Below are 57,671 nucleotides of genomic sequence, written 5' to 3' on the forward strand. Positions count from 1 at the left end.
GAAGTGCGTCGTATACTAGAGGCAGAATTTGAAGACGATGGCACTGCTGAGTAAGTTGCTGAAAAAACAATGTGTGTTATCTTTTGACTACATTGTATTGAAACATAAAAAATAATATCGAATTTTGGCTTTCAACCGTGCCACTGTTCGGTATGCATCATAAATTGATTACCATCAATAATCACACGGTTGAAAGCGAATTATAAGAATGTCCGAAACATCAAATACACCCAGATTATTGGCTGCGGCCAAAGAGTTTAACATCGGTAAAGAAACCCTTGTCGATTTTCTAGTGAAAAAAGGTTTTGAAATAGACTCAAAACCAAGTGCGAAGATCACAGAAGATATGTACAATGCGTTACAGAACGAGTTTGCTAAAGACAGAGCGGCAAAACGTAAAAGTGATGCTATTGCTTTGCCTAAGGGTTCTTTAATGGAAAGTCTACACAAGCCGAAAGAAGAGTTAGACCTTACTGCAAAAGAAAAGAAAGAGACTGTTGCTAAACCTAAAACAAGCATAGCGGAAGCGCCTTCAACTGAAGAAGCGCCTGTAACCCCACCGACACCTGCAGCACCTGTTGTAGTGGAGGAGGTAAAGGCACCCGTAGCACCTGTAAAGGAAGAGCAAGAAGCGAAACCGCCTAAAGAAGAAACGCCTAAAGCGCCACCTGTAGAGGAGAAACCTGTTGTTGTGGAAGAAGCTGTGGCTAAAGAAGTGCCTGCTGCACCTGCGAAAGTAGAAGAAGCACCGAAGGCCGCTGAAGCTCCAAAAGCAGAACCAGTCGTCGTTCCTCCCGCAGCAGTTCCTGTTGCAGAGGAGCCCGCTCAGCATATAGATACAAAATCACCTAAGTTGTCAGGACCAAAAGTGTTGGATAAGATAGATTTAGAGGCAATGAATCTGGCTACGCGTCCTAAAAAAGGAACTACTGCGAAGAAGAAAGAAGAACCTAAGAAAGAAAATACTCCTGAACCTGTTAAGGAAAATAGAGTGGCACCGGTAGCCAATCCTGTTGTCATACATCCTATTGAGCAACCTAAAGTTACGGAAGCGCCTAAGGATGCAGTTGTGCCTCCTGCCGCCAAAGAAGCGGTAGTGCCTCCTGCAGTTCAATTACCTGCAAAACCAGAGCATATCGAAATGAATGCACCAAGGTTAGCCGGTCCGAAAATTCTCGGTAAAATCGAACTTCCGGTTAAGAACGATAACAGCAGAGAAAGCAGGGAAAAACGGAAGCGTAAACGCATTCCGGTAGATAATAAAAAACCGGAAACCGGAAACAACAACACCGGCAATACCAATAATAATCGCCCTCAGGGTACTGGAAACCAAGGAGGACAAAGACCTCCGGGACAAGGTGGAAACTTTAACCGTCCAGGCGGTGGTCAAGGCCAGCAAGGCGGCAATCGCCCGGGTGGTGGGCCAGGTGGACCAAACAGAAATAATAATTTCAGAGGCAACGATAGACGAAATACAGGTCCGGGTGGCAGAAGCAATACCGCCACACAACAACCTCAGGAAGTTGATGCTAAAGCAATTCAAGATAAAATTAGAGAAACACAGGCCAAACTAGCGGGCGGCGGTGCTAAAAATAAAAACCTTAAAGCGAAATACCGTCGTAACAAGCGTGAGGAGATGGCCGAAAAACGTGCCGCAGCCGAAGCAGAACATGATGGAAGCGTAATCCAGGTTACAGAGTTTATCTCGGTAAGTGAGCTGGCGAGTTTATTAGATGTAAGCTTTACTGAGGTTATCAGCAAATGTATGAGTTTGGGTATCATGGTATCCATTAACCAACGTTTGGATGCGGAAGTTATCGAGCTCGTTGCAAACGAATTTGACCGTGAGGTAGAGTTCATCAATTTACAACAAGATGCGGACGAAGAAGTAGAAGAAGAAGAAGACTTAGAAGATACCGACGAGCGTGCACCTGTTGTAACCATCATGGGTCACGTCGATCATGGTAAAACCTCTTTGCTGGATTATATTCGTAATGCGAGTGTGGTTGCAGGTGAAGCGGGTGGTATCACACAGCACATTGGTGCTTATCGTGTAACAACCGATTCCGGAAAGAAAATTACCTTCCTGGATACACCGGGTCACGAAGCGTTTACCGCGATGCGTGCCCGTGGTGCCAAAGCTGCCGATGTTGCGGTAATTGTAGTCGCTGCCGATGATGCCATCATGCCTCAGACGCGTGAAGCAATCTCCCATGCGCAGGCCGCAGGATTACCAATGGTTTTTGCGATCAATAAGATAGATAAAGACGGATCAAATCCGGAAAAAATTAAAGAACAACTTTCGGCCATGAATATCCTGGTAGAAGACTGGGGTGGTAAATTCCAAAGTCAGGAAATCTCTGCTAAGAAAGGAATTGGTATTGATGAGTTGTTGGAAAAAATATTATTGGAATCTGAATTGTTAGAACTTAAAGCCAATTCTGAAAAAGTAGGTACCGGTTCTATCATTGAAGCTTCTTTGGATAAAGGTCGTGGGTATGTGTCTACCATGTTGGTACAAAACGGAACCTTAAATATGGGAGATATGATCGTTTCGGGTCAATACTTCGGTAAGGTTAAGGCGATGTTCAACGAAAGAGGACAACGCGTACAACAAGCGGGGCCATCTACACCAGTACAGGTTTTAGGGCTTAACGGAGCACCACAAGCGGGTGAGAAATTCAAAGTATATGCTGATGAAGCAGAAGCAAAAGAAATTGCCAACCGTCGTTCTCAGATCTTAAGAGAGCAAGGTATCCGTACCCGTAAGCATATTACCCTTGATGAGATTGGTCGTCGTCTGGCTTTAGGTAACTTTAAAGAGTTGAATGTGATCATTAAAGGTGACTTTGATGGTTCTGTAGAAGCCTTGAGTGACTCCTTACAAAAACTGTCTACCGAAGAAGTTGTCGTTAGTATTGTACATAAAGGGGTGGGTCAGATTACCGAATCCGATGTATTGTTGGCATCTGCCTCCGATGCGATTATCCTGGGCTTCCAGGTGCGTCCTTCTTCTCAAGCCGCTAAACTGGCCGATCAGGAGAATATCGAGATCCGTTACTACTCCATCATCTATGATGCAATTGACGAAATCAAAAGCGCCATGGAAGGTATGTTGGAGCCTACAATCGAGAAGAAAGTTGTGGGTAATATCGAAATCCGTGAAGTATTCAAAATCAGCGGCGTAGGGTCTATCGCAGGTTGTTATGTATTAGATGGTAAGTTTACCCGTAATACGAAAATCAACATTATCCGTGATGGTATCGTGGTACACCATGGTGAGCTGGCTTCCCTAAAACGTTTCAAAGACGATGTGAAAGAAGTAAGCGCAGGTTACGAATGTGGTTTAAGCATCAAAAATTTCAATGATATCAGAGTAAACGATATTATAGAAGGTTATGAAGAAGTAGAAGTTAAACGTACTTTATAATCATAAAAAAATAATCAGTAAAGGTTCCGGTAATTCATATTACCGGAACCTTTTTTTATGGCCGTTTCGATAGCGCCAAAACATTCATTGCCATTTTATCGTGTTACACACAGCAATCGCATGTTTCCTGGATTTATCCAATTACATAAGCCCGATTTCCGATAGCTATTTTGTGGATTCCCTATGTGAAATCTTCCTTCTTTATCTGTTTGTATAACTATACGGTAATCTCGAAAAAAAATGCAGTAACATAGGCGTTGTAGAATTCTGTATTTTCGCATAATTACAATCAGATTATAATGAAAATAGATATACACACGCATATTATGCCGGAGAAAATTCCGAATTGGTTTGAAAAATTCGGATACGGAGACTTTATCACCTTACAGCACCATAAACCTTGTTGCGCCAAGATGATTAAAGGAGATACTTTTTTTAGAGAGGTAGAACATAATTGCTGGGATGCCGACGTTCGTATCAACGAAATGGATGATACCGAAGTAAGCATACAAGTGCTGTCTACCATTCCTGTATTATTCAACTACTGGGCCAATCCAAAACATGGACTGGAAACCTCCCGTTTTTTTAACGACCATATTGCCTCTGTCGCAGCAGCACACCCTACCCGTTTTGTAGGCTTGGGCACCCTTCCCCTGCAAAACATAGATTTAGCCATTAAAGAGCTGGAGCGCTGTATTACAGAATTAAAAATGCCGGGTGTAGAAATTGGTTCCAATATCAACGGGAAAAACTTAAGTGACCCTTATTTTAATCCTTTTTGGGAAGCGGCAGAAAAACTGGGCGCCAGTATATTTGTACATCCCTGGGAAATGATGGGCGAAAATGATATGCAACGGTATTGGTTACCCTGGTTGGTGGGGATGCCGGCAGAGACTTCCAGAGCGATCTGTAGTATGATCTTTGGAGGTGTTTTTGAACGCTATCCTTATTTAAAAGTAGCCTTTGCACATGGCGGAGGGAGCTTCCCATCGACAATCGGCCGCATTGAGCACGGATTTAATGTACGCCCGGATCTATGTGCCATTGACAACCCCCATAACCCGAGAAATTATATTGGGAAATTCTGGATTGATGCTTTGGTACACGATCCACAGGCCTTGGATTTTATCGTAGATATTATGGGTGCTGATAAAATCTGTATGGGTAGCGATTATCCTTTTCCTTTGGGAGAACACCATCCGGGAAAGCTCATCGAATCACACATACAAGACAAAGCCATACAGGAGCAGTTACTGGCTAAAAATGCAATGGACTGGTTAGGTGTATATAGATTTTAAAAGAAAATTGTTACGATAGAAATCATGCAAAAAATACTTAGAATAGGGACAAGAGATAGCAAACTTGCTTTATGGCAAGCCAATAAAGTGAAAGCCCTCCTGGCCGAAAAAGGAATTGCCTCAGTGCTTGTTCCCGTAAAAAGCGAAGGTGATCTTGATCTGGTAACGCCCCTTTATGCAATGGGTGTAGAAGGCTTGTTTACGAAAACATTAGATGCCTATTTGCTGAGCGATAAAATTGATATCGCGGTACATTCCATGAAAGACGTACCCACACAATTGGCACAAGGTATTGTAGAAGCAGCCGTATTGCCCAGGGCTTCTTATAAAGATATTTTGGTATTTGGTAAGGATAAAGCGAAACAGGAAGTGTATACAAAAATCGGTACCGGATCGGTACGGAGAAAGGCGATGTTACTCCATAAATATCCGGATTGTGTAATGGATAACCTTAGGGGGAATGTCCAAACAAGATTACAGAAGCTAGCCGATAGTGATTGGGATGGCGCCGTCTTTGCAGAAGCGGGTTTAGAAAGAATGGATTTACTGCCGGATCATTACGAGACATTAGACTGGATGTTGCCGGCTCCGGCACAAGGTGCCATCATGATTGTCTGCCGTTCAGAAGCGCCGGAGGTCAGGGATGTATGCAATCAATTCAATGATGCCGATACAGCACTTTGTGTCACTATAGAAAGAGATTTCCTTAAAGCCCTAATGGGAGGCTGCTCTACCCCGATCAGCGCCTTGGCAAGGGTACATAATGGCATCATACATTTCCAGGGCAATATCTGCAGCCCTGATGGGAAAGAATTGCTCGAAACGGAACAAAACTTTAGCATGGAAGAAAAAGAACAGGCAGGACAGAAGGCTGCTCAGGTTCTTTTGGAAAAAGGTGCCGGAAAGATTGTTGCAGCAATAAGGGCAAAGGGAAAAACAACAGAATAAATAAAAAATAGAGGATACTATAAAAGTACGATAGCNNGCTATCGTACTTTTATAGTATCAAGGGAGTCATCTTTCGCCCCTTTAGCTTATAAAATCCGCTTATAATTAAGTTATTATCTATAGCTATAATTTTATTTTGACAAAACTTTAAAGCGCAGATCATGGCATAGCGCGATTTAAGGCTTATCTTTAAAGGAGAATAATCCGTATTGATCAAATTAAATTTTTCAGCTATGTCAGAGAATCTCATTTTAAATATGCAGGAGGCCCTAGGCACCAATATTGAAAAAATTGATATTAACGATCCTAATTTGCATACACCTGTTCATCCCGAAAGCTCGGATGCTTTGGCACAAGCAGCTATTCCTGCGGTACTGATTGGCTCCTTAATCCATTTAGCGAAGCAAGAACATCCAGAGCAATATACGGCACAAATGGATCAGGTATTTGCCGGCAAGTCAGACGAGGTCATTGATGCGATTGCAAAGTATGCGCAGACTACGCCTACGGAAGCGGGTGATTATATCGCACGGACAATTGATGCCTTTAACCGGGTAAGCCAAGAGCAGCATGAAGGTAATGCGAAAAAGTTGATGTCTGCTTTAGAAAACCAGCAAAATGATATTTTGCGCTACCTGCCTTCAGTTCTAGGTCTGGGGCCAAAACTAAATATAGATATTATTGACGACCGAACGAATAAGATGGAAGGACCATTATCGTCGCTGGCCAACTTCTTTTTCAATGAAAATATTCATCCTAAAAAACAAGATGAACGGGAAGAAGAAACACCACCTGCCTAAGGCTTTTGTTATAGGGTGATCATTTGTAAAGAAGAGAAATGAGCATGCACCAAATGGCGTAACTCCTCAGTATTCGTGTGGGTCATAAAGATTTGTGGAATTTCTAATTGATGGAGTAAGGCGAAAAAACGCGATAAGCGTTCTTGGTCTAATTTCTCAAAAATATCGTCCAGCAGGACAATGGGTGATTTGCCCAATTGGCGCAACCATTCCAGTTGCGCCAATTTCATGCTGATCAGCATGGATTTTTTTTGACCCTGAGAGGCATGCGTTTTATAAGGATGCTCGTTCAATAATAAAGCCCAGTCTTCCGTATGCAAACCAGCAGTCGTGCGGCGGGCTTCTATGTCCCTTGCGCGGTTATACTGAAGCAATGCTTTCAATTGCTCTGGTGTATGGATGCAAGGCTTGTATACCACGTCAATCGCCTCCGTTTGCTGTGCCAGTTGTTGGTAAAAAGACTGGACCAATACAGGGAGCTCGTTAGAAAATTGGATTCTTTGCTGCATCAGGTAGGTTCCGGATTGTGCCAATTGGTTATCATACACATCCAGTAAATCATGATTCAAGTGTATGGCAGGCACTTGTTTGAGGTATGCATTTCGCTGAGTGAGCACTTTTTGATAGGCGAGTAATTGCTCCAGATAATTGCGGTCTGCCTGAGACAAGAGTCCGTCAATAAATTTCCGGCGTACATCGCTGGCACCATTGATCAGCGCAATATCATCAGGGGCAATCATCAGGGCTGTATGCTTACCAATATAGCTTGTCACACGTTCTACCAGGATGCCCTTTTCCATGATCTTCTTTTTCCCTTCTTTCCAGACAATACTGGTTGCAACAGGTGCTCCGGCGGCCATATCGAGAAAAGCACCTTCTATTCTAAAACCATCCAAGCCCTGTTGTACATTGTGGATTTCCTTACTTTGGAAATAGCTTTTCGTAAAACATAAATAATAAATGGCATCGAGCAGATTGGTCTTTCCAATGCCATTATTACCCGTAATGCCAATCACTTTTGCATCGAAGTCGAATGATTGCAAACCGTAATTTCTAAATTGCGTTAAGGATATGGAAGAAAGAAAGCTCAAGCCCTTGGATTTAATGTTACCTAAACTGCAAATTTGCATATAATTGGTACATTAACTCAATATTTTTAATTATTTTCGCAAAAATAAAATTGGATCAAGTGCAAACACAATTCGATAAAGAGCAATATTTAGAGTGGTACGAAAGCATGCTTTTGCAACGTAAGTTCGAAGAAAAAGCGGGACAATTGTACGGGATGCAGAAAATTCGTGGCTTTTGTCACTTATATATAGGCCAGGAGGCTGTTTCAGCGGGAATTATGTCTGCTATCAGACCAGATGACAACCTGATTACCGCATATCGGGACCATGGTTTGGCTTTGGCCAAAGGCATGACCGCCAATGAATGTATGGCAGAGTTGTATGGTAAGGCAACCGGTTGTACCGGCGGTAAAGGTGGTTCTATGCACTTTTTCTCCAAAGAAAAAAGATTTTTCGGCGGGCATGGTATCGTAGGCGGACAGATTGGTTTGGGTGCGGGTATCGCTTTTGCGGATTATTATAATGAAAATGATAGAGTTACCGTATGTTTATTTGGTGATGGTGCGGCGCGTCAGGGTATCCTGCATGAGACGTTTAACATGGCCATGCTGTGGAATTTACCGGTAATCTTTATTTGTGAAAATAACTTTTACGCGATGGGTACTTCTGTAGAGCGTACCTCTAAAGTATTGGACATTTCCAGAATGGCAGATGCTTTTGAAATGCCGGCAGATACAGTAGATGGTATGAATCCGGAAGACGTACATATTGCTATTGAAAGAGCAGCAAAACGTGCTCGTGAAAAAGGTGGGCCAACCTTCCTTGAAATACGCACTTATCGTTATCGCGGACACTCTATGAGTGATCCTGCGAAATACCGTACTAAAGAAGAAGAAGCTGAATACAAAGAGCAGGATCCGATCCAGTTTGTAATCAAAAAAATACAGGAGCAAAATTTTGCTACAGAAGCGGAATTGGAAGCGATCAATGAAAAAGTAAAAAAAGAAGTTGATGAATGTGTGAAATTTGCAGAAGAAAGCCCTTGGCCGGATAACAGCGAATTATACAACCATGTATACACACAACAAGATTATCCTTTCATAAAAGACTAATTGTAATGTATTATTTGTCAAAAAGCCATAAATATTTATTTATGGCTTTTTTGTGCTGTTTAGGGTAATAAAAAAGCGCTGTGAGGTGTTCCGGCTAAGCTTTGCAGGCCTTGGCCACGTGTAGCCTGATGTATAATCAGGAATCTATATAAATTTAGCAAACATTTATATCCAATTAATGTGGCTATTAAGTACTTTTGCCCTTTACATTGGGTAAAATTGTATGAAAAAATATTCACCTTTTATTATTGGATGTGCTTTGGTGGGTCTCGGTGCCTGTAAAAACAATAAAAGCGAACATTCTTTTAATGTACAAGGTAACATTTCCGGAATGCCCAAAACAGTGGTATATCTGGAAGAGATCGGACTTAACAATGAGCTGAAAATTACAGACTCAGCAGAAAGTAGTGCCAATGGCACTTTTAGTCTTTCGGGCTCTATCGGAAAGGAGCAGAAAATGTACCGGATAAAGTTAGGCCCTAAATTTATCTTAGTAATAAACGATCAGCCGGAAGTAAAGCTAAAAGCCGATTGGAAAGATATAGAGAATTACACGGTATCGGGTTCTGCCGGATCGGCAAGTTTAAGAAACCTGGTATCTAAGATGTATGCTTACGATAAGACATTTGCAGCACTTCACCTGGCCATTGACAGTATCTCCGCCTCTCCCATAAAGCATGATAGCTTACTCCTTGTGGCTCAAAGTGATTTTGATGGCCGTATGAACGATATGCGGAATTATATGAAGGAGTATGCAGATACTTCCCGATTTCTTCCCGTAGCCGTATTAGCGGCCCTGCGTGTAGAGAATCTATTGAATGATCAGCCGTTTCTGGAAAAATTCATGGTATCTCTGGATAAACGTTTTGGCAACCAGACTTTAGTTACTGATTTCAAAAAACTTGTTAGCAGCTTTGGTGGTACGACAGCAGTTAAGAACAGCAATGTCAAACTAAATAACCCCGCACCGGATTTCAGCATTAAAGATATTAATGGACATACGGTAACACTTAATAAGTATAAAGGTAAGTATCTGCTTATCGATTTTTGGGCCTCCTGGTGTCCTCCATGCAGGGCGGAGAATCCTAATGTAGTGGCTACTTATAATAAGTTTAAAGATAAGAATTTTGATATCTTAGGCATCTCTTTAGATGATGAGAAATCCAAGTGGAGTGATGCCATAAAAGAAGATAAAATTGCTTGGACCCAGACCAGCGAACTAAAAGGCTGGAAATCGTCTATTGTTGATCTATATGGCATAGAATCTATTCCTTCCAATGTCCTGATTGATCCGAACGGAAAAGTAGTAGGTATAAACCTGATGGGTGAAGAGTTGAGCAGCAAGCTGGAAGAACTATTAAAATAAGAATCATACTGATAAAAGAAAAGCNNGCTTTTCTTTTATCAGTATGATGGACTTAATAAGCCCATTTAATATAGGTCGCTCCCCAAGTAAAGCCACCACCAAAGGCTGCTAAAATGAGGTTGTCTCCTTTTTTTAATTGATTTTCATATTCCCAAAGACATAGAGGTAAGGTACCATTAGTCGTATTCCCAAACTTCGTGATGTTCAGCATCACGCGCTCTTCCGGAACATTCATTCTATTGGCCGTAGCGTCAATAATACGCTTATTGGCCTGGTGTGGTACCAGCCAGGCAACATCTTCGCCTGAAAGCTGATTGCGCTCCATAATCTGGGCGGCAACATCTGCCATATTGGTTACGGCAAACTTAAATACCGTTTGTCCTTCCTGATATACGAAATGTTCTTTATTGGCTACTGTTTCCATCGTAGCGGGCCTTCTGGAACCACCTGCTTTCTGATGCAGATGTACCCATCCGTTTCCGTCGCTTTTGAGGATAGAGTCAATGATGCCGGTTCCGGTATCATCAGCTTCCAGCAAAACAGCACCGGCGCCGTCGCCGAAGATGATGCAGGTTGCACGATCTTCATAGTTCATGATAGAACTCATTTTATCGCCACCTACAACAATTACTTTTTTACATCTGCCATTTTCGATGAATTGTGCACCGGTATTTAAGGCATACATAAATCCGCTACAAGCCGCATTTACATCAAATCCGAAAGCATTTACCAGGCCCGATTTGGCTGCAATAAGATTGGCTGTGGCCGGAAATTGCATGTCCGGTGTGGTTGTTGCACAAATGAGGAGGTCTATCTCCGCCGGATCCAGGTTTTTCTTTTCTAAAATCTGTTGTACTGCTTTAATCCCCATTTCAGAGGTACCCATGTCAGCACCTTTCAGAATTCTCCTTTCCAGGATGCCGGTGCGTGTACGTATCCATTCGTCGGTAGTATCTATCATGGTTTCCAATTCTTTATTGGTCAACACATACTCCGGTACGTAGCCACCTACTGCAGTAATAGCAGCGTGTATTTTACTCATTTAAATATGATTATAATAGCGAAAAAAATAATTTTATTACATCGTCATACCGCCACAAACATTTACCGTCTGTCCGTTTACATAACCACCAAGATCAGAAGCCAAAAATAAAGCTACGTTTGCAACCTCTTCCGGTTTGGCAAAACGGCCTAAAGGTATTTTCATCAGCCATTTGTCGGCCCCTTCTCCACCTTCTTTTAAATAGTGCGTCATGTCTGTTTCTACAAAACCCGGGGCAATCGCGTTACAGCGAATATTTCTGCTGCCCATTTCTGCTGCAATTGATTTCGTAAAGCCTATAATGCCTGCCTTTGAAGCGGCATAAGCACTTTGTCCGCCATTACCCTGTACGCCAACCACAGAACTCATATTGATAATGCTTCCTGCACGGGCTTTCATCATCGGGCGGATGACTTGTTTCGTTAGATTAAATACTGATTTTAAGTTGGCTTGCATCACCTCATCCCACTGGTCTTCCGTAACCCTAAGCAAAAGATTGTCGCGGGAGATACCGGCATTATTCACACAGATATCAATTTTGCCAAAATCGGCTACTACATCACTGACTAATTTTTCTGCTTCTGCAAAATTAGCCGCATCACTCTTATATGATTTAACGTTTACCCCCATTGCAGCTACTTTAGCCTCAATAGATTTCGCTCTTTCTTCAGAAGACAAATAGGTAAAAGCAATATTCGCACCCTGTTCTGCAAATTTTAAAACAATAGATTCACCGATTCCTCTGCTTCCCCCGGTGATTAACGCTGTTTTTCCTTCTAATAATTTCATTAGCGGTTTTTTTGTAGAAATGTATATTTTATTGTGTTTCGTAATAGCTTTATGAGAAAGCGAACGCTAAGGTACGTCATATTCCTATTATTCAAATAAAAATGAATAAAATTATGGCTTAAAGAGCAGGCTGGAATCAGGATTAAAATTATGCGTAAATTGTAAAAAGAACGGGCTTTTAAGTATCAGAATCCCAAAGTGAAAAATATATCAATTATCTCTATAGAAACCATGGGTTTTTTTATGAAATAGTTTTGGTTTTAGGAAAAGATTTTAAGTAAATTTGTTTTAATCTTAAACGATACGATATGTTTGACGACGAATGGAACGAAGACGACGATTTTGCCAGCAGTATAGAAGAGCTCTTAAAGGAATACGAATCTATAAAAAAAGGCGAGGCCGTGAGGTTTTGGAATGAACAGGAGTTTGAGTTGGTTATAGACTATTTCTATCAAAATAATCAGGAAGCTGAAGCATTAATTGCTTGTGAAATAGCCTTGGTGCACCACCCTTTTTCTTCCGAATTTTATATATTAAAGGCAGAACTTTTATTTCAATCCCAAAAATACCGCCAGGCGATCAGCGTACTGGATGAATTAGATACTAAAGAACAATTGATTATAGAAGCCATCATCCTGCGCTCCGACATATTAGTGGCGCAATTGAAGTATGATCAGGCCGCGATGTATCTGGAGCAAATGGCCCAGCAGTTTACCGGTAAAGATCGTATTGAGATCATGCTGGAACTGGCAGAGGTATATGATGAATGTGAGCAACTGGATGCCGTATTTGATATTTTAAAAGCTATTTTAGAAATGGATCCTTCTAATGAGGAGGCCTTACATAAAATATGCTATTGGGCAGACTTTGCCGAAAAGCAGGAAGAAAGCATTGTCCTGCATCAGAAACTGATCGACCAGTCGCCCTATAATGCACTTGCATGGTTCAACCTGGGCTCGGCCTATCAGGGGCTTAAGCTTTATGAAAAGGCTATTGACGCCTATGAATATTGTGTGGCGATTGATGATAAGTTTGAGTTTGCCTATCGCAATATGGCCGATGCCTATATGCGCTTGAAATGGTATGATAAGGCTATTGAATCTTTAGAGAAAAACCTTGAGCTGGGCAAACCGGAAGACGTTATTTTTGAAGCGATAGGACATTGTTTCGAAAAAAAGAAAAACTATCCGCAGGCGCGCCACTATTACCTGGAAGCAACCCGCCTTAACCCAACAGATGACGGCATTTATTTCAAGATAGGGCAAACCTATGCGATGGAGAATGAGTGGGAAAAAGCCTTGAAACAATTTGGGAAAGCCTACGAGCTCAATAAAGAAAATGTAACTTACTGCCTGGCATTGGGCAACTGCCTGCTTGCACTCAACGAAGGTGTAGAGGCCATTGCCTGCTTTTTAACTGCCGTAAAATTAAAAACCAATTTTAAAAAGAGCTGGTTGGCGCTGATCAGATGTTTGTACCTGTTTGGCTTTTATGAAGAGGCACAGGAACAGTTGCTGGAATCGCGCAATTTCTGTGAGCAATCCGCCGATTTTCTGTATTATCACTCCATGATCCTGTTTGCTTTGGGCAAGACCAAAGAAGCGATGATCAAGTTAGAAGACGCTTTGGAAGAAGCGCCGCGCAAACTCAAAATAGTGGAAGAACTGAATGCAGATATCATGCATCGGAAATCCGTAATTGACCTCGTAGCTAAGTATAAAAAATCCGGAAAATAAGTGCATATTGCGATTGTACCCCCCAAAAAGGGGTATTAATCATAATTAACCATTTTTAACCCGGTATAGTTTATAATATTCTATACATTTGTCTTTTCACCATCAATATTGAAACAATATGATAAAAAAGACAATTAAGATAGGTCTTTTATCTATAGGTCTGTGCAGTGCAGTTTTGCCTGCCAGCAGGCTTAATGCTCAGCAAACCCTCAGTGAGCAATTAGGGATAGATGCAAAGGTAAGTACCGGAACACTCCCCAATGGCTTAAAATATTATATACGGCCCAATCAAAAACCCGAAAATAAAGTTGAACTGCGCCTGATCATCAATGCCGGTTCTATTCTGGAAGATGAAGATCAATTAGGTTTAGCCCACTTTACAGAGCATATGTTGTTCAACGGAACCAAACATTTTCCTAAAAATGAATTGGTCAATTATCTTCAGTCCATCGGCGTAGAGTTTGGAGCGGATCTTAATGCCTATACCAGTTTTGATGAAACCGTGTATATGTTGCCCGTACCGACCGATAATCCTAAGAATATAGAAACCGGTTTTCAGATCTTACAAGACTGGGCGCAGGGTGCTTTAATGACGGATAAAGATGTGAATGAAGAACGTAAAGTTGTTTTAGAAGAATCCCGTTTGGGTAAAGGTGCACAAGACAGGATGCAAAAGAAGTTTTTACCAAAACTACTTGGCGACACCAGATATGGTTACCGCTTGCCGATCGGGAAAGATCAGCTGCTGAAAACCTTTAAACCCGATGTCTTAAGACGTTTTTATAAAGAATGGTATCGCCCGAATTTAATGGCTGTGGTCGTGGTTGGAGATATCACCGCTGCGAAAGCAGAAGAGATGGTGGTAAAATATTTTAGTTCCCTTACCAACCCGGCGAGTGGAAAAGAGCGTAAAGTTTTTGAAGCCAATCCTTATAAAAAACAGGAGGCCATGTTCTTGACTGATGCGGAGCAAACCAACACGGTGATGTTCCTGAACTTCTCTCCCCGCAAAACAGAAGCCGACAAAACGGTTGCAGAATACAGAAATACCTTGACAGAACAATTGGCTTTTGCTGCTTTAAACCAGCGCTACCAGGATCTGTCTTCTTCCGCAACGCCACCCTTTATTTTTGCACAGGCCGATAATTCAAGTTATATCAGAGGATACCAGTCACTTGGTACCGCATTAATGCCCAGTACCGATTTGACTACAGCCATTAATGCAGCGATTGGTGAACTGCTGAGCGTACAGGAGTATGGATTTACAGAAGCGGAATTGGAAGTGGTGAAGAAAGCCTTATTAAGCACAGTAGAGAAATCCTATAACGAACGCAATACGACTAATTCCAGTGCCTTCTTAGAAGAATACCAAAGAAATTTCTTGGAAAATGAGGCGATTCCGGGTGTAGAAAAAGAATTTGATTTATACAAAGCCTTGTTACCGGGTATTAAAGCAGAAGAAGTAACCGAAGCCTTCAAGAAATTATTTACCAAAGAAGATCGCCAGAAATTCTTTGCGGCAGTGATGAGCCCTCAGACCAAAGATGCTAAAGTCAATACTGATGCAAGCCTTTTGGCGGCCATCAATACCGCTTTCAAGCAAAAAGTGACTCAGAAAAAAGAAGAAATCGTTTCAGATCAGTTACTGGATCAAATGCCGGAGATGGGCACCATCACCAATACCGTAAAAGATGAGCAATTAAATACGGTTACGTACACCTTAAGTAATGGTGTATTGGTTACCGTAAAGAATACTGATTTTAAAAGTGATGAAGTCCTGCTTAAAGGGGTGAAAAAAGGGGGAACGGGTAATTATGGTGCTGCCGATAAACTCACCGTTTCTTTAATGCCTCAGCTCGTGGAGACAATGGGTTATGGTAAATATACCCCAACCGCATTAAGCAAAGCACTGGCAGGTAAAAACGTAGAAGCAGCGCCCGAAATGGGAGAAGTGTCTAATGGAATATCCGGTAAATCAGATGCAAAGCATGTGGAAACATTATTGCAACTGGTTCATTTGGAATTGACCCAACCGAGAGTAGATGCAGAACTCTTAAAGGCATTTGTCGGTAAAATGAATATGCAGCTAAAGTTCGTTAAATCAAATCCTCAGATGTCTTTTGTAGATACTCTATTAAAAGTAGTCTATAACAACAATCCTTTGAGCCCCGTTGCCTTCCCTTCGGAAGCCCAGCTCAATGCCCTGGATGCACAGCATATCGGAGATATCTATAAAAAAGAATTTTCCGCAGCAAATGGTTATCATTTCTTTATTGTAGGCAATGTAGATCCGGAGCAATTGAAACCCCTGTTAGCGCGCTATCTGGGTTCTATCAAAACAGGCAGCGGAGCGCCTTCCTTTAAAGACAATGGCTTAAGAATGAAAGCCGGAAACAATAAATTTGTTTATGAAAAAGGAAAAGATGCGAAGAGCATGATCTTCGCCCAGTATTTTGGAGAAATGCCTTTCTCTGAAGATATGGCTTTAAAAGCGACGCTAATCGGTGATATATTGACCATCAGAGTGATTGAAAAATTAAGAGAAGAAATGGGTTCTATATATTCCGGAGGCTTTTCTGGTACTTTTAGCAGAGATCCTTATCCAAACTATGTATTGGGTACACAATTGCCTACGGGTCCGGAAAACGTCGATGCTATTCTGAAAGCAACAGATGTAGAGATTGCGAAATTGAAAAAAGATGGCCCAGAGCAAAAAGACCTGGATAAAGTTAAAATTGCCATTGTGGAGAAAAGAAAGGAAAATTTGAAAACCAATATGTACTGGTTGAACAAACTGGAGCAATTGAAATTTGAAGAATACAGCAAAGACCGATTCCTTACTTTTGATAAAGCACTTGAAGGCATCAATGTGAAGGATATCAAAGAAGCGGCCAACAAGTTTTTCGATGGTAAGAACAGCTTTATCGGCATTATGAATCCAGAAAAGAAGAAATAATAACCTATGTATTAGCATAAAAGACTCGACCGCAGTTATCAACTGCGGTCGCGTCTTTTATATATTGTTTGCAAAAAACTTATTCGTTCTCGGCAATAACTTCTTTTACTTCAGGAATCATACGTTTCATCATGCCTTCAATACCAGATTTAAGCGTGATCATAGAAGAGGGACAACCGGAACAGCTTCCTTGTAAAGCCAATTTCACGATACCATCATCATAACCAATAAAACTGATGGCGCCGCCATCCATTTCTACTGCTGGTTTTACGTAGTTTTCCAACATCTCTTTAATGCGTTTTACCACATCGGTATCATCACCGTTCACCACATTGCTGTCGTGCTCCTTTTTGGGAACCAGGTCTTCCAGAATAATGTCTTTGCCTTCTTCCAGGTATGTTTTCAAAAACTGGCGAATTGTAGGGATTACTTCCGTCCATTCCGTTTCTGCTGTTTTCGTAAGGGTAACGAAGTTGCTGGCAATAAATACACCCTTCACAAAAGGGAAGGTAAATAGTTCCTGTGCTAAAGGCGATGGATGTGCCTCTTTCTCTTCTGGAAAATCGATACTACGACCGGGATACAACAATTTGTTGGCAACAAATTTCATGGTTTCCGGATTCGGAGTCATCTCTGTATAAATACTTACAATGGTATTACCGGCTGCGTTTAACATAATCGTTTATTATTTGTGGTGGGACAAAAGTACAAAAAAATAAAAATGCTGCGGCTACAATAATATCAATAGGAGTAAAGGTAAAATTGATAATAACCCCAATGGCATATTTAGACGGCTGCAGATGGAAATAATACTTCCAGTTTTTGTCGCCGGAATGCAAAGATTTGCTTTACTTTCTGATGCACAAACCATTTTCCGGCGAGCCATCCCAAAACAGATTTACCAATATCATAATGGAGGATATCGGTCATTAACACACCGCCGTCCTGTGCTTCAAAGTGATGTTCATGATGCCACAGCTTATAGGGACCCTTGCGTTGCTCGTCAATAAAAAACACCTCCTCCTTTACCTGAGTAATTTCGGTGCGCCATTTCAGCGGTATATTGAGGAATGGCCGGATCACATAAAAGATCATTAATCCCGGAAACATCTTTTCCGGCACCTCAGAAACGATTTCAAAAACCATATCTGCCGGAGTAATCTCATTAAGATTGGCAGGGGTTGCAAAGAACTGCCATGCCTGGTTTACAGATAAGGGCAGCCATTGTTTTTGCACGAGCGTGTGTACCATATTGACTTGGTTGAATATGAATATTGCTAAAGCTTATTGATATTGGTTCAGGAATCTTGAGGGTTGTTGTATAAGTCACTCATTTTTTGAATCCGCTTTTTAATGCGGTTTTTTAAGATTCGGGGAGATAATACTTGTATACATTCCCCAAAGCCTAAAATTTCCCGCTCCAGCTCAAAGTTATGAATCACCTCGATACTAAACGTAGTACCTCCTGCCGTTTCGCTGAGGATTTGCTGGCTGGTATGTAAGGGTTTTGTTTTGATATAGGGTGCATTTTGTGCATCGATCTTCAGCACGACCTTAAGAGCCTTATCTTTTTCATTTTTGGTGACGCCTAAAAGATCGGAATAATAAGCGTCAAAATCTTTGATTGCGGTCGCCTGGAAACGCTGTTGCGGAAGCGCAGTAACCGATAGCATCCGGTCCAAAGCTAGGGTGAGCAAGCTTTCTGCTTTTTGCTGCTTACAGATCAGGAACCAGCGATTGCGGTACTCTTTCAGCAAATAAGGATAATATATTTGCTGTTGCGACTGTCTGGCTTTAAAAGAGCGGTATTCGATCAGGAGCGGTGTTTCATTCAATATGGCCTGGTGCAAAGGCATAATATATTCAAGACCCTTTAAAAGCTGGTTGCCCTCCAGCTGGATCTTGTTCTGTTTAGAAGGCGAGGCCTTATATAGGTTGTTCTCCAGACGGGCGATCATATCGCTCATCTCATCAAAATAGGAAAATCCGTTAAACTGCTTCAGTACCCCCACCACTTCTTTGAGTTTGGCTACATCAGCATCGTTAATAGGCGCATTGGTAATGCTATAACTTTTGTCTTCATAAACGTAAAACTTCTTATCCACCACAGTAATCGGAGCGTTATAGCCCAATCGGTCACTGCGCATGACCTGTATGTCGGCCTGTATCGTCCGGCGGCTTACCCCGGTCGAGATGCCCTCCTTATCATACAATACTTCGCCTACTTTTTCGATAAGATCTTCCAGGGTCCATTTTCGAAACCGGTTACGCAGGCAATCGTCAATCGTTTTATATCGGATCAGCGCCAGTTTATTTACCGCCATTTATTCTTTTTTATCTGTCAAATATAAGTAATTCCTTTTTTGCTGCGCAATAGAGCTGCGCATTTGTATAGGGTCTTTGGGGGACAAAATATTTATAGTCTTTACAGGATGATGTTTACATGATTTTTAAATAATAAAATAAACTGCGCAAAATGGCTGCGTAGTACCAAAGCCATCTTTGCATTGTAAATAACAAGAAACAAACAAAGCGGATCACTCCCCTAAATAATACATCATGAAATTCAACTTTCTTATAAAACGAACAAACGGGCAAACAACCAATTTTGAAAATGCACCTGCTTATATAATGTCGCCGGAACAGGAGTTGTATGCCGCAGTCGTAACGGCTGGTTTAAATGATACCTTTTATGAAAATGCAGATCATCGCCTGGAGCGGATCATCAGTCTGATGCAAAAATGCAGCGCGGAATTTGTGGCCAAACTGGCTATCTATACTCGTCGGGAAATGTATCTGCGTTCCGTCCCTTTGGTTTTGGTTACAGAGCTGGCTAAAATGAACAATGGGAATGATTTGGTGCGTAAAGCCGTGAATGGCGTGGTGCAACGCGCCGATGAGATTACGGAATTGCTGGCTTATTACCAGATCGCTAATAAGCGATCCGGCACCAAAAAATTGAACAGAATATCCAAGCAGGTACAGAAAGGCCTCGTCCTTGCATTTAATAAATTTGATGAATACCAGTTTGCAAAATACAACAGGGCTGCTGAAATAAAGCTAAAAGATGCCTTATTCCTCGTGCACCCGAAACCCAAAGATGCCGGACAACAAGTAATATTCGATAAGATTGCCGGCGACAACCTGGAAACACCTTATACCTGGGAAGTAGCCCTTTCCACAACAGGGCAGCAGGCTTATCGAAATGAAGCGGAGCGTAAACAAGCCTTTAAGGCCAGATGGGAAGAGTTGATCGATAGTGGAAAGGTGGGTTATATGGCCTTGATGCGGAATCTCCGTAATATACTGGAAGCCGAAGTGTCGGCTCTGCATATTGAAAAAGTATGTGCGCGACTTGCCGATGCAAACGAGGTGGCCCGTTCTAAGCAATTGCCTTTCCGCTTCCTGGCTGCTTACCGTGAGCTTAAAATGGTGAAATCTACTAATACCACTGCATTGATGGATGCGCTGGAAGATGCTGTACTGGAGAGTGCAGCCAATATCAGGGGTTTTGACTGGGATACACAAGTGGTCATTGCCTGCGATGTGTCGGGTTCTATGCAAAAGCCGGTATCACCTAAAAGCAAGGTTCTTTTGTATGACATCGGTTTGATGCTCGGAATGCTCTTGCAATCTCGCTGCAAACACGCGGTAAGTGGTATGTTCGGGGATCGCTGGAAGATCATCAACCTGTCGCGTAAAAGTGTCCTGAGCAATGTAGAGGCATTTTACAGGAGAGAGGGAGAGGTCGGATACGCGACCAATGGGTATCTGGTGCTGGAAGACCTGATCTCCAGGAAAGCAATAGTAGATAAAGTAATGCTCTTTACCGATACACAGATGTGGAACAACAACACCGGAAATAAGCCATTTGCAGATTACTGGCGTCGTTATAAGCTTTTGGCTCCGGATGCAAAGTTGTACCTGTTCGACCTGGCCGGCTATGGCCGGCAGCCGGTTGATCTGGTCGGTAACGATGCCTATCTGATAGCCGGATGGTCAGATAAAGTTTTTGAAGTGCTACAGTCTCTGGAGCAGGGTAGCGCTGCGGTGGAAATGATCAATGCTGTAGCCTTGTAAAGGATAAGACACCTAATATATTATAAGATAAATGTTAGCCGTTTTAGGGTACGTCCGGGTGTCGTAGCTAAGCAATACTTCGTCCAAAATAGAAATGCTTATCGTATTTTACCCTGGTCGTGCGCTAAAACAGCATATTAAAGAAATGATATCAGGATATGGATGAGTGCCGTAGAAAAGGGATACTTCGCATCATTAATGCCCGTGCTGCAGGTTCGAGTCCTGTCCTCGAAAGAGGTAGCTCAAATGGTAGAGCAGGATAAAAGCCTTTTTCGCTGGTTGCCTTATCCATATACTGAAAACAGATATGAGTGCCGTAGGTTTGTGTTACATCGTTCAGGTCGACGGGGTCGTGGGTTCGAATCCCACCGGTTCCGGTACATTGTACCGAGCTGTAGTTCAGTGGTTAGAACACGTACAATACACATACCACTTATTGCCTTGTATTTTTTAACCAAATTCAAAAGTGTCGTAGTACAGCGTTACTTCGTCTCAGATTGGGGAGGAATAGCGTAATCTCAGGATAAGGCTATCCGGTTCGATTCCGGCAAGACAGGCCCCGTTTCGCTGTGCGCTTTTTACCTTTTGATTATTATTAAATATCCAGAAGGCTGGTTGTACAAAACCGGCCTTTTATTTTAAAATTATATAAACATGAAATTAATTGATATCGGAATAAACCTGACCAACAGACAATTCTCCGATGATATAGAAGAAGTAATCGGCTATGCCTTGAAGCAGGAAGTCGATAAAATGATCTTTACCGGAACAAGTGTACACAATAGTAAAGCATCGCTGCTTATCGCAAAAAAATATCCGGGTACGCTTTACGCTACCGCGGGCATACATCCTCATGAAGCGAAAGGCTGGAATGCGGCGGCTACAAAAGCCCTGCAACAGCTGCTCGAACACAAAGAAGTGGTTGCCGTAGGAGAATGCGGCCTTGATTTTGACCGGGATTTCTCCCCGAGAAATATACAGGAACAATGCTTTGCGGCTCAGGTGCAACTGGCCTGCGAAGTACAGAAGCCTCTTTTCCTGCACGAAAGAGCGGCCTTTGGTAAATTCAATGAGGTGATAGCCCCCTACCGTGACCTGTTACCACCGGCGGTAGTGCATTGCTTTACCGGAACCCTCCAGGAGGCCAGGCAATATCTCGACAATGGGTTTTACCTGGGCTTTACCGGTGCGGTAAGTGATACCCGGCGCTTTGCACATTTAGAATCGGTTTTGAAATATGTTCCTTTAGACCGGATGATGATCGAGACCGATGCCCCTTTTATGCTGTCAAAGAATGTACCCTCATCCGAATTATTCCCGGAAAAGCCAAGGAGAAACGAACCGGGATTCCTGAAGTATGTGGTCCGGTCTATTGCTGCACAAAAAGGAATCAGACCGGAGCAGGTGGCGGAGGCAAGCACGCAAAACGCGAAGGCTTTTTTCGGATTTTAAGTTTGAGGTACCGCTCCTGTATAAAATATATTAAATTGCATGTATACTTAACATGAAGAAATATTACTTTTTAGATACCCTTATGCAGCTCCGCAATTCGGAAGAATTGGTCTTGTTCCATAAATCGTTCACCATCGATGCGGAAGAAGCGGCATTGGTAACCGATTTCCTGGAACGCTGCTACGACGAAGAGTGTCTGTCTTATCCCGGACAAGCGCCACCATTTAATGCCGCTGCAGCCTTGTGGGCAGCGCAAACGGTCTATTTTACGGCCCAGCTTTACCTGTTCAGAACAGATACCTTAAAAGACCTTGCCGGGCTTTTCCCCGAGCCAAAGTTTTCTGCAGATGCCGGAGCCATATTGTCGGCAGACCTTTGTCTCCGCTTTTTACCAAAACTCATACAGGAATTACGCTATGCTGATCCGGAAGATCCTTTGTGTGCTTTATTGGCTAGGCGTCTGGTTCCTTTTCATTACAGCGCCATCGGTACAAAAGAGGTCGCCATAGATAGCATTAACTGGGAGCAGGAGCCTACTGATTCCTGTTACCGGTATTTATACCTCAACCGGATCGTCGAACGCAAGGACTTGGAAAGAGCCGCTGTTCCCTATTGGAAACAATCCATAAGCGATCATTTGGGTGCCTATAAGACGACTTTCTGGAAAGCACTTATCTAAAAGAATATTAATTAAATTTTTGAGCACAATTAATTTTATGAATGCGAATATCGAACGCTTAAACCAGGTATTGACCTACGTTAAAAATACATTTATCGGCAAAAACGAGATCATAGATCTTCTGGGAATCAGCCTGATCGCCAGGGAAAATGTATTCTTGTATGGGCCTCCTGGAACCGCAAAAAGTGCCATCGTCAGAATGCTGGCTTCCTGCATAGCAGAGGGAAAGAACTTTGAATATCTACTTACCCGCTTTACCGAACCCAATGAGATCTTCGGACCTTTTGATATCCGGAAGCTTAAAGAGGGTGAGTTGAAAACCAATACCGAAGGGATGATGCCCGAAGCCTCAATGGTGTTTCTCGATGAGATTTTTAATGCAAATTCCGCCATCCTGAACAGTCTCTTAATGGCGCTGAATGAAAAGATATTCCGGAGAGGAAAAGAAACGAAAAACCTGCCGGCATTAATGTTCGTTGGTGCCAGTAATGTGCTGCCGGAAGAAGAAGCGCTCAACGCTTTATTCGATCGTTTTCTGGTGAGGGTCAACTGCGACTATGTGGCTCCCGAACTACTGCAACAAGTATTGCTGGCCGGCAGGCAGCTCGAACAAGGGGCGGATCTCTTAAAACCGGAAATTACAGCGGATGTAGTAAAAGAACTGCAGCAACATTGCCGGAGTATTGATCTGCAGCCGGTCTACGAGGTTTATGTGAACACCATATTCAGCTTACGTAATGCGGGGATTAGTATTTCAGATCGCAGGGCAGTAAAAATGCAGCACCTGATCGCCGCCAGTGCTTTGATGTGTGATAGGAGCGCAGCGGTCTTGTCGGATCTCTGGGTACTTAAGCATATCTGGGACACGGAAGAGCAGATCGAGATTTTGGAAGGGATTATCAACGGGATCATCGACAAAGATGATGATCCTAAAGCGCATCCACAGGCGAGGTTCAACAAAGTACCCGATCCGGAAGAGATCATGAAAGATGTACAGTTGCTACAGGCGGAATGGGAAACAGGCGAGCTGAAATTTGAAAAACAGAACATCATAAAGGATAAGCTGCGCTATTTACAGACCCGGGCAGACTGGATAAAAAGTGCGGAGCAGAAACAGTTTATACAAACCGAAATTGAAGCTTTATGGCAGAAAATGCTACAGACCATTTAACGGCATATTATGCACAGATACCGGTAGCACACAAGGAGGGCCTGGGATCAATAAGACATTGGCAGCAGTTGCGGGTGGCGCAGGAAGGCGACCTGCTTTGGATCAAAGGATTTACAAAAGAGCAGATACAGTCGAAAGAGTTTAAGTGGATTCCTTTTCTGCAGGCTTATGAATGCAGGGCCAATCTATTATTCCGTATAGGCCACCTTGTTCCCGAACGGAGGCTACCGGCATCCCTGCTCTGGAATCCGGTAGAACGATTGCTGAATGTTACATTCAACAATTGGAACCATAATTACTTTGGTATCGGAGAGCAGGTTCCGGTATCGATCATTCCATCAGAAAAAGAAACAGATGCCTTTGCACTACTGTGCAACACCGTGGTGGCCGCTCCTTATATTTTCGAATCATTAAAGGTTCGTTTAGATAGGATCCAATGGCTTATGCTGGAAGAGCGGGCATTGTTTCTGGGAACCCCGGTTTTAAGCATACCCGGCGATACGTTTTGGAAACAAGGCAGGCATCTGATTCCTACAGGGTATGATTTTGTTTATGGCATACTACAGGAGATCATTGCAAAAAAAATAGATGCACCGGGCGAAAACTGGATATTATGGCATACCGACAGTACCTATACCTTAATACCCCAATCATCGGTAAAACCTTTAAGCATCAGTTCTTTCAGATTAAGTACAATATAAAACAATGAATGCAACAGATTACTTCCAGTCTTATGAAAAGTACTTCTGGGAATGGGAAGACGATATGGGTGTGGAGACGGGAGAACCCTATCAGCATCTTATATCCATCCCTAATGTAAGTGTAATCGCTTACCGGGATTATGCCCTGGAATTATTACAGCAAATAGCGATTGACGGCATCCCCTTGTTTGGGGCTTACGTGCTGGTTTTGTATGCCAGTAGTAAAAATGCAAGCTCCGGTTTTGACGGGGTATCCTATTACTTAAGAAATAACAACCAATACGCTTATAATGTAGCAGAGGCCGTTGACTTCCTGGAGAAAGTAGATCGGATCGATGATAAATACAAGAAAGGGAAGAATAAAGGCTTATTGCTACAGACCATCTTTAAAGACTGCCATCATAAGATACCGCAAAAAGAAGCTAAGGACATATTGGATGAAGTAACCAGTGCGGTGCATTTGTTACAGGACTGTGCGGTGAAAGCACCCTTTAATAATGCGATTTTTCAGAAAGAAGTCAGGGTGCTGGAACTACTGAATAAGCGATTCCCGACGGCCCAGGCGATCGAAAAAGCCATGGCCGGCCTGATGGAAGTACCGGGGATCGCAGAGGAAATTGTCGAAGAAACCATTACAGCAGATTCCCGAAAAGATTTTGTACAACAATTAATCGAAGATCCGAAGACCTTTCAGGTGGGCGCTTTGATTAAGCGGATCTGGAGCGGGCTGAAGATACCCATACACCAGCTTTCCCCGGGCGAGCAGCCGATCGGTGGTGTTTCGGATATGACCAATAAAGGTAATTTTGACCAGATGCTTTTGTCGGAGTTTGCATATGATGATGACCTGTTTTTGTCCCGTATTGCGAATAATGAAACGTTATATATCAAACGAGAGATCCCTCCCGAAGAGAATATTTTTGAGCGCATCATCCTTATCGACAGCAGCATTAAGAACTGGGGTACGCCAAAAGTAATGGCAATGGCTACGGCCATTGCCATTACGAACCATCCCAAAGCGAAAATGAGCTGCCATACCGTTATTTTAGGGACTACCGCAAGGGAAGTCGCTTTCGACGAAGTTGTCCAGGTTATCGACGGCCTATCCGTGGTCAGTGGCTTGCTTGATGTGGCCGATACTTTGGATGGCTACATGAAACAACAAGCCTTTCAAAAAAATATAGAAATATTTTTTATTACTTCAGCACAGGCTTTAAAAGCAACGCGTTTACAAAAGATACTTCAGGAGCATTCCGCATCCATTAAGTATGTCATCGCTACAGAACCCGATGGCAGCATGGATTTTTTCCGGCATCAGAAAGGGACGAAAAGGCATATACAGAAAATAGTATTGCCTCTGGAAGAATTATGGGCAGACAAACCCAAAGAAAAAAGTGTACGGAAAAAAGAGCTGGATATGTTTCCTTTGAACTATGATATCCTGTTTCCCGTGCCCAAGAGTATTTTGGCTCGGTTTGTGCTGAAGGATGCATATTATGTGCTCAGCAGTAAAAAGAACTTATACCGCTGCTTGCTTGCAGAACGGAATAAATATAGTGCATACCGCCAGATACTGGCCGGAGGCGATCTGTTGTTCGGGCAGATATCGGTGAAGTCTAATGGTGATTATGCATTGTGTAAAGATGAGGATGGGGTCCTTTTTTTATACTATTTCGACCGGCAATCAAGATTATTGTCCAGTCTGAACTTGCTTACAAAAGCATACAAAAGCCTTACTGTTGCCCTGCAGGATTTCGCTCCTGATCAGCAACTCGTAGCACAGGATGGGGAAGCATATCTTTTTCATTCCTTACCGGAACTGTGCCGTGAAATCACGATAGATGCGGAATCTTTGAGGCTACAGCCGATACCCGAAAAAATGCAATTAGAGATCAGGAAAGGGAAGAATGAGCAGGCCGCTACCCTGAACAGTCTTTCCTTAGAGGGACAGCGGATACTGACCAATCATTTTCTTATAGGTATTAATGATAAGGGACAGTTGATGTTTTCGAATTATGTATTGGGACTATATCACACCTATCTTATGTTGAAGCGCGTCAAAGGGAGTAAGATCCAAATCATGGCGGAGCGGCGGCATAAAGATATATTTACCTTTCCCGATGGCAGTGAGTTGCTGGTCGATACACGGGGCATGCTCACCTTAACCAGTAGCAATACTTCGATCCCGAAGATCTATATCCCTGCAGCGCAGCATATGGCCTTAGGGCTCGTCACCAGTGATGGGGTATTTTCCGGAAATGATTATTTTTTACGAGAGGGACAAATGAATGAACCGGTAAATATGGCAGGATTTTACACACAATACATTCAGGCGTTCATCAATACAATTGTAACACATGGAGTTTAGGATAAGGCCGGTTGCAAGAAACACATTCCCGCCCGGTGCTATACTGATACGCAACAGCAGCCCTGCAGTATGGCTGGAGGAGGCGCAGCAATTATTCCTCGACCTGAGCCGGGTAAAAGCTTATGCCGTACCCGGAGCGCAGGCTAATGTATTGTATGGCTGCATTTTTATTTGTGAGCAGGATGGCCTGCCGGCAAATATGCGCTCAAATCAATCATTGCAAATGGTAGAAGGCCGGTTATTTATACCGGAACACAGCCACTATTATCCCGAAATCCATACCACAGAATGGCATAAATTTTTTCCGGAAAGTTTTTATCTCCTGCATCCGGAAACGGGCCTGGTAAAGCTGGATGAGCCGGTTAACTGGATGGCGCTACTGGATATAAGACCGGAAAAAAAGAAGCGCCTCAAAATTGCAGCCGAAAGTGTGCCCATCCCGGAACAGATACGGTCTTTCAGTGTGTCTCTGGATGATGAAGCCTTGCGTAAAGAACTATTAGCGCCAAAGACGGAGCAGGAGCTATTAGATAACCTTCCTTTCGACCTTAAAAAGCTGATGAATGGCAACCAGAAAGAAATGGAGAAATACCTTCGATACCTGCAAGAGCATCCGGAAAAAGCTATTGCCTTAGGGCTACCATTAGATATGTTGGGAACCTCAAGGAACAGTCAGAGGGGGCAATATACTTTTGCCGGAGCAGGTATGTCTGCTTTTGCCACAAACTTTATGAACCGTATTTTCTCTTTTGGAGGAGCAGACCGGCAGGAAAGAACACCAAGATTTGCCGGAGCGCGAAACAAGTCCTTTGCCCCAATAGTCGCTCTGATAGGAGTACTGTGGCTGTTCTCGTTGGTATTCCGGAACATTAATAAGCCCGATCATGACCTGAGCAGTACTGCATTGAGATCAGGTGCTCAAACGGAAATGGGGCAGGTAATGAGGGATTCGCTGAGACAGATCATAAGGAGCGTAGAAGACAACCGATCCACAGCAAAACAGAATACCGCCGACACACAACAAGACAAGAAAAGATTTGCCGGCGAAGTAGCCGTTGAGGAAAAAACCTTGGCCGCACAGAAATACACATCATCGGAACCGGCGGCATCGCCTCGCTATCGATCCTGGAATCTGCTTAGTGTTATGGGTATGGTCTGCGCACTACTGGGGGGTATTGTCGTATTACGCTTATTGTTTGGACGTGCCGGGGTACCTGGCCATTCCATATGGCATAAAATAGATATGGGAACCCGTTCCGGTCTCCGGAAATTGATGTATGTTCTTGTGCTTTTGACCTTATTGCTTCTTATTTTTTATCCTTTATTGTATCGTTTTGGCTTCGATGGCTTGAGTATTGTTGTTACGGGTGTAGTAGCCCTGATGCTGTACCGCTTGCTGAAGCCTTCAGGAACATTATTAAAATAGCGTGTATGAAACCACAAAGTTTCGAACAGAAATTATTTAATACTGTTGTGCTGCTGTTGCTGCTCAAGGTATTTCTATCTATGTTCACCTCCGGAGGACTGAACGTCCGGAGTTTCTTGATTGCCTTGTTGATACTGGTCTTGATTATAGTGATCATAAGGATCATCATGTCTGGCCGTAATACAAGATCACATTCCTCATCCGGTGGTGGTGCAAATGTTTTATTGAGCAGCAATATGTTTAACCGTATACAACAGGAATATGAAACCCTTGCTGCAAACTACCTCAAACAGGGCGCGTACCGGAAAGCGGCCGATATTTACCTGAGGCTGCTGAAAAATCCACATATGGGGGCACAGACGCTGGAGCAGGGAAAGCTATATAATGAAGCGGCGATCATTTACCTTGATAAGCTGCAAAACAAAAATAAAGCGGCCGAATGCTATGAGCTGGGTAGGGATTATACCAGGGCAATACCCTTATTTAAAGAACTGGATAATAAGGAAAAAGTGGGCGACCTGTATAACCTTTTGGCGGATAGAGAACAGGCAAACCATTATTACCAACTGGTTACTGACGATTATATCGAAAAGGGACAATATATAAAAGCCTCACTGATGTATAAACAGAAAATGGGTCTGCCCGGTAAAGCAAAAGACCTGCTATGGAAGGGTTGGGAAACGCGCAAAGACGCCTTCAATTGCCTGAATAATTACCTCACTTACCTGGATCATGATCATGAGGTTATGGATACCCTGGAAAGGGTAGCAGCGACATCAGACATGACGCAAAAAGAAATACTGCTGCAAGTATTGAAGTATGAATACAATAAGTATAGCAGCCTGGAAGTGCCTATACGCGATATGGCTTATACACTTATTGCAGAAAGGTTGCCCTCAAATCCCCGCATTGCAGAGCAGCTTAAAGATTTTGTGCCGGGCGATAAAGTACTGAGCAATGATATTTCCCGGTACCTGAACAAGGGCAATAAAGCTATCGGATTTTAATCATCAGATGGACTAGAAAGGCTCGATAGAAAACTATTTTGGCCGGTGCAACTCTTCTGTACAAAAGGGCTACACCGGTTTTAGTTTTTCTCATATGTCGTCTTCAGCAGACCATAAATCACTGAGTTTTCCATGACGCCATCTTTACAATAATGATCAATCATCTCTCCCTCCCGACTGAAATTAAATTTTTCAACAAGTTTTAGAGAAGCCATATTATTTGGTTCGATCATAGCTTCTATTCTGTTTAGCTTCATTTCATTAAACCCATAGCTAATGATGGCGGGTAGTGCTTCACTCATGATCCCCTTACCTTTGTTTTCATCATTGTATAGTATATAAAAGATTTCTGCACGGGCATGATCCAGATACCAGGTGTGGAACCCCGACATGCCGATATGCCTTCCTTCTTTGTCTAAAACCTGGATAAAGAGAAAACTCTTATTAAAGGTGATATAACCCCTTACATACTTTGCTTTTTCTTTTTGCAGTGCTTCTTCCGAATCTAATCCCAGCAACTCAATGATCTCAGGGTCGCTTAGGCATTCGAAGATATATTTGTATTCGGCTTCTCCCAATAGGCGTAGCCGGAGAAGGTCTGTTTCGATGATCTTGAAATCCATAAAGTACTTGTTCACAATGCTGCAAACTAAATCGTTTTTCGAAGTATTTTAAATTTTTTTTCTACTGCGTAGAACTGTTGAATAATAATGTGTAGATATTTGCATTGTACAATAACGAGATACTCCAGCTCAAGGTCGAAGCTGTTGAAAAGTGATATTTAACCACGCGATTTTCGGATATTTCCCTTAGACCTGTGCATCATTCCTTATATTGAACAGGCTTAATACGATAAACAATATAATAGAAATGGCGGNNCCGCCATTTCTATTATATTGTTGCAAGCTCGTAATTTGATTTTCAGAAATACATCAATTCCGAAATGATTACCGTTGTACTGTTTGTTTACTATTTTGTCACAGCCAATCGCTTGCTCTGTACCATTTTCCCATTAACCTGTAAAGTATAGATATACAGTCCGGCGGGTAAACCGTCCAGGTCTATGCGCAGATTATGGTTACCTGCTTCCTTAAGCGTATAGGTCCTGACAAGCTTGCCCATCATATCATGTACCAGCAGCAGGGCATGCGCAGCATCTTCCTGGGATAACACCACTTTTACAGTCGTATATCTTTCTGCCGGATTGGGCACGGCATCTGACAGTTTACTTTGAGTAGCTACCTTTGTTCCATAGATGCCCCCGGACAATTCAGATGGCATTTGTTCCTGGTAATGATGCCAAGGCTCATTGTAACCGAAATCCAGCAGGCTCTTAGCTCGGTCACTGATATCAAGCGTGCCGGCTGCAATCTCCCGCACCATGCTCAGCTCTTCTTCTGTGAGCATTTTTATACTGCGGTTTTCCTCTTTTAACGTTCTCAACAAACTATAATAATCATGGTAAGCGGTTATCTCTTCATCAGGTAATCTCAGGTTAGCCAGCAGCTTATCAAAAGCACTGTAATTTTCCTGTTCCAGGTAAAGCGGCAAGAGCAGTTTTTTGGCTTCGATATGGTCCACCGCTTCCAGGAAGGCTACCATCTCCTCAATACTTCCCGTTTCATTATAGTGATTGATTATGCCGGCAAATTCAGCGGCCATCTGTGTTTGCATAGGACCTGGTCCGATCTCCATAATCCATGTATGAAAGGCCTCGTCCAAAATGCGGTCTATATTAGATTCAACATTACCCGGAAGATTGCACATCGAATTAGGATCAATGGGATCTACTCCGAGGCAGCCCGTACGAGTAAATGTACCACTGACATACACAGGCGTCTGGGCTGGAGAAGCCCAATAATAATAGGTCCAGGGATTAGCTGTATAAGATGCAATATGCTTGACTACCGGGCCACTAAATCCATTACCGGCACGATATTGTGTACTTCCACAGCCATTACCCTGATTTTTCAGTGCACCCCAGGTTGATTGAGGGTTGATTAAAAAGTTATAATCTCCTCCGACAAAACGGTTGCAGAGCAGGTCCAGCGCCTGGTTATCCTGCTGGGTAGTGATCCCCAGCCTTGCATTATTGATCACATTATCGATTACCCTGCCCCCCGTATTATTCGTATGGTTAATGGTAATCCCCCGCATATTAGGATTGTTACCGGAGTTCAATATCGTATTGCGGGTAAGCGTGAGCCCACCGGTACGATCTGCATAGATCGCCTGACCTTCGTGTAAATAAGTCTGCATACCGCTGGTATAAACATAGTTGAGCAAGTTGTCAAAAGTATTGCCCTGGGCATAAGAGAAGTTATCGGCAAATATGATCCCGCTAGCCACACTATCAAACGTACAGTTCATGATCTTCACATTGCGTAAGGGGGAATTACTGTAGGTGTTGATATTGATGGCTTCTTTGTATCCTTTAAAACTGCAATTCTGAATACGGAATCCTGCATCAACAGAATAGATGGCCCGGTTACGCTGAGAAATGTCGAAATAAGGAGTTGTCATGGGAATCTTATTCTGGAAAGTACACTTAGTGATCAGTACACCGCGTTCATTATAGGATGATACCATAGGGAAATTATCCCTGTTGATATTGGTGGGCGCCTGCGGGTTCTCGGTCAGGAATTGTACGTTGGATAAAGTACAGGAAGAGCCCCGCGGGAAGGAAGGATAGTCATTTAACTCTATTGCCCTGCTGCAATCTCTAAAAATACTATTGTTTACATTGATGATACCGCCACCCTGTAGCATATCATCCGTAAAATCCTGTACGGCGTCGTAGGCATTCTCTATAGTCGCATTGTTTTTCATTTCGAAACTACCCTGGTTTGCAGGATAAGGAGGTGCAGACTTATCTCCATAAAGCTGTATGCCATGCCAGCCGGTTTTTGCATGGTAGGAAGTGATCGTACCGCCGTCCAGCACCAGTTTGGCACCTTTCTCCACGGTAATGCGACCGTCAGGAGGCATCTGTACCTCACAGGTAATGGTCAGCGTTTTCCCTGCTTTTACAATAATATCTTGGTACATTCTGATACCGAAATCCCAGACCTGGTCGGAAGAGACCTGCCAAGGAGTGGCATTATGCGCTTGTGTCGGATAAATATACCGGGACATAGAACCCAGATAGGCCGAACGATGCATCCTACCTAACTGCATGGGCGAAAGATAACGGTTGCCTCTTCCCATAAAATTATCCGAACAGCTGTTCGCGTTAATAGGCGCCAGGTCCGTAGTGGGATCGCAAGCCCATGGTGAGTTAATAACACAAAGCCCGGAAGGGAAAATATCGCTTAGCCAATCACTTGAACCGGTTCCTACCCTTTCGCATTCTGACTGACCTGCATTGTAGTCGTACAAATGCCATAATCCAAACATATGGCCCAGTTCATGAATAAAGGTAGCGTAGGCCCCCCAGGAATTTATTTTAGGGCCAGACAGGGCTATATAACCGACACCTGCCTGAAAAGCGTCAGAAAGTCCAAAATTATTACCTCCGGAGGTCCATCCGTTAATACCACTAGTAGCGGCAGTGCCATTAAGTTCGTGCTCTATTAACAGCACATTTAAAATGGAATCATTTTTTTGCGTGCCGTAATTAGTACTAAGGAACGTATGATAATCCTGGCCGTCATAGGTGACAAAGTCAATGCCCACTAACTTGACCCTGAACTTTGAATCGGCTATATGGCAATTTGTGCAGGTGCTGGGATTGGGCTTGGTAGGAGCCAGGATATTACCCAATCCACCATAAGGTGATGGTATCCATGCCGGATTCACCCAGTCCTGAAGAAGTGCATTAATTTCAGCAATATCGGTAGGGTTATTCGCATATTGCGGAGTAGAGAGCAATGTATTCTGAACGACTACAGCCCGCACCCTTATTTCCTTGGGAGTCGTAGGCTGGATATTCTGCCCCGGGAACGGACGGAAATTTATGTTTTTTGAAAAGTAATTCGTAAAAATCGCGGAGGCTTTGCTACAATTGGCATTTGCACCCTTCTGTAGTGCCGCTCCACCCGAAGGTTGAACAACGCACTGTTGTGCATGTAGGTGAGAAGCCAGGCCGATCAAAAGAAGGGAGAGCATTAATCTTCCCCAGGCAGGTTGCTTCATTAGATAAGATGAAATCATAAAAGATAATTTTAAAAAGAAATAAAAAAAATGAATTCGCAAGAACAGGTACCTGAACCCTTCGTATATGTAAATAGCACGTTTTTGCCTGATCACACAAGTGGTATTGAGAAAATGCGTTTTATTAAATAGGAAATGCGTTACCTTATCGATTAACTGCACATAGCTGGGAGATGTTTTGATGGCGACAGGAATAGCAAACCCTTTTTTAGCTATTTTTATTCTTATTAATTTTTTGCTGCAAAAGCAAAAAACGGTATTGAGTAGTTGCACGTTCTTATGCGTAAGTGATACATATCTTTATGAAACTGCACAGCCCGAAAGCAGGCATTCGGCAATAGGTCTAAACTGATTTTCTTTTCTTTATATTGCATACGTATGCGGTATTACCTGTTGCTTTTTTTGTTATATCTGCTCTTGTTTGATGCAAAGCCTGCCTCAGCTATATTGCTGCAGCCTGCACGGCATATAACAATGGCGGATGGCTTACCCAGCAATGTGGTTTACGATATATATGAAGACAGCAAAGGATTTATGTGGTTCTGTACCGACCAGGGTATCAGCCGTTACGATGGCTCGGCTTTTCATAATTACTCCATTAAAGACGGTGTTCCGGACAGGGAGGTCTTCAGGATAAGGGAAGATAACCAGCAGCGCTACTGGCTGGTCTGTTATAACAGGAAAGCCTGCTATCTGAAACACGGAAAAATATATACCAGTGAGAATGATGCGCTTTGCAGGAAAATAGAGGCTGAGGATATTGCTTATGACGAGCTATTTACCGACCGCGATGGCAACGAATGCCTGGTCGGCAAAAAAATCGGGGTGCTCCGTCCGGGGCCGCCTTATCTGAAAATCCTAGATCATGTTACATTACCGGCAGGAAGGTTAAGGCACTTTCGCATAAATGGTGATGACTGTATCATGACCACAAACGGCCTGTATAACATCAATACCAACGCTCTTCAGAAAATGGGTTACGCCGCGGTTTCATTTTATGATGGCCATTCTCTTTTTGTTTCAGCCTTTACAAGTACGGAAAAAGGACAGGAGCTGCATCAATGGCAGTTAAGGGGAGATAGTCTTTATCTGGTAAAAGAAATCAAGGTACCCGGTCGCCTTTATCAGGCAGGTCCTTTGGAAAAGAATGGCATGAAGCTTTGTACCTCTGAGGGTATACTGGCTTATGATAGCCTGTCGAAAAAAATTATACCCGATCCCGGCTTCCCGGCTGGTGTGCCTACGAACAATATGCGGGTGGACAAAAAAGGCAACCAGTGGATAAGTACCTTAAACGACGGGGTATACTTTGTTCCTGTGAATGGCGGCAGAATTATTGATCAACGTTCTGGCCTCCTTAAAAGTAATATACTATCTATCTCACTGAGTAGTGAAGGGGATATTTTAGCAGGTGATGATGACGGACATGTCTATCGTATAAAGAAGAATAATACCATACAGATCTATACGTTGACGCCACGGCTACCTGACAACCGTGTCCTGTTTGTGCGTGATAATGGTCAGGGATTACTGATTGTGGGAAGCGATGCGGGATTATTTACTATTGAGGGTGAGCATGTATCTGCTATCCGGGTATCGATTTCGATGAAAGCCGGTGTGTTTTCTGAAAACCACTTTTATGCCGGATTCTCTGCGGGCTTCCTGGTTTATAACAGCCATACCCGTAAGGCCGGGTATTATGAAATGGGTCGTATTACAGCGCTGGCATTAGATGGTAAGCACATCTTATGGACCGGCGGTATCGAAGGATTGAACTATTATACGGATGGACAAGCCCAAAAATACAACCTGGACACCCTCTTGGCCAGCTCCCGCATTACCTGCATGGCAACTGCGCCCGGTGGTGGCATCCTTGCAGGCAGCATTACGCAGGGGTTGTTTGTTATAAAAAGTCCGGAGCAGCCACCTCTACACCTTGATAAGCTCAAAGGGCTTTCCGGCAATAGTTGTAAACAGATCTTTGTTTCTGAAAACGGCTGTATCTGGTTGTGTTCAGATGGCGGTATCGACCGCATCATCCAGACCGAAGACGGCGATTTTATGATAAAACCATTTCCGCTCCCTTCGGGCTTAACCGGCAACCAGATCAATGACCTGGCAGAAAGCGACGGTCGCTTGTACCTGGCCACATCCGGAGGTATTCTGGCTTTAAACAGTGAGGGTATGCTGCCTTTCGACCCTCCCCGTTTGTATATAGAGTCCGTAAATGGCAATGCATTCACCGGGCAATCGCTCCGGTTTCGGTATAAGGAACGGAACCTGCAAATTATGTATACGGGCCTGAGCTATACAGGAGGATCCCCAATAGAATATAAATATATACTGGCAGGTAGCCTGGACGATACCTTATACACTAATGAGCAGGCGATTAATTTTTCAGCATTAAGCCCGGGAGATTATAAGCTGTTGCTGTGGTGTCGTAGCCCGGCTAGCGATTGGACAGCCAGCCCGGTTCAACTCTCCTTTACCATTCTGGCGCCGTTCTGGCGCCATCCGGTCTCCATTGCCGTACTGCTACTGCTTGCCGGTGCAGCTGTGATCGCGATATTCCGGTTCAGGATCAATAAAGTGAAAAAGCGCGTGGCGCAGGAAGCCCGTAACCAGCAGCAGCTGGCTGAGCTGGAAATGAATGCCCTACGCGCACAGATCAACCCACATTTCATCTTTAATGCACTTAATGCCATTCAATTCTATTATAGCCAGAATGATGAAATAACGGCAAATCACTACATGTCCTCGTTTGCCCATTTCATAAGGCTTACACTCGCGCACTCGCAAACACATTGGTTGCCCCTAAGTGAAGAGATCGCTATGCTGCGTATTTACCTGGAATTAGAGCAGATCCGCTTCCAGCATTTGTTTACCGTTACTATTAATGTGATGCCCGGTCTTACTGTGGAGCAGGTTGCCATACCTGCTATGCTCATTCAGCCTTATGTGGAGAACGCGATCAACCATGGGCTGCGTTACCTTAAAGAGCGGCAGGGCGAGCTTATTCTTTCTTTCTCCATGAAGCAGGATAATTTGTGCATCATCATAGATGATAATGGTATAGGACGCACACAGGCCTCGACCTATAAGCAGTCGCAGCATGCCTCATTTGGGATGAAGATTACCCACCAGCGTATAGAAGCCATCAACCGCATGTATGGTATTATTGTATTGGTGGATATTATAGATAAACCGGAGACCGGAGATAAGCCAGGAGGCACACAGGTATCCTTACTTATACCCTTAGAATTAATAGATCATGATTCTGACTACACTAATCGTTGACGATGAAAAAGGAAGCAGGCAAACCCTGCGACATTTCCTGGAACGCTACTGTCCGGATGTGCAGGTCGTGGCCGAAGCTGATTCGGTCGATGCCGCAATCCTGGAGATTGAACAGCATAATCCTATGCTGCTGTTCCTGGATATCAATATGCCAAAGGAAAATGGGTTTGCACTATTTCAGAAAATACCGAAACCAGATTTCCAGACTATATTTGTAACGGCATATGACAACTATGCACTTCAGGCCATCAGGCAACATGCGCTCGACTATATCCTGAAACCTTTGAACGTTACGGATCTTAAGGCAGCGGTAGAAAGAGCACAGCAATATTGTAGCCGGCAGCAAATAGCAGATCGTATAGGAGACCTGCTTTCCAACCTGGAGCAACCTCCGGCGGCGAAAATTAAGATAGATCTGCCTACAACCAATGGATTTATCTATGTACCTATTGCCTCGATCATTCGTTGTGAAGGCTCCGACAATTATACCTTTTTCCACTTTATAGATCGAAAGCCGGTAATCGTATGCCGCACGCTCGGTAACTATGAGTTGCTTTTAAAGGATCATGGCTTTATCCGGGTACACCACCAGCACCTGATCAACCAGGATCATCTGCTGGAGTACAGGCAAGGCCGTGGAGGTACGATATTGATGAGCGATCATTCCGAAGTAGCGGTTTCCCAGCGGAAGCGGGAGGAATTCCTTCAGGTTATACGAGGTAAGATATCGCAGAAGTAATTATTGTCCGGGTTCTTGATAGTTTGTTGCGGTATATCGCTAGCAGATGGATACTTGGTGCCTGATCCTGCAGAGTCTTTTCCCTATTCTACAGGCATCAATACTTTGTCATAAACTGCCTTTAATAGCCGTCTGCTTTTTCAGCATCATTACTACACAGCTCTGGCAGATTTGTCATATCTGTATCTATCTGCTTGTACGCTGTTACCTGCATCGACCGGTACATTCTTTTGAATCGTTCCGTAGTTATTTTTATTTTTTTGAAATTTTTTTACACTACGCAGAAGTACTGCGCAGTAGTATGTACATCTTTGCATTATCAATTAATATTCTTATAGTTTAGAGGGAACGATAGTCCATATGAATCGTGGATTCGGATCCAAGCCGGATTATAAGATAAAAACAAATAATGATGAACAGAATCAATGGTAATGACCTGCTGGCATTAGGATATCCCGAAAATGAATTGCTGGGTATCGCTTTAAAGATTAATAAAAAAAGACATGGTTATACGCGAGAAGAAATGCTGGGAATGTATCAAAATGTATTGAAGAATACAGAAGAATATATTGGACATAAGATTTTCGGTGCGCTGGCAGATGCGATTATGAACGGCGTAGGTACACAACCGGAAGAAAATCTGATCCCACTTAAAGAATCAGCCCTGCCTTTTGAAGTATATGGTAAAGAACATATTGAGGACGGTGCTTTTAACCAGATGAATGTTGCGATGAGACTGCCCGTAACCGTTGCCGGTGCGCTGATGCCCGATGCACACCAGGGTTATGGTCTGCCTATAGGCGGAGTGCTGGCTACCCGGAATGCGATTATTCCTTATGGCGTTGGTGTGGATATTGGTTGCCGTATGGCCTTGTCTGTATATGATATACCGGAGCAGTATTATGCTGCGCATCACGATTTGTTGAAAAACATCCTGACGGAAAATTCCCGCTTCGGTGCAGGGCATGGTTTCCAGGGGCAATACCGTGCAGAACACAACGTTCTGGACCATGCTGCGTTTGAAACCAATAGCTTTATCCAGCGCATGAAAGATAAGGCCTGGTCTCAATTAGGATCTTCCGGAGGGGGTAATCACTTCGTAGAATTCGGGATCATCAGCTTCGAACAGGAAGATAAGGTGCTGAATATTCCTAAAGGAAATTACCTGGCCTTGCTGACGCATTCCGGATCCCGTGGATTTGGCGCGACCCTTGCCGGACATTATACACAGCTGGCCAAACAAATTTGTAAACTGCCGCATGAAGCCAAGAACCTAGCCTATCTGGACCTGGATTCTGAAGCCGGGCAGGAATACTGGATTGCAATGAACCTGGCAGGAGATTATGCCTCTGCCTGTCATGAAGTGATCCATAATAAGATCTCAAAAGCACTGGGGGCGCAGGTTTTAGCCAAAGTGGAGAACCACCATAACTTTGCCTGGAAAGAAACCTGGAACGGGGAAGAAGTAATTGTACACCGGAAAGGTGCCACGCCTGCCGGGAAAGACGTGATGGGGATCATTCCGGGATCAATGACCGCACCGGGTTTCCTGGTACGGGGTAAAGGATCGGAAAATGCCATTAATTCGGCTTCACATGGTGCCGGAAGACAAATGAGCCGAACCCAAGCCGTCAAATCCTTGTCCAAAGAAAAGGTAAAAGCGGTTCTAGAACAACATAACATCACACTGATCGGTGCCGGAATTGATGAAGCGCCGATGGCTTATAAAGATATACACCAGGTAATGGCCGCGCAAACCGACCTTGTAGATGTAGTAGCTACTTTTCAACCGAAAATGGTACGGATGGCCGATGATGGTAGCCGGGAAGATTAATAAAAAGCCCCTTTTACATTAAAGGGGCTTTTCTTATGCCTGATTGGCTTCTTTTTCAAAAAGATCTAATAGTTTTTGCAGATCATGTCTCCAGAAAAATTGCTCTTTTGTAATATCCGAACCGGGATCTTTATAGAACAACCGGAATGCAGACATATTACCATTGCCCACTTTTTCTATTTTAAGCACCTGTTTGCCAAAGCCCCTGGCCTTTCTTTTAAAATCCTGTAATTCATCATTTACGGATAAATGCTCCATCTTTTATTTTTATACAATTAAGTTTAACTTGTTCATTACTTCGTCGCCGAATTGTTCCAGCGACGGATCGCGCGCACCCATCAATAATATAACGCAATCATCCGTAAAGTGGCTTTGCATATTATCAATCAACTCATTTCTATCCGCGACAAAATAAGCCTGTACACCGTTGTTCTGTAGATCCTTGATCAAATCATGCGCAGAAATATCTTTTGTAGTCGTACCGCCTGCATAATAGATCTCACTCATCCACATTTCATCCTGTGGACGTAAGGTTCTGGTGATCTCCGCAACAAGCTCTGCGCGAATAAAACGAGTTGGCGCAAAACCATGTGGCTGAAACCAGGCGATCAATTTATCGGCTACCGGTTTGCAGGCTTCAATACTGGCGGCAATCTTAGCCGGGTTATGTGCATAATCATCAATAACCGTAATACCATTAAGCTTGCCCAACAACTGGTGGCGGCGATAAATGCCGGGATAGTTTTGCAGTGCGGCAGCACATTGAGTAAGGGTCACATGCAACAATTTGGCAACCGCAATACAGGCCAATGCATTTTCCATATTATGCGCGCCAATCGTCGGCAGTTGAAACGGAATGCCGGCTACTTTGAAATAAATATTGAAACCTTCTTGTTTGAAGTCCGTACCGGAAGTTGCTGCCCCTGTACCAAAATCATATGCTGTATCCGTACTATAGGATTTTGCAAGCGCATGCGATTGATTCACGATGAAGTAGTCCTTTGTATGGCTTTTGAAAATAGAGAAGATCTCATGCAATTCGGATAGCTCCTTATGATCCTTATCCACACTTAATAATACGCCAATACTCGGTTTATACTGTACCAAAGAACCATCACTTTCATCCGCTTCAATAATTAGCCAGTCACTTTTGCCCACGTGGCAATTTCCAATCTTACCTTGTTTGATCAGCGATACAATACCGGCGCCTGTAATCAAAGAAGCATCAATGCCACTGTGTGTTAGTAAATGAAATAACATAGCGGCCGTTGTACTCTTGCCACTCGTACCGGCGATCGCAATTGTCTTTTTACTTTCACAAATCTGCGCCAATAATTGCGCACGGGTAATGATGGGTATATGCAAGGATTTGGCACGTGCCACCTCTACATTGGTATCCTCAATAGCCGTGCTCACAACCAGCACTTCATCGGTCTCTTTGATCTGTGCTTTAAGCTGATGATAGCAGGTAATTCCTTCCGCTTCCAATTGCTGCTTGGTATGATTATTTTGTTCTGTATTAAACAGGCGGTCACTACCCGCAACATGCTTTCCGGTACCGCTTAAATATTGTGCAATAGCACTCATGCCCGCTCCGGCTACTCCGGCAAAGAAAAAGTTTTGTTTGTCTAAAATCTGCTCTGTCATGATGTGTGAATGTAATACAAAAGTAAAGGATATCGTATAGATTTACACCGCTGCTTTTGGAATTATAAAGAACCGCATAAATTTTTATATCAGAAGTATATCTTCAATTTGGCATCGGAAAAAATATTTGTGTAACCCTGTAAACACACAATAGCCGTGAAAGAACAATTGTACATATCATTCTTTTTCATTGTAGCCTAACAAAAGCGGTCAATTATTACTGAATCATAATATCCTGGAAAGAGGAGATCCGGTGAAAACCATCCGGCAAAGTTTGTTATGATCATTGTTATCCCTGTCGCTAAAACAAGCGGCAGGGATTTTTTGCCTGCTTTTGCTTAAGTTTGATTTATGGAATTTGGACGTGTGCCTGCACACTTATTAGAAGCTATTGATTTTCGTTTAGCAGAAGAACCCGTTTGGAATCGTAAGGTACTTTGCGGGGCCTCAAATCCAGCGCCTGTTGTATATACCGGATGCCCCAAATGGGGAGCGAAGCACTGGCTGGGGAAGATTTACCCGGAAAAAACTAAAGAAAGAGATTTTCTTTCCAACTACATACAGCATTTTAACAGTATAGAACTCAATGCCACCCACTATAAAGTTTACGACGAACAGACTATTCTAAAATGGACAGCCGCTGCTGTAGGGAAAGACTTCCTGTTTTGCCCGAAGATGTATCAGGACATAACGCATAGAGGTGCTTTAAATGATAAGCAGATGCTTACCACATTATTTCTGAATCCATTAAGGGCGTTTAAAGAACACTTAGGCCCTGTCTTTATCCAATTAAGTGAGCATTTCTCTATACGAAGGAAGCCGGAATTATTAGCTTATCTAGCCACCTTACCCCAAGACATTTCCTTTTTTCTGGAGTTACGGCATCCCGATTGGTTTAGTCATCCACTCGTTTTTGAAGCCTTCCTAAAGCAATTACAGCAAATGAATATAGGGATCGTTATTACCGATACTGCCGGCCGCAGGGATTGTGCCCATATGTACCTAAGCATAGCCAAAGTGTTTATTCGATTTGTGAGTAATAGTTTAGATCCCAGCGACTATACCCGTTTAGATGATTGGGTACAGCGATTGAAATACTGGTTCGATCATGGCCTGGAAACGGCGTTTTTCTTTATACACATGCAGGAAGAAGCAATGTCTCCGGAACTGGCAGCGTACTTTAACCTGCAAATAAAAGAGGTGTTGCACATACCTGTAACAACACCTAAATTTATCGAGAAAAATACTTTATTTGAGGCAATTATATATTAGATGAACCCTCTAAGTAATTGTTTATTTTTATAATATGTGACATATAAGCATTAAATATATCACAAGACCTGTGAATTATTGTCACTTTATCGGTCCGTTACATATAAACGATATGTCATATTTTCACTGGTCTCATTTTTGTTAATGTTTTATTCCACTCCTTATAACAAAAAACTGGGGTGTATTTTAATATGAGCAACTATGACTTAATCAAACAAGCAATTCTGGAGAAGAAGCAGATTATTGCTAGTTACAATGGTTATTACAGAGAAATGTGTCCACATGCCATTGGTACAAAAAAAGGAAGAGAACAAGCTATATTTTACCAGTTCGGTGGTGATTCTAGCTCTGGACCGGTTTCCCCTGGTGATAAGTCAAACTGGAGATGCATCCCAGTTGCAGGACTTGATCAAGTCATGATTAGAGATGGAGAGTGGCATACTGCAGATAACCACTCAACACCGTCAACCTGCATCGACTTTATTGACGTTCAAGTCAAATTTTGAGTTCCAATCTTTTAAGTAATTTAGAACATCTTCATCAGAAAGCGTATCTTTCCATGATGCAACAATGCTTATTATATCTGAATTTGCACCAAGTTTTGAAAGAGCTACTGCAATTTCTTTTATAATGAGCATTTGTTGTTTATTAACTTCATTCTTTTGCATAACATGTGTTTTTGGCAAAATTACCTCAAAGATTAAATGTTTGCAACGCTCTTAATGCTTTCTCTTTAATAAAGTACTCTTATCTTTACAGCCAATTAAATCATTGCATATAAGAAGAACAATATTCTAATATCATATTTGTATCTGGTCATATAGTTGCCGTTCTAAATTACCACAACACGACATTGCACTACATATGATGCTGATACGTCCAGTACGGGCGTAGCTTTGTCTTTTGTGCAGAAGGTTGTGGTAAACCTTGAACGGCGGAAGAATTTCAGTTATCAAACAACCCTATGTGCAAGTTAAAGCGTCTCTCATAAAAGAGGGTTACTCGTTTATTGAGAAAGACGATGAGTTTTATGTATTTGCGAAAGGTCGATACCAATTATCTGTAGGTCTAAAGCAAAATGCTGTAAGTATTTTATCTGTCCAAGAGCCGATTTTGAATCAAAGCAAAGTAACTGATGGACTAAATAAGCTCGGCTTTAAACTAACGAAGACTAGCAATGGAAGTAATCAGATCACACCGGCATCAATGTTCAGATATGAAAAAGCAATGTCTATACCTGCTTTCTAATGGCAGCAATTAATGTAGAAAGGACCGGATTATTTACTGTGAATTATGGAAATTATTCTAAGTAGTTTAAGTGATAGGGCTTACATCATGTAAGCCCTATTAACATGCAATTTCCAATTTAATAAACTCCTTATTAGTAAGATCTTTATTAAGTTAAGGTACAATTAATAAAAAAAGGTACAGAGCAATCTGTACCTTTAATAATTAGATGAAACATTTAGGACGCTTCAAAATAATTGTCTTTTGAATAATTAAGGAATCTATCTATTGATCCATTGTACCTTATAACAAAATCAATCAATTCCTGTTTAGGCTTTCTATACGTGCCATTGATCTTTTTAACCACGGCTCTAATTGTGCCATCTTCCAACTTATGTAACAAACCACTTTCTAAACTTTCATTCAATTTAAAGTTCAAGAGATCTCTTGCAATATAGTTAGATGCAATAAACCAATTATATAACGAGTGATATGCACGGCCACTACAAGCTAACTTTCTCGGTAGCAGAATAATCTTCTTACCGTTAAACATAGGAAGGGAGCATTCTTTAGTCTGCCATTTATTTGTTGATGCATCGAAATACTCTATCTTAAAAGAGTATGTGGAAACAGAGTATTTATCACATACTTGCTTAGTATAATCCGCAAATATGTCTCTACACACATTGGCCAATATATCTGACATAATATCTTGGCCTATGCCTTTTACTAAGAGTAAAACATTATGAGCCTCATTTGTAATAGATATACCCTTTACCGCAAATTTGTTGTTTTGCAATGCGTCGTATATCGTGGCAGCTCTAAAATTAGACACTGCTTTACCCTTATTTGATCCCGAATACCCCAAATGGTATTCGTTTGCTTCATGTAAATGCGATAAGAAATTTAAACCGTTAATTCTATCACCAGTCACTACATAATCTCTGTTTAATTTAGTCAGAAACTGTGTAATTCTATTGTAAACTTCATTAATCAGTTTTACATCTCTATTGTTTGCAATTAAGAAAGGACATATAAATGCTCTTTTATCCTTTAATAGTGGAATGTCAAAGAATTCAATACTATCTGATTGAATCTTGAAATGTTGGGAAAATAAAATATTATTCTTCATACTTCTTATATTTAGAGTACTGCTGTTTATCACTTAAATATTTCGACAGGATAAACGACATTGTCGGGTCTATTATATATCGGTAGTTGCTAATTTCAATTTTCCATAGTAACTTTGTAATATAAAAGATGCAAGGATAGCAGCTAGGGTGACTAACCCGCTGAATTTTAAAGCTCGAACTTAAAAAATTTCTTATCCTTAAACCGATTAATGGGACCAATCATTAATCGGTTTTTTATTGTTGTTCTAAGTCTTCTGACTCCTTTTCTTTTTTAATAATTTCTCGTTTAATAAATTTAATTATCTCATCATTTTCGATCTTAATCTTTATTATATCATATATAATACGTTTTTGCTTATACTCTATACCTAAACTATCAAATAAACCTTTTGTATTGACGTAGAAATAATCACCTGCTTTATAGATTTTGAAAGCAGAACCTGCATCCTCGGTGATTATTACACCATACAAGTTGTCATCGTTCGGATCATCTTCATTTATTGCAAATCTGATAGATTTATTCTCAGTTATATCTAAATATGGCACAGCATCTGTAGAAAAGCCCAATTTTCCTGTTTGATGTATTGTAGCTTTTGCTTTATGGGATATTGTGTCCGCTTCTATGAATTTAAGCTTCATTATTGCAAATTTATGTTTTATTTTACAATCCTTTTTAATTTCTTTTTACTTCCTTTGTTGTATTTATGTACAAATATATGTTAAGTCTATCTGGTTTCCGTTTTTAAAAATCTAAAAATTACTGATTTTCAATTAATTATAAATTGTCATCTAAATTAGATAATCAATTTTTGAATATTACTTTTTTAAGTTACGTATAATGTGGCCAAACTCATATCACGATCCATCTCTATACCATAGACTCCCTTTTATTAATAATGGTTGGTTTATTTTTAAACTTTTCAGTTTCTTTTTTCTCCCTTAGCAAGCGATCTTAAATTCCTCATAATTCCCTTTATTGATTAACTCTTTCAAAGTAAGTCTTCTGTTCACATTCTCGAACGCACTTTTAAACAGTTCTCCCTTTTTAAGATGTCTCCCATTAAATCCGAACTGAAATTCATTAGTGTATCTTTCTAAGTACTTTCTACTCACATTATGAAACGTACCAAATATTGTACGTTTAAATTGCGACCATGCATTCTCTACTCCATTACTAGAATCGCCATCTGTAGCATGACGATGTTGTTTGTGATTTACTGATTTATGATCATACCAATCATCAAGCATTCGATATACTTTATATTCATCTGTTACAATTGTTGATTCAATTTCGACAGTCCTGAATATTAATGGCTTTAAAGTCTTTGCTTTCGTATCGGGCACTACTTTACAAATCAATATTGGGTGCTGAGTGATAACTTTCTCTCTAACCGTTTTATTGGGAATTAATTTATGCGGTCTTTCTATTATGTCATATTCAGCTTGCTGATAAATACCAAATACAGGTGTTTTGTCCTTAAAGCTACGCCCTTGGCTATTAAAAACCTTTTTATTCCAATGACGATTTTTGTTTTTTCCGCCGACGTAGGTTTCGTCACACTGTACAACGGCATTTAATTTGTTCTTGATTGCATTTTCCATAAGCATGTATCTGATTCCATGCAGCATAAACCATGCAGTCGACTGTGTAACCTCAATATCAGATGCTAATTGAACAGAACTAATACTTTTTGTCTTGGTAATTACTGAATAGATAACACAAAACCATGTAGAAAGAGGGATTGGGCTATTTTCAAATATAGTCCCCTTGATTACAGAGAATTGCTTTTTACAATCAGCGCATTTGAAACGCTTGTTTTTGCCGTTCAATGTATAAACCTTTAAGCAATTACAATAGATGCATGTAACATTACCTCCCCAACGTATATCTTTAGGAAACTCTACGCACTTCTCATTATTCGAGAAATACTCGGACACCTGAGTCTAAGTGCTGAATTTCAATATGTTGTTGGGTGTTGCCAATACCTAAAGGTACCCTAAGCAAACTGAACAAACACCCTTAGGGTGAGTGGTTTCTTTGCTTTGTTTTCGGAGTGATGTGCGTTTTCAGACGTCAAATCTTGCAAACATGCCTAGTAGATATTAGTACTTTTGGATGATTTACCTACTTGCTTTTAGGATAGTTAAATCTTTCTAAACATCAACTAAAAATGGCACACCTGCTTAAGATGTGCCATTGATGCGCGTAATTTTAGGTTAAACTACTATATAATTGCCTTATTTTAATACAGCCCAAATTGTTTGGCCAATAGCTGATGCGAGCGCATACGCTTATCATGGTGTGGGGTGCCACATTGAATCATGATCTCTTCTGTTTCGTAAACCTCGGCAATTGCCCGCAGCCATTTTTCCAGTTTGTCCGGTGTGCCGATCAGGTAGCGCGGGGGGAACTTTGGATCTTCTAAAGGCTCTATGGCGGGAACACCTCCCAGAAGCTCAATCGCCCGTTCTTCACTTTCCAACAATTGTGTGGTATCTCCCTGCATCAATCTTTGCATAGACAGGGTAATCGGTGCGGCCATACGTGCAGCCTCCTCTTCAGTCTCGGCACAAAACACCCATAACGATAAAATGAGTTTTGGTTTCAGCACACCGAGGCTTTTTTCTGAGGGTTGAAATTGCTCTTTATAAAGTTGTGTAATCGAATACGATTGTTGCGGATTGATAAAGCCAGCAAATGCATAAGGTAAACCGAGATAGGCTGCAGCTTGGGCACTCCATGCACTGGAACCTAAAAGCCAGAAATCGGGTTGGTATGCCCTGCTAAAGGGTATGGTGCCAAATGGATGATTGGCCTCAAAGTCTCCATGCATCCAGGCCATTAATTCGGATAATTGTGCTTCCGAATCGCTGGTATGTGGCCGTTCATTACGGTTGCGCTGTAAGGCGATATCTACATACAGGCCATTTGTAGCGCGGCCAATGCCCATATCTATTCTTCCGGGAAACATTTCTGCCAATAAGCTGAAATTCTCTGCTACTTTATAGGGGCTGTAATGATTCAGTAATACGGAGCCGGATCCGACTTTTATACGATTGGTTTTTGCGGCTACCATCGGAATCAATACCTCCGGAGCCCTGCCAATAATACCGCCGGATGCGTGATGCTCGGCCAGCCATATTCTTTCAAATCCCCATTCTTCTGCCTTTTGTGCGGTATCAATAGTATTGAGTACAGCCTGATGCCGGTCGCCATTCAAAGGAACGGCCGATAAATCGATTAAGGATAATTTCATTTGTTGCGCTTAATTTACTACAAAAATACTTACTTTTACTTTCCAAAGTATAGTACTTTCCTTTTAGAAAGTGCATTAACATAATTTGATATGCCTAAAATACAGTGTTCGGAATGTGCAGATACCTTACTGCCGGTAAGGGATGCCCTAGACGTAATTAGCGGGAAATGGAAGCTACAGGTGATTATTGCCATTGCCGCCGGCAACCAGCGGTTTACGGAAATAGAAAGAAGCATTCCAGGGATCACCCCAAAGGTGCTGAATAAAGAACTGAAGGATCTGGAACAACACTACCTGATTAAGCGTCAGGTCTTGGACACTTATCCTGTTATGATCTCTTATCAGCTGACCCGTCATGCCAAAACCCTGGATGCCGTCATACACATGTTGAGGGATTGGGGCAAGCAGCATCGTAATCACATTAAAAAACAATATCAACAAACATAATTAAGAGGATCATGACAGATGAACATTTTATGCAGCAGGCTTTAAAAGAGGCGAGAAGGGCGTATGAATTAGGCGAAATCCCCATAGGGGCGGTGGTCGTCTGGAACGACCGGATCATTAGCCGGGGGCATAACCAGACCGAACAACTAAATGATTGCACGGCACATGCGGAAATGATTGCCCTTACTTCAGCATTTAACGAGGTGGGCGCCAAATACCTCACAGATGCTACCATATATGTGACCATAGAACCTTGCTTAATGTGCTGTGGTGCCTTGTACTGGTCTAAAATGGGTCGCGTAGTTTATGGAGGAGGAGATGTAAAGAATGGGTATAAGCAGGTGATTGGCGAAAAGCACGGCTTCCATCCTAAAACGCAGATCAGCTATGGTGTCCTGGCAGATGAGTGTATCAGCCTGATGAAAGATTTTTTTGTTGCTAAACGATAAGCATTCCCCTATTTAAACATAAAGAGATGAACATATTTGCCACTACGGAAAGATTAATATTAAGAACATTGCTGCCAACGGATATTGAGGGGCTTTTTGCTTTGGATAGTGATCCTGAAGTACACCGGTACCTTGGGAATAAACCCACAACCACTAAAGAAGCGGCGGGAGCGGCCATTGAATTTATCCGGAAGCAATATCTGGATAACGGGATTGGTCGCTGGGCGGTGATCGACAAGCATACAAATGACTTTATCGGTTGGGCGGGATTAAAACTGGTGAAAGAAGAAACCAATAAACATATTGATTACTATGATCTTGGCTACCGGCTTCGGAAAGAATATTGGGGCAAGGGAATTGCTACGGAAGCGGCGAAGGCCTGCTTGTCTTATGCTTTTGACACCCTGAATGCAAGGGTTGTGTATGCTATTGCAGATTGTGAAAATACCGGCTCCGATAAGGTATTGAAGAAATCGGGTTTGCGTTTTATCGAAACATTTGACCTGGATGGCACACCACATCACTGGTACCGCATAGGCAAAGATGAATTTATGCAGGGATAAACACTGACGTCGTAAATCAAAGCGGTGCTGACCACATGGTCAGCACCGCTTTGATTATCAGGAATCTCTTTTAAACGGAAGGTTATTGTAAAAGGCAAGCTGCATTTGGTTCGTACCTTTTTGCTCCGTTACCTGACGCATAAAACCGACTTCAAATTTTAGTTCTTTGCTCAGGCAATAGCCGAGCGCTCCGTAAAGCCGGTTGCGGTCGTAAATGCTTTTTTGCCCATTGATAAAAAGTTCATTATAAGCGGAAACGTAGAGTGCTTTTGGTCCCATTGCTTTTTTATTTATCGGAATATTTACCGAAAAGTGGTAACGGAAACGGATCTTAAAATCGTCTTGTAAGAAACGTTCCTCAACACGGTAACGATGCTGCAGGTATACCCTTCCAAACTGTTGCTTTGTGATATATTGCTGAAAAATACGGTGTTCCGAAAAGCTATATTTTTCATCAGAACCTTTTACATAAGGATTGTTATAGATAAAGCCGTAACCCAGTAGGATATTATTATTGTTCGGTGTAAGGTTATAGCCAATCCCGGTCCTGATCAGGAGTTGATCAAGATCTCCGCCCAGATTGAAATTACGGTATTGGATTTCATTATGCCAGTTCCAGTTTTTATTGATTGCCTGGTTACCAAAATAATTATACCAGGCACCTAGTTTACTTTCATTTGCCCATAGGCTAAATCCGGAGAGTATCGTACATAAGATTAGAAGGAGCCGTTTCATGTATGTTTTGTTTTGTTCCGCGCAAAGATAATGGTGTACCCTTGTATGAGTTGTTATAAAAAATAAAATGCCGCCTGTAACGATACAGGCGGCATTTGTCAATATTGAACAAGCATTATCTTAAGAATAACAGCTCTCTGTATTTTGGCATAGGCCACATTTTATCATCTACCAATAATTCCAGTTTATCTACATGGTAGCGTATTTTATCAAAACGCGCTTTGATTTTCGTACAGTAATCAAATGCTTTTTGGTGCATATCATTGAGTTTATTCGCTTTTTTGCGCTCTTCGATCATTGCTTCCACATTATTGTTGATCTCCTGAATGTGTCCGCTAATTACTTTGATCAGGTTTAATTGTGCCGCATAATGCTCTTCTTTTAAACCGAGATCTTTCAAGCCTTTTACGTTTGTGATCAGGCTATTTTGATATTCTACCGCAACCGGTAAAATATGATTGGTCGTTAAGTAACCCAATACACGTGCTTCAATCTGTACACGCTTTACATATTCTTCCAGTACGATTTCATGACGGGCAGCCAACTCTCTTTCGCTGTAGATGCCCATTTCGGTAAACATTTTAATTGTTTCTTGCTTACCCAGGATGTCTAAAGCTTCAGGAGTCGTTTTGAAGTTATTCAAGCCACGTTTTTTGGCTTCATTGGCCCACTCTTCGCTGTAGTTATCTCCTTCAAATAGAATGTTGCCGCTGTCTTTAATGTATTGTCTTAAGATTTGTAAGATTGCAATTTCCTTTTTCTCTCCTTCGGCGATTTTTGCATCTACTTCTTTTTTAAATTCAATCAGGGTTTTGGCCATGATCGTATTCAAAGTACTCATAGACGAAGCACAGTTGGCAGAAGAGCCTACTGCTCTGAATTCAAATTTATTACCGGTAAAGGCAAATGGGCTGGTACGGTTACGATCCGTATTATCCATCAACAATTCCGGAATGTGCTTATGGATATCCAGTTTCAGGATGACTTCATCTTGTTCCGTGAATTTACCCGATACGCGCTCCTTAACTTCATTCAATACCTTCGTCAGGTATTCTCCGATAAATACAGAAATGATTGCCGGTGGTGCTTCATTGGCACCTAAGCGATAATCGTTGCCTTCTGATGCAATCGCTGCGCGTAATAGATCTGCATAGTCGTGTACCGCTTTGATGACATTAACAAAGAAGGTCAGGAATAATAAATTGGTTCTTGGTGTTTTGCCCGGGGCAAGCAGGTTAATACCCGTATCCGTAGCTAAGCTCCAGTTATTATGTTTACCACTACCGTTTACACCGGCAAATGGTTTTTCATGAAATAATACTTTTAACTTATGACGTTTTGCTACACGGTTCATCACATCCATCAATAAAGAGTTATGATCCACTGCGATATTTACTTCTTCAAATATTGGCGCACATTCAAATTGTGCCGGAGCTACCTCATTGTGGCGGGTACGCAAGGGAATGCCTAATTTATAAGACTCCTGTTCGAAATCCTGCATAAAGGCAAATACGCGTTCCGGGATGGCACCAAAATAGTGATCTTCCAATTGTTGTCCTTTTGCCGGAGCATGACCGATCAATGTTCTGCCACATTGTACCAGATCCGGACGGGCGTCTGCTAATGCTTCATCAATTACAAAATACTCTTGTTCCCATCCTAAAGTAGCGGTTACTTTAGATACATTCTTGTCGAAATAATGACATACATCTACTGCTGCCTTGTCTAACACAGCGATAGATTTTAGCAGAGGTGCTTTATAATCTAAAGACTCTCCGCTATAGGCAATAAATATCGTTGGAATACATAAGGTTTTACCTTGTGCGGTTTCCATAATAAAGGGAGGAGAAGCCGGATCCCATGCGGTATAACCACGTGCTTCAAAAGTGGCACGAATACCGCCGTTAGGAAAGCTGGAGGCGTCGGGTTCTTGTTGTACCAAAGCATCTCCGTCGAAGGTTTCCAATGGGGTACCATCGGCCTTTAAAGTAAAGAAAGAATCATGTTTTTCTGCAGTCGTACCGGTTAAGGGTTGAAACCAGTGAGAGAAGTGTGTTACCCCCTGCTTCATGGCCCAGGCTTTAATGCCCGAGGCAATTTGCTCTGCCATCTTGCGGTCTATCTTATTGCCGGCTTTTACAGAAGCCTGTAGGCTTTTGTAGGCTTCGTCGCTTAAGTATTCGCGAACTTTTACGCCGGTAAATACATTGGAACCAAAGAAGTCGGTAATTTTTTTACCGGCATAGTCCAAAATCTTCTTGTCGTTGTGCATGTGCACTTCATCAATAGAGGCAAAACGGTGTGCAGACATTTTAAAAATATTTAATGTTATGAAAAGATTGCTTTTTTATGTTTATTCTTTCGAATGATGAGCAAAATTATAAATATTTTTCATAAAAAGATAAAAATATCTCCAAATTTGTTGAAAATATTAATATTATTTAATATTAAATATAAGATAGGGCGAATTTTTCTTGTATTAAACCCGACAGTTGACAGGTTTCCCGGGTTTTTTCTAAACGCATGTCAATAAGGGCATCTTCGGGAGTAGTGCGCTGCAGGCTACCCATAGGCATATCCTCTTTAAAATCTACGGCACCCAGGCCATAATATTTAAAAAGCGCTTCTTTCGCGCACCAGGTCAGCGTGATTCGTTGCATATCATTAGCACAGATAAGCTGTTCGGCTGCGGATAAAAATTTGGATTGTAGTCGTAGTATTTTATCCTGGTACACCTGAATATCAATACCGACCTCCTGCTGCCTGCTGACGATCACAGCGGCATAAGGATAAGAATGCGAAATAGAGAAATGAAGGGATTGATCGGCCAGTTGCGGCTTCCCTAAAGGGCTGATCTGTATTTTATCAAAAGGAAAACCAGGAACCAGGTATTGCAGCAAAAAGCGACCGGACAAATGTTCCAGTCGCCTTTTGGGGTGTTTTTTATCAGAGCCGAAGCCTAGGCTTGCCGCAAAAAAATCTTCCGTTTCGGTAATTTCCCAAATCGCAATATGTGCATGGCTTGTTTGCCAGCTGCGGTATAAAGGCATTCTTTACGGTGTTTAATAAGTAATCACTTGTTCCACCATCTCCGGTGTTGCCCTGAATTCATATTGCTGATTACGCAATTGGGGCTCAAATCCTGCGGCTTTGATGGCCTCTTGGATCCCATTTGCGGTAAAGCGGTGCGGTGCTCCGGCAGCACTCACTACATTTTCCTCAATCATGATAGACCCAAAGTCATTTGCTCCGGCATGTAAACACAATTGGGCTACTTTTTTACCTACCGTCAACCAGCTAGCCTGTATGTTTTTTACGTTAGGCAGCATGATCCGGCTCATGGCAATCATGCGGATATATTCTTCTGCAGTCGTATCGTTCTTAGCCCTGCGTATTTTCTTTAATAAAGTATCTACATCTTGGAAGGTCCAAGGGATAAAGGCAACGAAGCCTTTGGCATCATCCGGTTTTTTAGCTTGTACGGTTCTTAGTTTCACAAGGTGTTCAAAGCGTTCCTGTATGGTCTCAATATGACCAAACATCATCGTCGCCGACGTGGTCAGGCCTACCTGATGGGCTACTTCCATAATATCCAGCCATTCCTGTGCACTACATTTACCTTTCGAGATCAGACGGCGCACCCGGTCATCAAGAATTTCTGCTCCCGGGCCAGGCATACTATCCATACCGGCTTCTTTTAAAGCAGTCAGGGCTTCCAGATGGCTTACGCCCGAAACTTTACAGATATGGGCTACCTCCGGCGGACCGAGGGTATGTAATTTTAAATTCGGGTAAAGTGCTTTCAGCTCCCGGAAAAGACCTACATAATAATCCAGACCCAGATCGGGGTGGTGGCCGCCTTGTAACAATAATTGTTCGCCACCGTATTTAAACGTTTCTTCTATCTTCTCTTTATAGGTTTCTATAGTAGAGATATAGCCTTCGGTATGTCCCGGAATACGGTAAAAATTACAGAATTTGCAGTTTGCCGTACAGACATTAGTCGTGTTCATGTTACGGTCTATAATCCAGGTTACTTTACCATGAGGTACCTGCTTTTTCCTGATTTCATTGGCTACAAAAGCCAGTTCTGTCAAAGGAGCATTTTCAAACAAAAACACACCCTCTTCTACGGTCAAAAATGCTAAATCAAGGGCTTTTTTATATAACTGAGAAAGATTCATATACTTCTATATTGCTATGCATTTAATAGAAAATAGTACATAGCGCATACAAAGGTAGTTAATAATCTTTTCCCTGTAAAGAAGTGGCTGTACTTTTAGGATTCTTTATATGTTTTTTAGGCCTATATAATCCGTGTTTGTGTTTTATATATCGATAATCAGTCACAGGATTATCGCTTTGTTTGCACAGGCAAAGGCGCACCGCATCTACTATTTAAAGCACAGACACCATGATTTGATATCATTATTCTTTTATTGCTTCAAGCGGTACAATCGTAATCGCTTATCTCCAGATCCGGAGGCCACCGGTTTCGCATCGGTAAAGGATCTTTATGAAAGCTTTTGTACTGATGAGCTCCTGAAGGCAGAGGGATTTAATAATTCCTTGCTGCCGGAAGCATAACTGTAGTACAGCAACGGCTTGTTTTTTAACATTTTAATCTATTTTAATGTGTTGTGTCGTTTTAAACTAATCCTTAACTTTACGTTCTATAGTTTACATACATTAAACGTTATAAATATAAAAATCATGAAAAAAGTATCATTATTATTAGGAGCGATGTTATTAGTAGGTACCCTGTCTTTTGCAGGTACCAATAAAGAGAAGAAAGAAAAGGGTGCTAAAACAGAGAGCTGTACTAAAGATAGCAAAGGTGGTTGTTGCGCCAAAAAAGGCGATAAAAAAGTAGCAGAAGAAAAATCTGTTAAAGAAGCAAAAGCGCCAAATCAGGTTCAGGTGATTAAAATTGAAAAATCAGAAAGAGTTCAATCTGTAAGATAAGATCACTCGAGATCAAATACATTTAAACATAAAAGGANNTCCTTTTATGTTTAAATGTATTATTCATGCTTATAAAAGCCTTACAGCATCTTTGGCAAAATAAGTGGCGATCAGGTCTGCGCCTGCGCGTTTAATCGACGTTAGGCTTTCAATAATTGCTTTAGGCTCGTCTATCCACCCTTTTTCTGCGGCAGCTTTGATCATAGCATATTCTCCGCTCACATGATAAGCCGATACCGGCAGGGTCGTATTGTTTTTAATCTCTCGGATAATGTCAAGATAAGCCATGGCCGGCTTTACCATAACAATATCTGCTCCTTCGGCCTCGTCGTGATACAATTCATTTAAAGCCTCTGTTCTGTTGGCATAATTCATCTGGTATGTTTTCTTATCGCCAAAACCAGGCGCACTATCCAAGGCATCGCGGAAGGGGCCGTAAAAGCAACTGGCATATTTTGCTGTGTAACTCATAATCCCCACATTGGTAAAGCCATCTGCTTCCAGTGCGTTGCGGAAAGCCCCAATTCTGCCATCCATCATATCGCTGGGGGCAATAAAATCGGCACCTGCGGCCGCATGGCTTAAGCTCATTCTGGTCAGTGCATATACGGTTGCATCATTTAATATGGTGCCTTTTTCGGGATCAACAATACCATCATGGCCATAAATAGAATAAGGGTCTAAAGCGACATCAGTCATCACAACCATTTCTGGTACTGCATCTTTGATGGCCTTAATGGCTCTTTGCATTAAGCCATCCGGGTTCCAGCTTTCTTTACCGGTATTATCTTTGGCACGATCATCACATTTAATAAATAGCAGTACCGATTTAATACCCATTGCCCATACGTCCTTTACTTCTTCCAGGGTTTTGTCTAAAGACCGGCGGAAATAACCGGGCATAGAAGGGATTTCGTATACCACATCGCTACCCTCATCAATAAAAATAGGTAAAATGAAGTCGCTGGGCGTTAATATGGTTTCTGCAAGCATGCTTCTTATCGCAGCACTGCTTCTGTTGATCCTATTTCTTCTTTGTAAAATCATGATGCAATATTTCTATAATAAACAATAAATTTATGGCGCTAAGCCCAGTCCTTAGGATATTGGCAAGCGTCCAACAACAAAGCTTCCGGACTGTTTTCCGCGGGCTGATAATTATAATCGAAGCGAACAGTCGGGGGCAGGCTCATCAAAATACTCTCGGTGCGTCCGTTCGTTTTAAGCCCGAAAATCGTTCCCCTGTCATGGATAAGATTAAACTCCACATATCTCCCACGGCGTATCTCCTGCCAATATTTATTTTCGGCAGTGTAGGGCTTATGCTTATGTTTTTCGACAATAGGAATATAAGCATCTGTAAAACAATTTCCATTTGCTTGTTGGAACGCAAATAAGCTGTCCAGAGACAATTTGGTGTCGGGAAGTGCTTGCTGAAAAGCCACATCTGGCTTTACATGATCATAGAATACCCCACCGATTCCGCGCATTTCAAAACCGCGATGTGTATTGTTGAAATAATGATCGCATTGCTTTTTTAATACAGGATAGAGTGCCTTATCAAAAGGATCTAATGCTTTTTTGAGGGTACCATGAAAATGCATGGCATCCTCCCGGTCTAAATAATATGGGGTAAGGTCTGCACCGCCGCCAAACCAGCAATCACAAATATTGCCCGCTGCATCATACAGTTCAAAATACCGCCAGTTAGCATGTGTGGTGGGTACAAAAGGATTTTTTGGATGGATCACCAGGCTTAGTCCGCAGGCAAACCAGGAGTGGCCTTCGATTTGCAACTGTTTGCGCATCACATCACTGACCATTCCATGTACAATAGAGGTGTTGACACCGCCTTTCTCAAATACGGCTCCGTTACTGATCACGCGGGTCTTTCCGCCCCCGCCTTCGGGTCTTTCCCACAAGTCTTCTACAAATGTTGCCGACCCGTCACAAGCTTCTAATGCCGTACAGATACGATTTTGCAAATCGTGAATAAAGTCGATCCAGGTATTCTTATTAAACATAGTCATGAAAAAAAACAAGGTCAACATTCAGAAGAATATTGACCTTGCCGTTTTTATCTTTTTAAATTTTTATATTGTTTCAAGGCTTCTTCAAGGCAATCCATGGCGTTGTTGATGGCTTCTTCGTTTAATACATAGGCCATACGCACTTCATTTTTACCAAGACCCGGAGTGGCATAAAAACCACTGGCCGGTGCCATCATTACAGTGCTGTTATTGTGTCGGAATGATTCTAACAACCACACACAGAAATCTTCACTGTCCTCAAGGGGCAGTTTTGCCATGGCATAGAAAGCACCTCCCGGATTAGGACATACCACACCATCCATTGCTTGCAGGCGGCGTACTAATAAATCCCTTCTGGACTTATACTCATTCAGTACCGTATCAAAATAATTGGTCGGCAGGTCACAAGCTGCTTCTCCCAAAATCTGTTCAAAAGTCGGTGGTGATAAACGTGCCTGAGCAAATCTTAAAACCGATGCATATACTTCTTTGT

The 57,671-nt window shown here is 42.2% G+C and carries 48 protein-coding genes (2 of these 48 only partly in view); 26 read left to right on the forward strand and 22 right to left on the reverse strand.

Translation table 11 applies throughout. The features are described from left to right. From nusA to DBR32_RS11765, 5 genes are all read left to right on the forward strand, one after another. Positions 1-54, forward strand: the 3' portion of a protein-coding gene (gene nusA, locus DBR32_RS11745; protein WP_124636529.1) for a transcription termination factor NusA. It extends 1,203 nt beyond the left edge of the window; only the last 54 of its 1,257 coding nucleotides appear in the window; its start codon lies beyond the left edge, outside the window; the stop codon is at positions 52-54. Between the two features lie 154 nt (positions 55-208). After that, the gene (gene infB / locus DBR32_RS11750) at positions 209-3,430 is read left to right on the forward strand and encodes a translation initiation factor IF-2 (protein ID WP_124636530.1); all 3,222 of its coding nucleotides are present in this window, start codon (positions 209-211) and stop codon (positions 3,428-3,430) included. Between the two features lie 299 nt (positions 3,431-3,729). Next, complete coding sequence (locus tag DBR32_RS11755) at positions 3,730-4,728, forward strand: amidohydrolase family protein (protein WP_124636531.1); 999 nt, start codon at positions 3,730-3,732, stop codon at positions 4,726-4,728. A 24-nt stretch (positions 4,729-4,752) separates the two neighbouring features. Further along, a complete protein-coding gene (hemC, locus tag DBR32_RS11760) occupies positions 4,753-5,676 on the forward strand; it encodes a hydroxymethylbilane synthase (RefSeq protein WP_124636532.1) in 924 nt (307 codons plus the stop codon). Between the two features lie 233 nt (positions 5,677-5,909). After that, the gene (locus tag DBR32_RS11765) at positions 5,910-6,476 is read left to right on the forward strand and encodes a hypothetical protein (RefSeq protein WP_124636533.1); all 567 of its coding nucleotides are present in this window, start codon (positions 5,910-5,912) and stop codon (positions 6,474-6,476) included. Positions 6,477-6,484: 8 nt separating this feature from the next. Here the strand turns inward: DBR32_RS11765 and DBR32_RS11770 are convergent, their stop codons facing one another. After that, positions 6,485-7,567, reverse strand: a complete 1,083-nt coding sequence (locus DBR32_RS11770; protein ID WP_158605975.1) for a DNA replication/repair protein RecF — start codon at positions 7,565-7,567, stop codon at positions 6,485-6,487. Between the two features lie 98 nt (positions 7,568-7,665). On the opposite strand from DBR32_RS11770, the gene pdhA reads away from it, so the two are divergent. After that, entirely contained in the window at positions 7,666-8,658 is a 993-nt protein-coding gene (gene pdhA / locus DBR32_RS11775) for a pyruvate dehydrogenase (acetyl-transferring) E1 component subunit alpha (RefSeq protein ID WP_124636535.1), read from the forward strand. Between the two features lie 223 nt (positions 8,659-8,881). Continuing rightward, positions 8,882-10,024 carry a TlpA disulfide reductase family protein gene (locus DBR32_RS11780; protein ID WP_124636536.1) on the forward strand — a complete coding sequence of 381 codons (1,143 nt, stop codon included), beginning with the start codon at positions 8,882-8,884 and terminating at the stop codon, positions 10,022-10,024. A 52-nt stretch (positions 10,025-10,076) separates the two neighbouring features. Here the strand turns inward: DBR32_RS11780 and DBR32_RS11785 are convergent, their stop codons facing one another. Both DBR32_RS11785 and fabG read right to left on the reverse strand, forming a co-directional pair. Then, positions 10,077-11,066, reverse strand: coding sequence for a beta-ketoacyl-ACP synthase III (locus DBR32_RS11785; RefSeq protein WP_124636537.1), 990 nt, complete (start codon positions 11,064-11,066; stop codon positions 10,077-10,079). A 36-nt stretch (positions 11,067-11,102) separates the two neighbouring features. Next, entirely contained in the window at positions 11,103-11,855 is a 753-nt protein-coding gene (gene fabG / locus DBR32_RS11790) for a 3-oxoacyl-[acyl-carrier-protein] reductase (RefSeq protein WP_124636538.1), read from the reverse strand. A gap of 308 nt (positions 11,856-12,163) precedes the next feature. Here fabG and DBR32_RS11795 point away from each other — a divergent pair, with 308 nt between their 5' ends. Together DBR32_RS11795 and DBR32_RS11800 are read left to right on the forward strand one after the other, a co-directional pair. Continuing rightward, on the forward strand, positions 12,164-13,591 hold the full coding sequence (locus DBR32_RS11795; RefSeq protein WP_124636539.1) for a lipopolysaccharide assembly protein LapB: 1,428 nt from the start codon (positions 12,164-12,166) through the stop codon (positions 13,589-13,591). A gap of 118 nt (positions 13,592-13,709) precedes the next feature. Further along, positions 13,710-16,547, forward strand: coding sequence for a pitrilysin family protein (locus tag DBR32_RS11800; RefSeq protein WP_124636540.1), 2,838 nt, complete (start codon positions 13,710-13,712; stop codon positions 16,545-16,547). Between the two features lie 79 nt (positions 16,548-16,626). On the opposite strand, the gene DBR32_RS15865 is transcribed toward DBR32_RS11800, so the two are convergent. The 3 genes from DBR32_RS15865 to DBR32_RS11815 all read right to left on the reverse strand — a co-directional run bounded on the left by DBR32_RS15865 (position 16,627) and on the right by DBR32_RS11815 (position 18,871). Continuing rightward, complete coding sequence (locus DBR32_RS15865; RefSeq protein WP_370453702.1) at positions 16,627-17,223, reverse strand: NifU family protein; 597 nt, start codon at positions 17,221-17,223, stop codon at positions 16,627-16,629. Positions 17,224-17,333: 110 nt separating this feature from the next. Next, a complete protein-coding gene (locus DBR32_RS11810; protein ID WP_124636541.1) occupies positions 17,334-17,798 on the reverse strand; it encodes an SRPBCC family protein in 465 nt (154 codons plus the stop codon). Positions 17,799-17,845: 47 nt separating this feature from the next. Next, a complete protein-coding gene (locus tag DBR32_RS11815; RefSeq protein WP_124636542.1) occupies positions 17,846-18,871 on the reverse strand; it encodes a YafY family protein in 1,026 nt (341 codons plus the stop codon). 235 nt (positions 18,872-19,106) lie between these two features. On the opposite strand from DBR32_RS11815, the gene DBR32_RS11820 reads away from it, so the two are divergent. From DBR32_RS11820 to DBR32_RS11855, 8 genes are all read left to right on the forward strand, one after another. Continuing rightward, positions 19,107-20,627 carry a TROVE domain-containing protein gene (locus DBR32_RS11820; protein WP_124636543.1) on the forward strand — a complete coding sequence of 507 codons (1,521 nt, stop codon included), beginning with the start codon at positions 19,107-19,109 and terminating at the stop codon, positions 20,625-20,627. Between the two features lie 654 nt (positions 20,628-21,281). Beyond that, positions 21,282-22,079: a TatD family hydrolase gene (locus DBR32_RS11825; RefSeq protein WP_124636544.1), complete on the forward strand. Its 798-nt coding sequence runs from the start codon at positions 21,282-21,284 to the stop codon at positions 22,077-22,079. A 52-nt stretch (positions 22,080-22,131) separates the two neighbouring features. After that, a complete protein-coding gene (locus tag DBR32_RS11830; RefSeq protein WP_124636545.1) occupies positions 22,132-22,758 on the forward strand; it encodes a hypothetical protein in 627 nt (208 codons plus the stop codon). 37 nt (positions 22,759-22,795) lie between these two features. Continuing rightward, complete coding sequence (locus tag DBR32_RS11835; RefSeq protein WP_124636546.1) at positions 22,796-23,929, forward strand: AAA family ATPase; 1,134 nt, start codon at positions 22,796-22,798, stop codon at positions 23,927-23,929. Next, positions 23,902-24,630: a hypothetical protein gene (locus DBR32_RS11840; protein ID WP_124636547.1), complete on the forward strand. Its 729-nt coding sequence runs from the start codon at positions 23,902-23,904 to the stop codon at positions 24,628-24,630. Before DBR32_RS11835 ends, DBR32_RS11840 begins: the two co-directional genes overlap by 28 nt. A gap of 4 nt (positions 24,631-24,634) precedes the next feature. After that, positions 24,635-26,998: a hypothetical protein gene (locus tag DBR32_RS11845; protein ID WP_124636548.1), complete on the forward strand. Its 2,364-nt coding sequence runs from the start codon at positions 24,635-24,637 to the stop codon at positions 26,996-26,998. Continuing rightward, complete coding sequence (locus tag DBR32_RS11850) at positions 26,988-28,424, forward strand: hypothetical protein (protein ID WP_124636549.1); 1,437 nt, start codon at positions 26,988-26,990, stop codon at positions 28,422-28,424. The genes DBR32_RS11845 and DBR32_RS11850 overlap by 11 nt, the downstream gene beginning before the upstream one ends. Positions 28,425-28,429: 5 nt before the next feature. Next, positions 28,430-29,431 (forward strand): lipopolysaccharide assembly protein LapB, encoded by a 1,002-nt coding sequence (locus DBR32_RS11855; protein WP_124636550.1) that lies wholly within the window; start codon positions 28,430-28,432, stop codon positions 29,429-29,431. Between the two features lie 80 nt (positions 29,432-29,511). Here the strand turns inward: DBR32_RS11855 and DBR32_RS11860 are convergent, their stop codons facing one another. After that, a complete protein-coding gene (locus tag DBR32_RS11860) occupies positions 29,512-30,054 on the reverse strand; it encodes a GNAT family N-acetyltransferase (RefSeq protein WP_124636551.1) in 543 nt (180 codons plus the stop codon). A gap of 346 nt (positions 30,055-30,400) precedes the next feature. After that, positions 30,401-33,583, reverse strand: a complete 3,183-nt coding sequence (locus DBR32_RS11865; protein ID WP_124636552.1) for a zinc-dependent metalloprotease — start codon at positions 33,581-33,583, stop codon at positions 30,401-30,403. Positions 33,584-34,057: 474 nt separating this feature from the next. Between DBR32_RS11865 and DBR32_RS11870 the strand changes: the two genes are divergently transcribed. From DBR32_RS11870 to DBR32_RS11880, 3 genes are all read left to right on the forward strand, one after another. Further along, positions 34,058-36,880, forward strand: coding sequence for a sensor histidine kinase (locus tag DBR32_RS11870; protein ID WP_158605976.1), 2,823 nt, complete (start codon positions 34,058-34,060; stop codon positions 36,878-36,880). Further along, positions 36,855-37,619, forward strand: a complete 765-nt coding sequence (locus DBR32_RS11875; RefSeq protein WP_124636554.1) for a LytTR family DNA-binding domain-containing protein — start codon at positions 36,855-36,857, stop codon at positions 37,617-37,619. The genes DBR32_RS11870 and DBR32_RS11875 overlap by 26 nt, the downstream gene beginning before the upstream one ends. Positions 37,620-38,028: 409 nt before the next feature. Continuing rightward, a complete protein-coding gene (locus DBR32_RS11880) occupies positions 38,029-39,453 on the forward strand; it encodes an RtcB family protein (protein WP_124636555.1) in 1,425 nt (474 codons plus the stop codon). A gap of 33 nt (positions 39,454-39,486) precedes the next feature. Here the strand turns inward: DBR32_RS11880 and DBR32_RS11885 are convergent, their stop codons facing one another. Then, entirely contained in the window at positions 39,487-39,711 is a 225-nt protein-coding gene (locus DBR32_RS11885; RefSeq protein ID WP_124636556.1) for a hypothetical protein, read from the reverse strand. Positions 39,712-39,720: 9 nt separating this feature from the next. Then, positions 39,721-41,100 carry a UDP-N-acetylmuramate--L-alanine ligase gene (murC, locus tag DBR32_RS11890; protein WP_124636557.1) on the reverse strand — a complete coding sequence of 460 codons (1,380 nt, stop codon included), beginning with the start codon at positions 41,098-41,100 and terminating at the stop codon, positions 39,721-39,723. A gap of 351 nt (positions 41,101-41,451) precedes the next feature. On the opposite strand from murC, the gene DBR32_RS11895 reads away from it, so the two are divergent. Next, positions 41,452-42,372 carry a DUF72 domain-containing protein gene (locus DBR32_RS11895; protein ID WP_124636558.1) on the forward strand — a complete coding sequence of 307 codons (921 nt, stop codon included), beginning with the start codon at positions 41,452-41,454 and terminating at the stop codon, positions 42,370-42,372. Positions 42,373-42,836: 464 nt separating this feature from the next. Here the strand turns inward: DBR32_RS11895 and DBR32_RS11905 are convergent, their stop codons facing one another. Continuing rightward, entirely contained in the window at positions 42,837-43,040 is a 204-nt protein-coding gene (locus tag DBR32_RS11905) for a hypothetical protein (protein WP_124636560.1), read from the reverse strand. 298 nt (positions 43,041-43,338) lie between these two features. On the opposite strand from DBR32_RS11905, the gene DBR32_RS11910 reads away from it, so the two are divergent. Then, on the forward strand, positions 43,339-43,620 hold the full coding sequence (locus tag DBR32_RS11910; RefSeq protein WP_233559727.1) for a hypothetical protein: 282 nt from the start codon (positions 43,339-43,341) through the stop codon (positions 43,618-43,620). A 217-nt stretch (positions 43,621-43,837) separates the two neighbouring features. Here DBR32_RS11910 and DBR32_RS11915 read toward each other — a convergent pair whose 3' ends face one another. The 4 genes from DBR32_RS11915 to DBR32_RS11930 all read right to left on the reverse strand — a co-directional run bounded on the left by DBR32_RS11915 (position 43,838) and on the right by DBR32_RS11930 (position 47,989). Next, positions 43,838-44,731, reverse strand: a complete 894-nt coding sequence (locus DBR32_RS11915) for a hypothetical protein (protein ID WP_124636562.1) — start codon at positions 44,729-44,731, stop codon at positions 43,838-43,840. Between the two features lie 235 nt (positions 44,732-44,966). Beyond that, on the reverse strand, positions 44,967-45,371 hold the full coding sequence (locus tag DBR32_RS11920; RefSeq protein ID WP_124636563.1) for a hypothetical protein: 405 nt from the start codon (positions 45,369-45,371) through the stop codon (positions 44,967-44,969). Between the two features lie 300 nt (positions 45,372-45,671). Next, positions 45,672-46,670, reverse strand: coding sequence for an IS1595 family transposase (locus DBR32_RS11925; protein WP_124636564.1), 999 nt, complete (start codon positions 46,668-46,670; stop codon positions 45,672-45,674). A gap of 305 nt (positions 46,671-46,975) precedes the next feature. Beyond that, on the reverse strand, positions 46,976-47,989 hold the full coding sequence (locus DBR32_RS11930; RefSeq protein ID WP_124636565.1) for an MsnO8 family LLM class oxidoreductase: 1,014 nt from the start codon (positions 47,987-47,989) through the stop codon (positions 46,976-46,978). A 90-nt stretch (positions 47,990-48,079) separates the two neighbouring features. Here DBR32_RS11930 and DBR32_RS11935 point away from each other — a divergent pair, with 90 nt between their 5' ends. From DBR32_RS11935 to DBR32_RS11945, 3 genes are read left to right on the forward strand one after another with little or no spacing between them, the layout of a single operon-like run. Next, entirely contained in the window at positions 48,080-48,436 is a 357-nt protein-coding gene (locus tag DBR32_RS11935; protein ID WP_124636566.1) for a helix-turn-helix domain-containing protein, read from the forward strand. A gap of 11 nt (positions 48,437-48,447) precedes the next feature. Beyond that, entirely contained in the window at positions 48,448-48,885 is a 438-nt protein-coding gene (locus DBR32_RS11940; protein ID WP_124636567.1) for a nucleoside deaminase, read from the forward strand. 26 nt (positions 48,886-48,911) lie between these two features. Further along, entirely contained in the window at positions 48,912-49,448 is a 537-nt protein-coding gene (locus DBR32_RS11945; protein ID WP_124636568.1) for a GNAT family N-acetyltransferase, read from the forward strand. Between the two features lie 57 nt (positions 49,449-49,505). Here the strand turns inward: DBR32_RS11945 and DBR32_RS11950 are convergent, their stop codons facing one another. From DBR32_RS11950 to mqnC, 4 genes are all read right to left on the reverse strand, one after another. Next, a complete protein-coding gene (locus tag DBR32_RS11950; protein WP_124636569.1) occupies positions 49,506-50,183 on the reverse strand; it encodes a DUF2490 domain-containing protein in 678 nt (225 codons plus the stop codon). Between the two features lie 115 nt (positions 50,184-50,298). Continuing rightward, positions 50,299-52,494: a glutamine synthetase III gene (locus DBR32_RS11955; RefSeq protein WP_124636570.1), complete on the reverse strand. Its 2,196-nt coding sequence runs from the start codon at positions 52,492-52,494 to the stop codon at positions 50,299-50,301. A 136-nt stretch (positions 52,495-52,630) separates the two neighbouring features. Then, positions 52,631-53,233 carry a 4'-phosphopantetheinyl transferase superfamily protein gene (locus DBR32_RS11960; protein WP_124636571.1) on the reverse strand — a complete coding sequence of 201 codons (603 nt, stop codon included), beginning with the start codon at positions 53,231-53,233 and terminating at the stop codon, positions 52,631-52,633. Positions 53,234-53,245: 12 nt separating this feature from the next. Further along, complete coding sequence (mqnC, locus tag DBR32_RS11965) at positions 53,246-54,367, reverse strand: cyclic dehypoxanthinyl futalosine synthase (RefSeq protein WP_124636572.1); 1,122 nt, start codon at positions 54,365-54,367, stop codon at positions 53,246-53,248. Positions 54,368-54,896: 529 nt separating this feature from the next. On the opposite strand from mqnC, the gene DBR32_RS11970 reads away from it, so the two are divergent. Next, entirely contained in the window at positions 54,897-55,148 is a 252-nt protein-coding gene (locus DBR32_RS11970) for a hypothetical protein (RefSeq protein WP_124636573.1), read from the forward strand. A gap of 69 nt (positions 55,149-55,217) precedes the next feature. Here the strand turns inward: DBR32_RS11970 and hemB are convergent, their stop codons facing one another. The 3 genes in view from hemB to DBR32_RS11985 are tightly spaced (at most 38 nt apart) and all read right to left on the reverse strand, a layout consistent with a single transcriptional unit that may run on beyond the window. Further along, complete coding sequence (gene hemB, locus DBR32_RS11975; protein WP_124636574.1) at positions 55,218-56,195, reverse strand: porphobilinogen synthase; 978 nt, start codon at positions 56,193-56,195, stop codon at positions 55,218-55,220. Positions 56,196-56,233: 38 nt separating this feature from the next. Further along, on the reverse strand, positions 56,234-57,199 hold the full coding sequence (gene hemF / locus DBR32_RS11980; protein WP_233559729.1) for an oxygen-dependent coproporphyrinogen oxidase: 966 nt from the start codon (positions 57,197-57,199) through the stop codon (positions 56,234-56,236). Between the two features lie 26 nt (positions 57,200-57,225). Next, positions 57,226-57,671: the 3' end of a pyridoxal phosphate-dependent aminotransferase gene (locus DBR32_RS11985; RefSeq protein WP_124636576.1), read on the reverse strand. 754 nt of this gene lie beyond the right edge of the window; 446 of the gene's 1,200 nt are visible here — the last part of the coding sequence; its start codon lies beyond the right edge, outside the window; it ends in the stop codon at positions 57,226-57,228.

Origin of the sequence: Taibaiella sp. KBW10 (genome assembly GCF_003852495.1) — a bacterium.
GTDB lineage: Bacteria > Bacteroidota > Bacteroidia > Chitinophagales > Chitinophagaceae > Edaphocola.

Excerpts from the sequence above, each read along its gene's own strand:
- DBR32_RS11960 (WP_124636571.1), bottom strand. The coding sequence starts at position 53,233 with ATGCCTTTATACCGCAGCTGGCAAACAAGCCATGCACATATTGCGATT.
- DBR32_RS11865 (WP_124636552.1), bottom strand. The coding sequence starts at position 33,583 with ATGATTTCATCTTATCTAATGAAGCAACCTGCCTGGGGAAGATTAATG.
- DBR32_RS11825 (WP_124636544.1), top strand. The coding sequence starts at position 21,282 with ATGAAATTAATTGATATCGGAATAAACCTGACCAACAGACAATTCTCC.
- DBR32_RS11765 (WP_124636533.1), top strand. The coding sequence starts at position 5,910 with ATGTCAGAGAATCTCATTTTAAATATGCAGGAGGCCCTAGGCACCAAT.
- DBR32_RS11920 (WP_124636563.1), bottom strand. The coding sequence starts at position 45,371 with ATGAAGCTTAAATTCATAGAAGCGGACACAATATCCCATAAAGCAAAA.
- DBR32_RS11935 (WP_124636566.1), top strand. The coding sequence starts at position 48,080 with ATGCCTAAAATACAGTGTTCGGAATGTGCAGATACCTTACTGCCGGTA.
- DBR32_RS11885 (WP_124636556.1), bottom strand. The coding sequence starts at position 39,711 with ATGGAGCATTTATCCGTAAATGATGAATTACAGGATTTTAAAAGAAAG.
- hemF (WP_233559729.1), bottom strand. The coding sequence starts at position 57,199 with ATGTTGACCTTGTTTTTTTTCATGACTATGTTTAATAAGAATACCTGG.
- DBR32_RS11860 (WP_124636551.1), bottom strand. The coding sequence starts at position 30,054 with ATGGATTTCAAGATCATCGAAACAGACCTTCTCCGGCTACGCCTATTG.
- DBR32_RS11895 (WP_124636558.1), top strand. The coding sequence starts at position 41,452 with ATGGAATTTGGACGTGTGCCTGCACACTTATTAGAAGCTATTGATTTT.
- hemC (WP_124636532.1), top strand. The coding sequence starts at position 4,753 with ATGCAAAAAATACTTAGAATAGGGACAAGAGATAGCAAACTTGCTTTA.
- DBR32_RS11830 (WP_124636545.1), top strand. The coding sequence starts at position 22,132 with ATGAAGAAATATTACTTTTTAGATACCCTTATGCAGCTCCGCAATTCG.
- mqnC (WP_124636572.1), bottom strand. The coding sequence starts at position 54,367 with ATGAATCTTTCTCAGTTATATAAAAAAGCCCTTGATTTAGCATTTTTG.
- infB (WP_124636530.1), top strand. The coding sequence starts at position 209 with ATGTCCGAAACATCAAATACACCCAGATTATTGGCTGCGGCCAAAGAG.
- DBR32_RS11870 (WP_158605976.1), top strand. The coding sequence starts at position 34,058 with ATGGCGGATGGCTTACCCAGCAATGTGGTTTACGATATATATGAAGAC.
- murC (WP_124636557.1), bottom strand. The coding sequence starts at position 41,100 with ATGACAGAGCAGATTTTAGACAAACAAAACTTTTTCTTTGCCGGAGTA.
- DBR32_RS11780 (WP_124636536.1), top strand. The coding sequence starts at position 8,882 with ATGAAAAAATATTCACCTTTTATTATTGGATGTGCTTTGGTGGGTCTC.
- hemB (WP_124636574.1), bottom strand. The coding sequence starts at position 56,195 with ATGATTTTACAAAGAAGAAATAGGATCAACAGAAGCAGTGCTGCGATA.
- DBR32_RS11800 (WP_124636540.1), top strand. The coding sequence starts at position 13,710 with ATGATAAAAAAGACAATTAAGATAGGTCTTTTATCTATAGGTCTGTGC.
- DBR32_RS11955 (WP_124636570.1), bottom strand. The coding sequence starts at position 52,494 with ATGTCTGCACACCGTTTTGCCTCTATTGATGAAGTGCACATGCACAAC.
- DBR32_RS11815 (WP_124636542.1), bottom strand. The coding sequence starts at position 18,871 with ATGGCGGTAAATAAACTGGCGCTGATCCGATATAAAACGATTGACGAT.
- DBR32_RS11940 (WP_124636567.1), top strand. The coding sequence starts at position 48,448 with ATGACAGATGAACATTTTATGCAGCAGGCTTTAAAAGAGGCGAGAAGG.
- DBR32_RS11840 (WP_124636547.1), top strand. The coding sequence starts at position 23,902 with ATGGCAGAAAATGCTACAGACCATTTAACGGCATATTATGCACAGATA.
- DBR32_RS11875 (WP_124636554.1), top strand. The coding sequence starts at position 36,855 with ATGATTCTGACTACACTAATCGTTGACGATGAAAAAGGAAGCAGGCAA.
- DBR32_RS11915 (WP_124636562.1), bottom strand. The coding sequence starts at position 44,731 with ATGAAGAATAATATTTTATTTTCCCAACATTTCAAGATTCAATCAGAT.
- DBR32_RS11970 (WP_124636573.1), top strand. The coding sequence starts at position 54,897 with ATGAAAAAAGTATCATTATTATTAGGAGCGATGTTATTAGTAGGTACC.
- DBR32_RS11850 (WP_124636549.1), top strand. The coding sequence starts at position 26,988 with ATGGAGTTTAGGATAAGGCCGGTTGCAAGAAACACATTCCCGCCCGGT.
- DBR32_RS11905 (WP_124636560.1), bottom strand. The coding sequence starts at position 43,040 with ATGCAAAAGAATGAAGTTAATAAACAACAAATGCTCATTATAAAAGAA.
- DBR32_RS11845 (WP_124636548.1), top strand. The coding sequence starts at position 24,635 with ATGAATGCAACAGATTACTTCCAGTCTTATGAAAAGTACTTCTGGGAA.
- DBR32_RS11810 (WP_124636541.1), bottom strand. The coding sequence starts at position 17,798 with ATGGTACACACGCTCGTGCAAAAACAATGGCTGCCCTTATCTGTAAAC.
- DBR32_RS11930 (WP_124636565.1), bottom strand. The coding sequence starts at position 47,989 with ATGAAATTATCCTTAATCGATTTATCGGCCGTTCCTTTGAATGGCGAC.
- DBR32_RS11755 (WP_124636531.1), top strand. The coding sequence starts at position 3,730 with ATGAAAATAGATATACACACGCATATTATGCCGGAGAAAATTCCGAAT.
- DBR32_RS11880 (WP_124636555.1), top strand. The coding sequence starts at position 38,029 with ATGATGAACAGAATCAATGGTAATGACCTGCTGGCATTAGGATATCCC.
- fabG (WP_124636538.1), bottom strand. The coding sequence starts at position 11,855 with ATGAAATTATTAGAAGGAAAAACAGCGTTAATCACCGGGGGAAGCAGA.
- DBR32_RS11795 (WP_124636539.1), top strand. The coding sequence starts at position 12,164 with ATGTTTGACGACGAATGGAACGAAGACGACGATTTTGCCAGCAGTATA.
- DBR32_RS11835 (WP_124636546.1), top strand. The coding sequence starts at position 22,796 with ATGAATGCGAATATCGAACGCTTAAACCAGGTATTGACCTACGTTAAA.
- DBR32_RS11950 (WP_124636569.1), bottom strand. The coding sequence starts at position 50,183 with ATGAAACGGCTCCTTCTAATCTTATGTACGATACTCTCCGGATTTAGC.
- DBR32_RS11855 (WP_124636550.1), top strand. The coding sequence starts at position 28,430 with ATGAAACCACAAAGTTTCGAACAGAAATTATTTAATACTGTTGTGCTG.
- DBR32_RS11945 (WP_124636568.1), top strand. The coding sequence starts at position 48,912 with ATGAACATATTTGCCACTACGGAAAGATTAATATTAAGAACATTGCTG.
- DBR32_RS11785 (WP_124636537.1), bottom strand. The coding sequence starts at position 11,066 with ATGAGTAAAATACACGCTGCTATTACTGCAGTAGGTGGCTACGTACCG.
- DBR32_RS15865 (WP_370453702.1), bottom strand. The coding sequence starts at position 17,223 with ATGTTAAACGCAGCCGGTAATACCATTGTAAGTATTTATACAGAGATG.
- DBR32_RS11820 (WP_124636543.1), top strand. The coding sequence starts at position 19,107 with ATGAAATTCAACTTTCTTATAAAACGAACAAACGGGCAAACAACCAAT.